This is a genomic window from Actinomadura soli (assembly GCF_005889715.1).
GTDB classification, from domain to species: Bacteria; Actinomycetota; Actinomycetes; order Streptosporangiales; family Streptosporangiaceae; genus Spirillospora; species Spirillospora soli.
Genome location: NZ_VCKW01000032.1, coordinates 1 through 47805, shown reverse-complemented (window position 1 = coordinate 47805; position 47805 = coordinate 1). Strand labels below are relative to the sequence as shown.

General features: G+C 71.7%; 39 protein-coding genes and 2 tRNA genes. 22 read left to right on the top strand and 19 right to left on the bottom strand.

Annotated elements, in window-relative coordinates; translation table 11 throughout:
- Positions 1 to 140 precede the first annotated feature (140 nt).
- Positions 141 to 2786, bottom strand: a complete 2646-nt coding sequence (locus ETD83_RS08945; RefSeq protein ID WP_138644594.1) for a valine--tRNA ligase — start codon at positions 2784 to 2786, stop codon at positions 141 to 143.
- A gap of 154 nt (positions 2787 to 2940) precedes the next feature.
- Between ETD83_RS08945 and ETD83_RS08940 the strand changes: the two genes are divergently transcribed.
- Positions 2941 to 3735 (top strand): sensor histidine kinase, encoded by a 795-nt coding sequence (locus ETD83_RS08940; protein WP_138644593.1) that lies wholly within the window; start codon positions 2941 to 2943, stop codon positions 3733 to 3735.
- Positions 3736 to 4395 (top strand): response regulator transcription factor, encoded by a 660-nt coding sequence (locus ETD83_RS08935; protein WP_138644592.1) that lies wholly within the window; start codon positions 3736 to 3738, stop codon positions 4393 to 4395. It abuts the gene before it with no gap.
- Positions 4396 to 4452: 57 nt separating this feature from the next.
- On the opposite strand, the gene clpX is transcribed toward ETD83_RS08935, so the two are convergent.
- The 4 genes from clpX to tig form a co-directional block, all read right to left on the bottom strand.
- Positions 4453 to 5727 carry an ATP-dependent Clp protease ATP-binding subunit ClpX gene (gene clpX / locus ETD83_RS08930; protein ID WP_138644591.1) on the bottom strand — a complete coding sequence of 425 codons (1275 nt, stop codon included), beginning with the start codon at positions 5725 to 5727 and terminating at the stop codon, positions 4453 to 4455.
- Between the two features lie 174 nt (positions 5728 to 5901).
- Positions 5902 to 6561 (bottom strand): ATP-dependent Clp protease proteolytic subunit, encoded by a 660-nt coding sequence (locus tag ETD83_RS08925; protein ID WP_138644597.1) that lies wholly within the window; start codon positions 6559 to 6561, stop codon positions 5902 to 5904.
- Between the two features lie 66 nt (positions 6562 to 6627).
- A complete protein-coding gene (locus tag ETD83_RS08920; RefSeq protein ID WP_138644596.1) occupies positions 6628 to 7260 on the bottom strand; it encodes a ClpP family protease in 633 nt (210 codons plus the stop codon).
- Between the two features lie 206 nt (positions 7261 to 7466).
- The gene (gene tig / locus ETD83_RS08915; protein ID WP_138644590.1) at positions 7467 to 9011 is read right to left on the bottom strand and encodes a trigger factor; all 1545 of its coding nucleotides are present in this window, start codon (positions 9009 to 9011) and stop codon (positions 7467 to 7469) included.
- Positions 9012 to 9321: 310 nt separating this feature from the next.
- Between tig and ETD83_RS08910 the strand changes: the two genes are divergently transcribed.
- Positions 9322 to 10494 carry a hypothetical protein gene (locus tag ETD83_RS08910; protein ID WP_205717563.1) on the top strand — a complete coding sequence of 391 codons (1173 nt, stop codon included), beginning with the start codon at positions 9322 to 9324 and terminating at the stop codon, positions 10492 to 10494.
- On the opposite strand, the gene ETD83_RS08905 is transcribed toward ETD83_RS08910, so the two are convergent.
- Positions 10491 to 13061 carry a Tex family protein gene (locus ETD83_RS08905; protein WP_138644589.1) on the bottom strand — a complete coding sequence of 857 codons (2571 nt, stop codon included), beginning with the start codon at positions 13059 to 13061 and terminating at the stop codon, positions 10491 to 10493. The two genes, ETD83_RS08910 and ETD83_RS08905, sit on opposite strands and share 4 nt — an antisense overlap.
- Positions 13062 to 13169: 108 nt before the next feature.
- On the bottom strand, positions 13170 to 13373 hold the full coding sequence (locus tag ETD83_RS08900; RefSeq protein WP_138644588.1) for a hypothetical protein: 204 nt from the start codon (positions 13371 to 13373) through the stop codon (positions 13170 to 13172).
- Positions 13374 to 13506: 133 nt separating this feature from the next.
- Between ETD83_RS08900 and ETD83_RS08895 the strand changes: the two genes are divergently transcribed.
- Entirely contained in the window at positions 13507 to 14817 is a 1311-nt protein-coding gene (locus tag ETD83_RS08895) for a sensor histidine kinase (RefSeq protein WP_230420770.1), read from the top strand.
- Positions 14769 to 15413, top strand: a complete 645-nt coding sequence (locus tag ETD83_RS08890; protein ID WP_138644587.1) for a LuxR C-terminal-related transcriptional regulator — start codon at positions 14769 to 14771, stop codon at positions 15411 to 15413. The genes ETD83_RS08895 and ETD83_RS08890 overlap by 49 nt, the downstream gene beginning before the upstream one ends.
- 5 nt (positions 15414 to 15418) lie before the next feature.
- Here the strand turns inward: ETD83_RS08890 and ETD83_RS08885 are convergent, their stop codons facing one another.
- Entirely contained in the window at positions 15419 to 15838 is a 420-nt protein-coding gene (locus ETD83_RS08885; protein WP_138644586.1) for a cupin domain-containing protein, read from the bottom strand.
- Between the two features lie 61 nt (positions 15839 to 15899).
- Here ETD83_RS08885 and ETD83_RS08880 point away from each other — a divergent pair, with 61 nt between their 5' ends.
- A complete protein-coding gene (locus tag ETD83_RS08880; RefSeq protein WP_138644585.1) occupies positions 15900 to 16394 on the top strand; it encodes a MarR family winged helix-turn-helix transcriptional regulator in 495 nt (164 codons plus the stop codon).
- 192 nt (positions 16395 to 16586) lie between these two features.
- The gene (locus ETD83_RS08875; protein WP_138644584.1) at positions 16587 to 18395 is read left to right on the top strand and encodes a glycosyl hydrolase family 18 protein; all 1809 of its coding nucleotides are present in this window, start codon (positions 16587 to 16589) and stop codon (positions 18393 to 18395) included.
- 248 nt (positions 18396 to 18643) lie between these two features.
- On the opposite strand, the gene ETD83_RS08870 is transcribed toward ETD83_RS08875, so the two are convergent.
- Positions 18644 to 21199, bottom strand: a complete 2556-nt coding sequence (locus tag ETD83_RS08870; RefSeq protein ID WP_138644583.1) for an ATP-binding protein — start codon at positions 21197 to 21199, stop codon at positions 18644 to 18646.
- A gap of 115 nt (positions 21200 to 21314) precedes the next feature.
- Positions 21315 to 21893, bottom strand: a complete 579-nt coding sequence (locus tag ETD83_RS08865) for a YceI family protein (protein WP_138644582.1) — start codon at positions 21891 to 21893, stop codon at positions 21315 to 21317.
- Between the two features lie 122 nt (positions 21894 to 22015).
- On the opposite strand from ETD83_RS08865, the gene ETD83_RS08860 reads away from it, so the two are divergent.
- The 3 genes from ETD83_RS08860 to alaS all read left to right on the top strand — a co-directional run bounded on the left by ETD83_RS08860 (position 22016) and on the right by alaS (position 25222).
- On the top strand, positions 22016 to 22402 hold the full coding sequence (locus tag ETD83_RS08860) for a winged helix-turn-helix transcriptional regulator (protein WP_138644581.1): 387 nt from the start codon (positions 22016 to 22018) through the stop codon (positions 22400 to 22402).
- Between the two features lie 71 nt (positions 22403 to 22473).
- A complete protein-coding gene (locus tag ETD83_RS45280; protein WP_268920430.1) occupies positions 22474 to 22605 on the top strand; it encodes a hypothetical protein in 132 nt (43 codons plus the stop codon).
- Complete coding sequence (gene alaS, locus ETD83_RS08855; RefSeq protein ID WP_138644580.1) at positions 22592 to 25222, top strand: alanine--tRNA ligase; 2631 nt, start codon at positions 22592 to 22594, stop codon at positions 25220 to 25222. The genes ETD83_RS45280 and alaS overlap by 14 nt, the downstream gene beginning before the upstream one ends.
- A gap of 33 nt (positions 25223 to 25255) precedes the next feature.
- Here alaS and ETD83_RS08850 read toward each other — a convergent pair.
- Positions 25256 to 25329, bottom strand: a tRNA-Pro gene (locus ETD83_RS08850).
- A 139-nt stretch (positions 25330 to 25468) separates the two neighbouring features.
- Between ETD83_RS08850 and ETD83_RS08845 the strand changes: the two genes are divergently transcribed.
- Positions 25469 to 25539, top strand: a tRNA-Gly gene (locus ETD83_RS08845).
- A 190-nt stretch (positions 25540 to 25729) separates the two neighbouring features.
- On the opposite strand, the gene ETD83_RS08840 is transcribed toward ETD83_RS08845, so the two are convergent.
- The 3 genes from ETD83_RS08840 to ETD83_RS08830 all read right to left on the bottom strand — a co-directional run bounded on the left by ETD83_RS08840 (position 25730) and on the right by ETD83_RS08830 (position 28116).
- Positions 25730 to 26290 (bottom strand): dihydrofolate reductase family protein, encoded by a 561-nt coding sequence (locus ETD83_RS08840; protein ID WP_138644579.1) that lies wholly within the window; start codon positions 26288 to 26290, stop codon positions 25730 to 25732.
- 533 nt (positions 26291 to 26823) lie between these two features.
- Complete coding sequence (locus ETD83_RS08835; RefSeq protein WP_138644578.1) at positions 26824 to 27468, bottom strand: DUF4360 domain-containing protein; 645 nt, start codon at positions 27466 to 27468, stop codon at positions 26824 to 26826.
- Between the two features lie 375 nt (positions 27469 to 27843).
- Positions 27844 to 28116, bottom strand: a complete 273-nt coding sequence (locus tag ETD83_RS08830; RefSeq protein WP_138644577.1) for a hypothetical protein — start codon at positions 28114 to 28116, stop codon at positions 27844 to 27846.
- Between the two features lie 226 nt (positions 28117 to 28342).
- Between ETD83_RS08830 and ETD83_RS08825 the strand changes: the two genes are divergently transcribed.
- Complete coding sequence (locus tag ETD83_RS08825; RefSeq protein WP_138644576.1) at positions 28343 to 29095, top strand: SDR family oxidoreductase; 753 nt, start codon at positions 28343 to 28345, stop codon at positions 29093 to 29095.
- Positions 29096 to 29132: 37 nt separating this feature from the next.
- On the opposite strand, the gene ETD83_RS08820 is transcribed toward ETD83_RS08825, so the two are convergent.
- Positions 29133 to 29540 (bottom strand): hypothetical protein, encoded by a 408-nt coding sequence (locus ETD83_RS08820; protein WP_138644575.1) that lies wholly within the window; start codon positions 29538 to 29540, stop codon positions 29133 to 29135.
- A gap of 193 nt (positions 29541 to 29733) precedes the next feature.
- Here ETD83_RS08820 and fdh point away from each other — a divergent pair, with 193 nt between their 5' ends.
- Positions 29734 to 32985 (top strand): formate dehydrogenase, encoded by a 3252-nt coding sequence (gene fdh / locus ETD83_RS08815; RefSeq protein ID WP_138644574.1) that lies wholly within the window; start codon positions 29734 to 29736, stop codon positions 32983 to 32985.
- Between the two features lie 35 nt (positions 32986 to 33020).
- Here fdh and selA read toward each other — a convergent pair whose 3' ends face one another.
- The gene (gene selA, locus ETD83_RS08810) at positions 33021 to 34331 is read right to left on the bottom strand and encodes an L-seryl-tRNA(Sec) selenium transferase (protein ID WP_171064094.1); all 1311 of its coding nucleotides are present in this window, start codon (positions 34329 to 34331) and stop codon (positions 33021 to 33023) included.
- Positions 34332 to 34397: 66 nt separating this feature from the next.
- On the opposite strand from selA, the gene ETD83_RS08805 reads away from it, so the two are divergent.
- The 4 genes from ETD83_RS08805 (at position 34398) to ETD83_RS08790 (ending at position 38089) form a co-directional block, all read left to right on the top strand.
- Positions 34398 to 34922, top strand: coding sequence for a MarR family winged helix-turn-helix transcriptional regulator (locus tag ETD83_RS08805; protein WP_138644572.1), 525 nt, complete (start codon positions 34398 to 34400; stop codon positions 34920 to 34922).
- Positions 34919 to 35758 carry an EamA family transporter gene (locus ETD83_RS08800; RefSeq protein WP_138644571.1) on the top strand — a complete coding sequence of 280 codons (840 nt, stop codon included), beginning with the start codon at positions 34919 to 34921 and terminating at the stop codon, positions 35756 to 35758. The genes ETD83_RS08805 and ETD83_RS08800 overlap by 4 nt, the downstream gene beginning before the upstream one ends.
- A 161-nt stretch (positions 35759 to 35919) precedes the next feature.
- Entirely contained in the window at positions 35920 to 37131 is a 1212-nt protein-coding gene (locus tag ETD83_RS08795; protein ID WP_138644570.1) for a family 2 encapsulin nanocompartment cargo protein terpene cyclase, read from the top strand.
- A 103-nt stretch (positions 37132 to 37234) separates the two neighbouring features.
- Positions 37235 to 38089, top strand: a complete 855-nt coding sequence (locus ETD83_RS08790) for a geranyl diphosphate 2-C-methyltransferase (RefSeq protein WP_138644569.1) — start codon at positions 37235 to 37237, stop codon at positions 38087 to 38089.
- Here ETD83_RS08790 and ETD83_RS08785 read toward each other — a convergent pair.
- The gene (locus ETD83_RS08785; protein ID WP_138644568.1) at positions 38067 to 41072 is read right to left on the bottom strand and encodes a BTAD domain-containing putative transcriptional regulator; all 3006 of its coding nucleotides are present in this window, start codon (positions 41070 to 41072) and stop codon (positions 38067 to 38069) included. The genes ETD83_RS08790 and ETD83_RS08785 overlap by 23 nt on opposite strands.
- 80 nt (positions 41073 to 41152) lie before the next feature.
- On the opposite strand from ETD83_RS08785, the gene ETD83_RS08780 reads away from it, so the two are divergent.
- Positions 41153 to 42022 (top strand): NAD(P)-dependent oxidoreductase, encoded by an 870-nt coding sequence (locus ETD83_RS08780; RefSeq protein ID WP_138644567.1) that lies wholly within the window; start codon positions 41153 to 41155, stop codon positions 42020 to 42022.
- A gap of 23 nt (positions 42023 to 42045) precedes the next feature.
- Here the strand turns inward: ETD83_RS08780 and ETD83_RS08775 are convergent, their stop codons facing one another.
- The gene (locus tag ETD83_RS08775) at positions 42046 to 42771 is read right to left on the bottom strand and encodes a hypothetical protein (RefSeq protein WP_138644566.1); all 726 of its coding nucleotides are present in this window, start codon (positions 42769 to 42771) and stop codon (positions 42046 to 42048) included.
- A gap of 182 nt (positions 42772 to 42953) precedes the next feature.
- Between ETD83_RS08775 and ETD83_RS08770 the strand changes: the two genes are divergently transcribed.
- Positions 42954 to 44405 (top strand): carbon-nitrogen hydrolase family protein, encoded by a 1452-nt coding sequence (locus ETD83_RS08770; RefSeq protein WP_138644565.1) that lies wholly within the window; start codon positions 42954 to 42956, stop codon positions 44403 to 44405.
- Between the two features lie 19 nt (positions 44406 to 44424).
- Here ETD83_RS08770 and ETD83_RS08765 read toward each other — a convergent pair whose 3' ends face one another.
- Positions 44425 to 45219 (bottom strand): IPT/TIG domain-containing protein, encoded by a 795-nt coding sequence (locus ETD83_RS08765; protein ID WP_138644564.1) that lies wholly within the window; start codon positions 45217 to 45219, stop codon positions 44425 to 44427.
- Between the two features lie 193 nt (positions 45220 to 45412).
- Between ETD83_RS08765 and ETD83_RS08760 the strand changes: the two genes are divergently transcribed.
- From ETD83_RS08760 to ETD83_RS08750, 3 genes are all read left to right on the top strand, one after another.
- Entirely contained in the window at positions 45413 to 47104 is a 1692-nt protein-coding gene (locus ETD83_RS08760) for an ExeM/NucH family extracellular endonuclease (protein WP_230420769.1), read from the top strand.
- A gap of 103 nt (positions 47105 to 47207) precedes the next feature.
- Positions 47208 to 47519, top strand: coding sequence for a hypothetical protein (locus ETD83_RS08755; RefSeq protein ID WP_138644562.1), 312 nt, complete (start codon positions 47208 to 47210; stop codon positions 47517 to 47519).
- 57 nt (positions 47520 to 47576) lie between these two features.
- Positions 47577 to 47805, top strand: a 229-nt coding sequence (locus ETD83_RS08750; protein ID WP_138644561.1) for an LLM class flavin-dependent oxidoreductase, incomplete at its 3' end; no start/stop codon positions are given.

Sequence of the window (47805 nt, the reverse complement as noted above, 5' to 3'; positions counted from 1 at the left end):
GGCCGGACTCCTCGTCCGGCGGATCGCCCTCCCCGGCGACCGGGGGCGCGTTCAGGTCATCGCCGGACGAGGAGTCCGGCCTGTCGGACCGAGCGGGTGATTCGGCCATGGCACTCCCGATGGATGGTTCGGCTGCCGGGTCAGCCCGCGGGCAGCGCGGTCAGCTGCGACTCCAGGCGCCTGATGTCCGCCTCGGCCTGCGCGAGCCGGTCCCGGTTCTTGGCGACGACCGCCTCCGGCGCCTTCGCCATGAACGCCTCGTTGCCGAGCTTCCGGCCGACCTGCTCCACCTCCTTGCGGGCGGCGGCGAGGTCCTTCTCCAGCCGCCTGCGCTCGGCGGCGACGTCGATCGCGCCCGCCGTGTCGAGCCGGACGACCACGTCCTCGACGGGCAGCGACGCGGTCGCCGCGAAGCCCTCACCCGGCTCGGTGAGGCGCAGGAGCGCGCGGACGCCCTCCTCGTGCGCCGCGAGCGGCGAGCCGCTCCACTCCAGCGCCGCCGCGACCTTCTGGCCCGGCTTGAGACCCTGGTCGGCGCGGAACCGCCGGACCTCCGTGACAAGCCGCTGCAGCGACTCGACGAGCGCCTCGGCGTCCTTGTCGGCCCGTCCGGGCTCGGCGGACGGCCACGGCGCGGTGACGATCGTCTCGCCGCCGGAGGTGGGTTCGGACGGTGTCATGCATAGAGCCGTCCACAGCTCCTCGGTCACGAAGGGGATCACCGGGTGCAGCAGCCGCAGCAGCTTGTCGAGCACCTCGCCGAGCACGCGGCGCGTCGCCTCGGCCCGGTCGTCGGCCAGCTGGACCTTGGCCAGCTCGACGTACCAGTCGCAGACCTCGTCCCACGCGAAGTGGTAGAGCGCCTCGCACGCCTTCGCGAAGTCGTAGGACTCCAGGTGGACGTCCACCTCGGCGATGACCGTCTGGAGGCGGGACAGGACCCAGGCGTCCACGGTCGTCACTTTCTCGGGCATCTCGCCGCGGACGTGCGCGCCGTTGATGAGCGCGAACCGCGTCGCGTTCCACAGCTTGTTGCAGAAGTTGCGCGACCCCTGCGCCCACTGCTCCGCCACCGGGACGTCGCCGCCCGGGTTCGCGCCGCGCAGCAGCGTGAACCGGGTCGCGTCCGCGCCGTACTCGTCGATCCAGTCGAGCGGGTCGATGACGTTCCCGAACGACTTGGACATCTTCTTGCCGTACTGGTCGCGGACCATCCCGTGCAGGGCGATCGTGTCGAACGGCTGGACGCCGTCCATCGCATACAGCCCGAACATCATCATCCTGGCGACCCAGAAGAACAGGATGTCGTACCCGGTGACCAGCACGGACGTCGGGTAGAACCGCTTCAGGTCGTCGGTCTCGTCGGGCCAGCCGAGCGTGGAGAACGGCCACAGCGCCGAGGAGAACCAGGTGTCGAGGACGTCGGTGTCCTGCGTCCAGCCGGCGGGCGGCTCCTCGTCCGGGCCCGGGCAGACGACCTCGCCGTCCGGCCCGTACCAGACGGGGATGCGGTGCCCCCACCACAGCTGCCGGCTGATGCACCAGTCGTGCATGTTGTCGACCCACTCGAAGTAGCGGGCCGCCATCTCCGGCGGGTGGATCTTGACCCGGCCGTCGCGGACGGCGTCGCCCGCCTCCCGCGCCAGCGACTCGACCTTCACGAACCACTGCAGCGACACGCGCGGCTCGACGACCGTGGCGCAGCGCTGGCAGTGGCCGACCGAGTGCTTGTACGGGCGGACCTCCTTGACGATCCGGCCCTGCTCGCGCAGCGCGGCCACGACCGCCGGGCGCGCCTCGAACCGGTCGAGGCCCTCGAACGGCCCGGACGCGGTGACGACGCCGCGCTCGTCCATGACCGGCAGGGACGCCAGCGCGTGGCGCCGCCCGATCTCGAAGTCGTTCGGGTCGTGCGCCGGGGTCACCTTCACGGCGCCCGTTCCGAACTCGGGGTCGACGTGCTCGTCGGCCACGACGGGGATACGGCGGCCGGTCAGCGGAAGCTCGATCTCCCGGCCGACCATGTGCGCGTACCGGGGGTCCCCCGGATGGACGGCGACGGCGGCGTCGCCGAGCATCGTCTCCGCCCGCGTCGTCGCGACGACGATCGCGTCGTCACCCTCCTGGTCGTCCGACCCGTAGCGGATGGAGACCAGCTCGCCGTCGACGTCCTCGTGCTCGACCTCGATGTCGGACAGGGCCGTCAGGCAGCGCGGGCACCAGTTGATGATGCGCTCCGCGCGGTGGATGAGCCCGTCGTCGAACAGCCGCTTGAAGATCGTCCGGACGGCCCTGGCACGGTCGTCGTCCATCGTGAACGCCTCGCGCGTCCAGTCGACGCCGTCGCCGAGGCGCCGCATCTGGCCGAGGATCCGGCCGCCGGACTCCGCCTTCCACTGCCACACCCGCTCGACGAACGCCTCGCGTCCGAGGTCGTGCCGCGACAGGCCCTCCTTGGCCAGCTCGCGCTCCACCACGTTCTGGGTGGCGATGCCCGCGTGGTCCATGCCGGGCACCCAGACCGTCGCGTGCCCCTGCATGCGGCGCCGCCGGACGAGGGTGTCCTGGATGGAGTGGTCGAGCGCGTGCCCCATGTGCAGCGAGCCGGTGACGTTCGGCGGCGGGATCACGATCGAGAACGGGGGGCCGTCCTGCCCCGCGGTGAACAGCCCCGCCGATACCCACCGGTCGTAGAGGCGGCCTTCCACGTCCGCCGGTCGGTACTGGGTGGGCAGGTCGACGTCTGCGGCGGCCCCCTGGCCGCGCTGAGTGCTGGGCTGTGTCACGGCTGACGATTCTACGGGGACCGGGGAGGCGGCCGGCCCGTGGCCGCAGGGCGTTTCCCGCCGCGGTCGGGACACAGGTCACCTGACACCGGGTCGCCCCGCCGGAAAGGGTTGCGGGGAACACCCGAAACGGCGAGGCGAAAGGAGGGACGGGATGCGAACGGTACTGGCACGTGCAGCCGTGCTGGCCGGCGCGTTCACCGCGGGGGCCGTGGCGGCGCGTGCCGCGACCATCCCGCACCTCCGTCGCCTCACCGCCGACCTGCAGCGTTCGCGGGAGCGGATCCTCGCCAGCCGCGAGGAGGAGCGCCGCCGGCTGCGGCACGACCTGCACGACGGGCTCGGGCCGACGCTCGCCAGCCTCGCCATGTCGCTGGACGCGGCGCGCATCACGCTCGCCTGCGAACCGGAACGTGCCGATCCGCTGCTCGCCGACGTCCGGGACCGGCTGGCGACGACCGTCGGCGAGATCCGCGACCTGGCGCACGGGCTGCGCCCGCCCGCCCTCGACGACCTCGGGCTCGTCGCGGCCATCGAGTCGTTCGCCGAGGGCTGCTGCGAACGGGTGGACGTCCGCTTCGACGGCCAGCACCTGGAGCTGCCCGCGGCCGTGGAGGTCGCGGCGTACCGCATCGCCCAGGAGGCGCTGACGAACGTCCGGCTGCACGCGCCCGAGAGCACCACGACGGTCCGGCTGACGCGGGACGCCGAGCTGCACCTGATGGTGGCCGACACCGGCCCCGGCCTGCCCGACTCGTCCCGCAACGGCGGCCAGGCGAGGCGGCGCGGCATGGCGGCGATGAAGGAGTGGGCCGCGGAGATCGGCGGCAGCTGCGCGATCACGTCGCGGAACGGCGGCGGGACCGTCGTCACCGCCCATCTCCCGCTCGCCGCCGCGGCGGCGGCCGCCGGGTACCATCGTCCTTCCATGGGAAGGGGCGGGGCGTAGATGTCGGAGACGATCCGGGTCCTCATCACCGACGACCACCCGGTGTTCAGGCAGGGCCTGAAGGGCCTGCTGCAGGCGCTGGGCGTGGACGTCGTCGGCGAGGCGGAGAACGGGCCGGACGCGGTCCGGCTGGCCGCGGAGCTGCAGCCGGACGTCGTCGTCATGGACCTGCACATGCCCGGCGGCAACGGCATCGAGGCCACCCGCACCATCACCCGGACGAGCCCGCGCATCGGCGTGCTGGTGCTGACGATGTTCCGCGACGACGACTCCGTCTTCGCGGCGATGCGCGCCGGCGCCCGCGGCTACCTGCTGAAGGAGTCCGGCGCCGAGGAGATCGCCCGCGCGGTCCGGGCCGTCGCGGCCGGGGAGGCCATCTACGGCCCCGAGATCGCCCGCCGCGTGCTCACGTACTTCACCGACATGCCCGACCCGCGCCGCGCCGCGTTCCCCGAGCTCACCGAGCGGGAGCGGGAGGTCCTGGGGCTGATCGCGCAGGGCCGCAGCAACGCCGACATCGCCGGGACGCTGTTCCTCAGCCAGAAAACGGTCCGCAACCACGTCTCGAACATCTTCATGAAGCTCCACGTCGCCGACCGCGCCCAGGCTATCGTCGTGGCCCGCGAAGCCGGTCTCGGCGAATCCACCACGCGCCACTGACCCGCCGCTGAACGCCGAACGCCCCCGACCTTAGGGCCGGGGGCGTTCCAGCGTCTGCTAAGCCGACTTCTCCCGTGGCTCGCGCTTCGGGCGGTCGCGCGGGACGAGGGTCGGGTTGACGTGCTCCAGGACGGCCTCGCGGGTGATGACCACGCGCGCGACGTCCTGGCGGCTCGGCACCTCGTACATCACCGACAGCAGGACCTCCTCCATGATGGCGCGGAGGCCGCGGGCGCCCGTGCCGCGCAGGATGGCCTGGTCTGCGATGGCCTCCAGCGCGTCGTCGGTGAACTCCAGGTCGACGCCGTCGAGCTCGAAGAGGCGGTGGTACTGGCGGACCAGCGCGTTCTTCGGCTCGGTGAGGATGTTGATGAGGGCCTCGCGGTCGAGGTTGTGCACCGACGTCATGATCGGGAGCCGGCCGATGAACTCGGGGATCATGCCGAACTTCAGCAGGTCCTCCGGCATGACGTCGCCGAGCACGGCGGACGACTCGTCGAAGTCGGACTTGGAGCGGATCTGGGCGCCGAAGCCCATGCCCTGCTTCCCGACCCGCGACTCGACGATCTTCTCCAGGCCGGCGAACGCGCCGCCGCAGATGAACAGCACGTTGGTGGTGTCGATCTGGATGAACTCCTGGTGCGGGTGCTTGCGTCCGCCCTGCGGCGGGACGCTCGCGGTGGTGCCCTCCAGGATCTTCAGCAGCGCCTGCTGGACGCCCTCGCCCGACACGTCCCGGGTGATCGACGGGTTCTCGCTCTTGCGGGCGACCTTGTCGACCTCGTCGATGTAGATGATCCCGGTCTCGGCCTTCTTGACGTCGTAGTCGGCCGCCTGGATGAGCTTGAGGAGGATGTTCTCGACGTCCTCCCCGACGTATCCGGCCTCCGTCAGCGCCGTGGCGTCCGCGATCGCGAACGGGACGTTGAGGAGTTTGGCGAGAGTCTGCGCGAGCAGCGTCTTACCGGATCCCGTCGGGCCGAGCAGCAGGATGTTCGACTTGCCGATCTCGACCGGGTCCTCCCGGCCGGTGTCGCCCGACTGGATCCGCTTGTAGTGGTTGTAGACGGCGACGGACAGCGCCTTCTTCGCCGTGTCCTGCCCGATCACGTAGGAGTCGAGGAACTCGTAGATCTCCCGCGGTTTGGGCAGGTTGTCCCACTTGAGGTCGGAGGTCTCGGAGAGCTCCTCCTCGATGATCTCGTTGCAGAGATCGATGCACTCGTCGCAGATGTACACGCCCGGACCCGCGATGAGCTTTTTGACCTGCTTCTGGCTCTTTCCGCAGAACGAGCACTTCAGCAGGTCACCGCCGTCGCCGATGCGTGCCACCCAACTGTCTCCTTTTCGTGGGGCCGACCGCCATGCAGTTTGCGGCGCAGCTCGGTTGCGTCCCGAGGGCTCTCGACGTTGGTTTCGACGTTACCGCCTCCAACGGACTTGGGAAGCCCCTCGCCCGGAAGTGTGACGACCGGGCTTGGGGGTCTCCCTCGTCCTCGTGCCGTCTCAGGACGACACTACCTCGGCCTTGCGCTTCCTGCTGGCGAAGACGTCGTCGATGAGACCGTAGTCCTTCGCCTCGTCCGCCGTGAGGATCTTGTCGCGCTCGATGTCGCGGCGGACCTGCTCGATGGTCTTGCCGCTGTGCTCGGCCAGGATCGTCTCCAGCAGCTCCCGGATCCGCATGATCTCGCGCGCCTGGATCTCGATGTCGCTGGACTGGCCGTAGGTGCCCTCGGTCGCGGGCTGGTGGATCAGCATCCGCGCGTTGGGCAGCGCGGCGCGCTTGCCCGGCGTCCCGGCGGCGAGCAGCACCGCCGCGGCGGACGCGGCCTGGCCGATGCAGACCGTCTGGATGTCCGGCTTGACGAACTGCATCGTGTCGTAGATCGCCGTCATGGCGGTGAACGACCCGCCCGGCGAGTTGATGTAGATGCTGATGTCGCGGTCGGGGTCGATCGACTCCAGCGTGATCAGCTGGGCCATCACGTCGTTGGCGGACGCGTCGTCGATCTGGATCCCGAGGAAGATGATCCGCTCCTCGAACAGCTTGTTGTACGGGTTCATCTCCTTGACCCCGTACGTGGTGCGCTCGACGAACGACGGAATGATGTACCGGCTCTCGACCGGCGCGGGGGATCCGCCCGGCTGGACGCCCGGGACCAGATCGGTGAAGCCGGGTCGGATGAGGTCGCTCACTGTGTGCCTCCGATTAATGATCAGGTCGGGTCGTCAGGAGACCGTGCCCTGGGAGGGCACCTGGGTGGCGCTGAGCACCACGTGGTCCACCAGCCCGTAGTCCTTGGCCTCGTCGGCGGTGAACCAGCGGTCGCGGTCGGAGTCGCGCTCGATCTGGTCGAGCTCCTGGCCGGTGTGCTCGGCGATCTTCTCGGCGAGCGTCCGCTTGACGTACAGCATCTGCTCCGCCTGGATCTTGATGTCGGAGGCGGTGCCGCCGATGCCGCCGGACGGCTGGTGCATCATGATGCGCGCGTGCGGCAGGGCGTAGCGCTTGCCGCGCGTCCCCGCGCACAGCAGGAACTGGCCCATCGACGCGGCGAGGCCCATGCCGACCGTGACGATGTCGTTCGGGACGTACTGCATGATGTCGTAGATCGCCATGCCGGCGGTGACGGAGCCACCTGGCGAGTTGATGTAGAGCGTGATGTCGCGGCGGCCGTCCTCGGCCGACAGGAGCAGCAGCTCCGCGCTGATGCGGTTGGCGATGTCGTCGTCGACCTGCTGGCCGAGGAAGACGATCCGTTCGCGGAGCAGCCGCTGGAACAGCTGGTCGCCCAGAGCCAACATGGGCGCCTCGGCGACCCGCGCCTGGATCCGCGACGACTCGTCGAAAGTCGGAGGCATGCTCACCGGTGTTCCTCCGGTCCTTTTATCGGTTCGGATGATTGGACATTAACGCGCTCACGGGCCCGCTTAAGCCCGTGAGGGCGGCTTTTCGCCAGGGGCGTACCCGCTGGCGACCGGGCGTGTCACGGGAATACGCGGCACGCCCCGCACCCGGTGTCCGGATGCGGGGCGTGTCCTGTGCGGTGCAGAACGTCCAGAAGGTCCTAGGAGGACTTGTCCTGGGCGCTCTCCGGCTCGGCGGCCGGGGACTCGTCAGCGGCGGCCTCAGCCGCGCCTTCGGCCGTCTCCTCGGTCTCCGCCTCCGCCTGCTCGGTTTCTTCGGCCTGGTCGGTGGCCTCGGCGGTCTCGGCGGTCTCGGCGGTCTCGGTCTCGGTCTCGGCGGTCTCGGTTTCGGCGGTCTCGGTCTCGGCGTCGGCGGTCTCGCCGTTCAGCTCGCGCTGGACGGCCTCGACGTCGATGACGTTGCCCGACTCGTCCTTGACGGTGACGTGCTCGACGACGAGGTTCAGCGCCTTGCTGCGCAGCACCTCCGAGACGATCGCCGGGAGCTGGTTGTTCTCGGTGAGGTACTGGGCGAGCTGCTGCGGCTGCACGCCCATCTGCATGGCCTGCGTGACGACGTACTCGCTGAGCTCCTCGTTCTCGACGTTCAGCTCCTCCTGGACGGCGAGCTGGTCGAGGACGAAGCCGCCCTTCACCGCGAGCCGGGCGGCGTCGGCGACCTCGGTGTCGAACTCCTCCTCGGACTTCTCCTCGTCCTTGAGGTAGTCCTCCTTGGTCATGCCGGCCATCTGGAGCTGCTGCTCAAGCTGCTGGTTGCGGCGGCCGACCTCCTCGTCCACGACCGCGTCGGGGAGCGGGATGTCGACCTTCTCCAGCAGCGCTTCGAGGGCCTTGTCGCGCGCGTCGGACAGCTGCTGCGCCTTCACCTGCCGGCCGAGCCGCGTCCGGACGTCGTCGCGGAGCTCGTCGATCGTGTCGAACTCGCTGGCCAGCTGGGCGAACTCGTCGTCCAGATCCGGCAGGTTCTTGATCTTGACGCTCTGCACGGTGGCCGTGATCTCGGCCTCCTCGCCGGCGCGCTCGCCGCCGGTCAGGGCGCCGGTGAAGGTGGCCTCCTCGCCCGCGGCGAGGCCGATGAGCGCGTCGTCGAGGCCCTCGACGGCCGACTTGCTGCCGACCTCGTAGGAGTAGCCGGACGTGGACGCGTCCTCGACCTCCTCGCCGTCGATCCGCGCGACCAGGTCGACGGTGGCGAAGTCGCCCTCCTCGACGGCCCGCTCGGCGGTGGTCAGCGACGCGAACCGCTCGCGCAGGTTGCCGAGGGTCTCCTCGACCTGCTCGTCGGTCACCTCGGCGTCGTCCACGACGACCTCGAGGCCGTCGTAGTCGGGCACCTCGAACTTCGGCCGGATGTCGACCTCGGCGGTGAACGCGAACTGGGTGCCGTCCTCCAGCTCGGTCACCTCGACCTCGGGCTGCCCGAGCACGAAGAGCTCGGACTCCTCGACGGCGCGGCCGTACAGCCCGGGGAGCGCGTCGTTGACCGCCTCCTGCAGCACCGCGCCCCGGCCGACGTACTTGTCGATCAGCGGGGCGGGGACCTTGCCGGGCCGGAAGCCCTTGATCCGCACCTGCTGCGAGATCTCCTTGTACGCCTTGTCGAGGTTCGGCTTGAGCTCGTCGAACGGAACCTCGACGGTGAGCTTGACCCGCGTGGGGGTCAGCTCCTCGACATCGGTCTTCACTGGGGTCGGTCTCCTTGATCGGGCGCTTTCTCGCCGCGGCGTTCGACGCGTGCTTCTGGGTGCTGCCTGCGAGGCCCTCGGCCCGCGCGGACGGCCTTCATCGCGTCGGCCCGTCCGTGCCGTCCCTACGGCCGGTCAGTCTCTCAGCGGCGCGGGCACGCCGAACACGGCTCCGCGCCTTCGCGCGGCCAAGTCTATGGGGTAGCGGCGCCGGCTGCGGACATCGGCCGCCCTCCGGACCCGCGAATCAGCGTTAGCGATTCGGCACAGGCAGTGACATCCAGCACCAGAACCCCCATACTCGTCCGGGATGAACGGGATAGCCGCGGCCTTCAGTGCGACCGGTCTCTACTACCTCGGGTTCGCCTTCTTCAAGATTGCGGCGGACCGGATGGCCCCGCTCCGGGGCAACCGCATCCTGCACATGACCTGGACGATCGTCAGCAACTGGATCTTCCTGATCGCGCTCGCGTTCGTGCTCGGCGGGCTCGGCCTGCAGATCATGGCGCTGAGCGGGCTGCCGCTGTCCACGGCGGTGCCGATCTTCATGTCCGGCATGGTCCCGCTGCTGCTGATCGCGCTGGTGTTCTTCGGCGAGCGGCTCACGGCGCGCGAGTGGCTGAGCCTGCTGCTGATCGGCGGCGCGATCCTGCTGCTCACCGCCTCGCTCAGCGGGGACGAGCCGATCGGCTCGGCGGACACGCCGCTGTGGAAGATCGCGGTGGTGGCGGGCCCGGCGGTCGCGGTGCCGGTGCTGATCCTCGTCCTCGGCGACTATAGGCCGGACGGGCGGCACGCCCGGCCGGTCACCGGCATCGCCTACGGGCTGAGCTCGGGCTTCCCGGTCGGGACGGCGGAGCTGGCGATCAAGGGGTGGAGCGACCACGCGGACGCCGCCCGCCCGGAGATCGCCCTGACCCCGTGGCCGTACCTGACGGTGTTCTCGGCGGCGATCGGGTTCGGGATCATGGTCATGGCGTTCCAGCGCTGCCGGGTCTCGATCGTGTCGACCGTGATGACGGTGGCGGCCAAGACGTATCTGCTGACGATGGGAACGTTCCTTTACGCGGAGCGGTGGCCGCAGGACTGGGCGCACTCGGGGATGCGGCTGGGCGCGCTGGCGCTCGGGATGATCGCCGTCCTGCAGTTCCCGCGGCACCGGCCCATCGAGGACGAGCAGCGGGATGCGGCCTACGGGGACGCGTCGTCCACGTCCACGCGGGACCCGTTCCGGAACCCCCTGCCCGGGGACCGCCCGGGTGGGGAGCGCGCGGTCGGCGGGGTGCGGCGCGGGCACGCCGAGCAAGGGGTGCCGCATGCCGCGCCGGTGCCGCCGCAGCGCTCCCCGCACGCGCAGGACCTGCTCGGCCAGGGGCCTTACGACCGTCCGGAGCGGACGCCGCCGCGCCGCCCGGTCCGTCCGCGGAATCCCGCTCCCACGGAGACCGGGTCGGACGGCCGCTGGCGCGGGTTCACCGACTAGCGCCTCTTGCGGTCCTTCCGGTCGTTGCCGGGGAGGCCCTTGTCGAGGCCGGCCCGGCGGAGGGCGTCGGCCATGGCGCCTCCGCCGCCGCCGTCCTGACCGCCGCGGCTCTGCCCGCCGCGGCCGCCGTCTCGGGCGCCACCTTGGCCGGCGCCACCTTGGCCGCCGCGGCCGCCCTGACCGCCTTGACCGCCCTGGGCGCCCTGGGCGCCCTGGCCGCCTCGGCCGCTCTGACCGCCTTGACCGCCTTGACCGCCTTGGCCTCGGCCGTCGCCGCGCGGGCGCTGGCCGCCGCCGCGGCTCTGGCGCCCGCCGTCGCGCCGCTCGCCGCCCCGCTGCCGCCCGCCGCCCTGCTGGTCGCGGCCGGGCTCGTCGTCCAGGCGGAGGGTCAGCGAGATGCGCTTGCGCTGCAGGTCGACGTCCAGGACCTTCACGCGGACGATGTCGCCGGGCTTGACGACCTCGCGCGGGTCGGAGACGAACTTGTCGGACATCGCGGAGATGTGGACGAGCCCGTCCTGGTGGACGCCGACGTCCACGAACGCGCCGAACGCGGCGACGTTGGTGACGACGCCCTCCAGGATCATGCCGGGTTCGAGGTCTCCGAGCTTGTCGACGCCCTCCTTGAACGTCGCGGTCTTGAACGCCGGGCGCGGGTCGCGGCCGGGCTTCTCCAGCTCGGCGAGGATGTCGGTGACGGTCGGCAGCCCGAACGTGTCGTCGACGAAGTCGGCGGGCCTCAGCGAGCGCAGCGCGGCGGTGTTGCCGATGAGGCCCTTGATGTCGTTGCCCGCCGCGTCGATGATCCGGCGGACGACCGGGTACGCCTCCGGGTGCACGCTGGACGCGTCGAGCGGGTCGTCGCCACCGGGGATGCGGAGGAACCCGGCGCACTGCTCGAACGCCTTCGGGCCGAGCCGCGGGACGTCCTTCAGCCCGCCGCGGCTGCGGAACGGGCCGTTGGCGTCGCGGTGCGCGACGATGTTCTCCGCGAGCCCCTCGCCGATGCCGGACACGCGGGTGAGCAGCGGCGCGGACGCGGTGTTCACGTCGACGCCGACGGCGTTCACGCAGTCCTCGACGACGGCGTCCAGCGATCGGGACAACTTCACCTCGGACACGTCGTGCTGGTACTGGCCGACGCCGATCGACTTCGGGTCGATCTTGACGAGCTCGGCGAGCGGGTCCTGGAGGCGGCGGGCGATGGAGACGGCGCCGCGCAGCGACACGTCCATGCCGGGCAGCTCGCGTCCCGCGTACTCCGACGCCGAGTACACCGACGCGCCCGCCTCCGACACCATGATCTTGGTGAGCTTGAGGTCGGGGTGCCGGGCGATCAGGTCGGCGGCGAGCTTGTCGGTCTCCCGGGACGCGGTCCCGTTGCCGATGGAGACGAGGTCCACCTTGTGCTCGCGGGCCAGGCGGGCGAGGGTCTCGATCGACTCGTCCCACTTCCGGCGCGGCTCGTGGGGGTAGATCGTGTCGGTGGCGACGACCTTGCCGGTGTCGTCCACGACGGCGACCTTGACGCCGGTGCGCAGGCCCGGGTCGAGGCCCATGGTCGAGCGGCTCCCGGCGGGCGCGGCGAGCAGCAGGTCGCGCAGGTTCGCGGCGAAGACGCGGACGGCCTCGTCCTCGGCCTCCTGGCGGAGCCGCGTGCGCTGGTCGATGCCGAGGTGCACGAGGATCCGGGTGCGCCACGCCCAGCGGACCACCTCGGCCAGCCACCTGTCGGCCGGACGGCCCTGGTCTGCGATCTGGAACCGGCGGGCGATCTCCGCCTCGTAGGAGCTGCGCTCCCCCGGCTCCGGTGCGTCCTCCGGTTCCAGGTCCAGGTCCAGGACCTCTTCCTTCTCGCCGCGGAACAGCGCGAGGACGCGGTGGGAGGGCAGCTTCGCGAACGGCTCGGCGAACTCGAAGTAGTCGGAGAACTTCGCGCCCGACTCCTCCTTGCCCTCCCGGACGCGCGAGACCACCCGGCCCCGGTTCCACATGCGCTCGCGCAGCGCGCCGATGAGGTCGGCGTCCTCGGCGAAGCGCTCGACGAGGATGGCGCGGGCGCCCTCCAGGGCCGCGGCCGCGTCGGTGACGCCCTTCTCCTCGTCCACGTAGCCGGCGGCGGCGGTCTGCGGGTCGTTCGACGGGTCGTCCAGCAGCAGTTCGGCGAGGGGTTCGAGGCCGGCCTCGCGGGCGATCTGCGCCTTGGTGCGCCGCTTCGGCTTGTACGGCAGGTAGATGTCCTCGAGCCGCGCCTTGGAGTCGGCCGCCATGATCTGGGACCGCAGCTCGCCGGTGAGCTTGCCCTGCGACTCGATCGACTCCAGGATCGCGGCGCGGCGCTCGTCCAGCTCGCGGAGGTAGCGCAGCCGCTCCTCCAGGGCGCGGAGCTGCGCGTCGTCGAGCGTTCCGGTCGCCTCCTTGCGGTAGCGGGCGATGAACGGGACGGTCGCCCCGCCATCGAGGAGTTCCACCGCGACCCGGACCTGCCCCTCGCCGACGCCGATCTCCTCGGCGATGCGCTGGGTGATGGGCGGCGGGCCGTCATGCCCGGCGGACGTCTGGCTCATGGTCGCTGTCACAGCTCGTTTTTCGCTTTCAGTCTGAGTTGTCCCACAGGAGGACCCCGGGTCCGTCCGGGACCCGTTCGCTCGTCCGGCCGGACGTCCAATAGTGGATCACGCCGACCGCCGACCGGACGCGATCGAGCAGATCGGCGGGGAGCTCGCCGCCGGCGCGGCCGGCCCCCGCCTGGCCTTCTCAAAGATCTCACGGAGTTCGAGCAGGCCGTCCCGTCCGCTCGACCCGCCCGTGCCGCACAGGGGGACGAGGTACAGCCAGTCGCGCTGGCCGCCGTCCGGGTCCAGGAACACGTGTCGCACGAAGGCAGGGTAGGTCTAAGTCCACCTCCGGCGCCGGTGAGAGGGGGCCTAACACCACAGAGCCGCGGACGGCGGTCGACCACAATGGAGGCATGGCCGGGATCTACCGGGCAAAGCAGCCGTGGAGGTACGGGTGAGCGACCGCGAACTGGTCATAGGGCCGCGTCTCGGAGTGTACGGGCGGCGTGCCTTCACCAACCTCGTCCGCGGGGTCGTGCAGATCGTGGTGGCGTACGTGGCGAACCTGCCGCTGTTCATCCTTGCGGTGCTGTCGATCGCGTTCATCCCGCTGGGCGTCGGGGTCGTGCTCACGCCCGTGGTGATCCAGGCGATCCGGGGGCTCGCCAACCAGCAGCGCGTGTGGGCGGCCGAATGGTGGGGCGTGGAGATCGCCGTCCCGTACCGGCCGGAGCCGCCGGGCGGGCTCGGGCCGTTCGGGCGGCTGAAGTGGCTGTTCTCCGACCCGGCGACGTGGCGCGACCTGCTGTGGACGTTCCTGAACGTGCCCGTCGCGCTCGTCCTCGGGATCCTCGGCGGGCTGCTGAGCCTCTACGGGCTGGAGGGCGTCGCCGTCGCGCCGTGGCTCGGGCAGGTCACCGGGTACGGGTGGGGCCCGTTCTGGCCGCTGGACGACTACGGGCTGCTCGGAATCATCGGGTCCGTCGTCCTCGGCGCGGTGCTGGTGGCGGTGTCGGTCCCGGTGGGGCCGTTCTTCCTGAAGGCGCACGCGCTGTTCTGCCAGGCGCTGCTCGCGCCGACGCGGGCGGCGCTGACCGAGCGCGTCCAGCGGCTGACGGAGACCCGCTCGGAGACGGTGGACGCGTCGGCCGCCGAGCTGCGCCGCATCGAGCGGGACCTGCACGACGGCGCCCAGGCCCGCCTCGTCGCGCTGAGCATGAACATCGGGCTCGCCGAGGAGATGATGAAGCACGACCCGGAGACCGCGGCGCAGCTCCTCGCCGAGGCCCGCGCCGCCAGCGGGACGGCGCTGACCGAGCTCCGGGACCTGGTGCGGGGGATCCATCCGCCGGTCCTGGCCGAGCGGGGGCTGGACGGGGCCGTCCGGGCGCTGGCGCTGGGCCTGCCGCTGCCCGTCGACGTCCAGTCCGACCTGCCCGGACGTGCCGACGCGCCGGTCGAGTCGGCGGCGTACTTCGCGGTCGCGGAGATGCTCGCGAACGTCGTCAAGCACTCGGGCGCGCGGCGGGCATGGCTGCAGATCGAGCATTCGGACGACCGGCTGCTCATGATCGTCGGTGACGACGGGACGGGCGGGGCCGACCCCGCGCGCGGGTCCGGGATGCGCGGGATCGAGCGCAGGCTGGCCGCCTTCGATGGGACCATGGCGGTGACGAGCCCGCCCGGCGGGCCGACCGTCGTGACCATGGAGCTGCCGTGCGCGTTGTCATCGCCGAAGATCTCGCCCTCCTCAGAGACGGGCTGATCCGCCTGCTCGGCGCGTTCGGCTTCGAGGTCGTCGAGGCCGTCGACAACGGGCCGTCGCTGCAGCGGGCGCTGACCACGCACCGTCCGGACGTGGCGGTCGTCGACGTGCGGCTCCCGCCGACGTTCACCGACGAGGGGCTGCGGGCCGCGCTGGAGGCGCGCCGCGAGATCCCGGGGCTGCCGGTGCTGGTGCTGTCGCAGCACGTCGAGCAGCTCTACGCGCGGGAGCTGCTGTCCGACAGCACGGGCGGCATCGGCTACCTGCTGAAGGACCGCGTGTCGGACGTCAAGGTGTTCGTGGAGGCGGTGCGCCGGGTCGCGGCCGGCGGCACCGCGCTCGACCCGGACGTGGTGGCGCAGCTGCTGACCCGGCACGCCCGCGAGGAGCCGCTGCAGCAGCTGACCCCTCGCGAGCGCGAGGTGCTCGGGCTGATGGCGGAGGGCCGGTCGAACGCCGCGATCGCCGGGAAGCTGTTCGTCACCGAGAAGGCGATCAGCAAGCACACGAACAGCATCTTCGCCAAGCTCGGGCTCCCGCAGTCCGAGGACGACAACCGGCGCGTCCTCGCGGTCCTCGCCTACCTGGGCGCTTGAGCCGGCTATCTCGCCCAGGGCGGGACGAGCCGCTCGTCGCCTTGAGGGGCGATGTCGCATTTAGTGTCGTCCACGACGGCGTCCGGGTCGTAGGCGAGGCAGCCGGCGTGGGCGGCGACGACGGCGGTGAACCCGGCGTCCGGCCGCGCGGTCATCTGGCGCGGGACGTCGGCGGGCAGGACGACGGTGTCGCCGGGGCCCGCCTCCAGCTCGCGGCCGTCCAGGTCGATGGTGGCGGTGCCGGTCAGGAACGTCCAGATCTGCTCGGTGTCGAAGGCGTGCAGCGGCCCGGTCCTGCCGGGAGCCCAGTCGACGCGCCAGAGCGCGATGCCCTCCGTGCCGCCCTGGGTGGGCGTCGCGAAGGTGGTCATGGTGCCGTTCGGCGTGCCGGTGCGGCGGCTTTCGGCGTCGCGGATGAGCGTCATGAGCCCCGATCCCCTAAGTTAGACAATGTGGTTGTCCTTATAGTCAACGAGGTTGTCTTTCATGTCAAGTGACAAACCCGCCGATGGCCCCGCCGACGCTCCCGGCTACGAGCTGCCGCTGCGGCTGTTCCTCGCCTTCCGCGTGATCGTCGACGAGGTGCACGCCGAGCTGGCCGAGCAGGGGCATCCCTCGCTGCGCCCGATGCACGGCTTCGTCTTCCAGGCCATCGGGCCCCACGGCACGACCGCGGTGGAGCTCGGCCGGCGGCTCGGGGTGTCCAAGCAGGCCGCGGGCAAGATGGTCGAGTCGCTGGAGCGCGCCGGGTACGTCGAGCGCGCCGCGGACCCGTCCGACGCCCGGCGCAAGCTCGTCCGGCTGACCGCGCGCGGCGTCGACTTCCTGGCCCGCTCCGCGCGGATCTTCGACCGGATCCGGGACGACTGGGCCGGGCGGCTCGGCGCCGACCGCGTCCGCGCCCTGGAGCACGATCTCCGCCGGGTCACGCCGGAGGACCCGTGGCGGCTCGACGTCCCCGGCTGGTTCGGCTCGGCCTGAAATTTCTTCGGCGGTTTGTACCCGTACGTGCCCAGGCAGCCGCTTAGACCACCTGCGCCGATGCGTCCTCCCTGCCGGGAGGCCCTTGAACGCACCGTTCCACCCGGTTACGATCCACCCAATTCTTAGGAAAGTTTCCTAAGAATTGAGCGGGGATTCCTGTTTGCTCGGGGGCCGAACGAACGGAGAATCATGTCAAGACCGGGCGGACGGCGGGCGATCGCGCTCGCCGGCGCGGCAATCCTGGCGGTCTCCACCGCCCTGGTGGCGGCGCCTCCGGCGTCGTCGGCCGGGACGGTCACCGCCGAGTGTAAGAAGACCCAGGACTGGGGCACCGGCTTTGGCGGCACGTGCACGATCACGAACGGGACCACTGCCCCCTTGAACGGCTGGAAGGTCGAGGGTGACCTGCCATCCGGGACGAGCGTGACGTCGGTTTGGAACGCCACCAAAACCGTTTCCGGTAACCACTACACCTTCACCAACCCGACGTGGAGCAACACCCTCGCGGCCAACACCACGGTGAGCTTCGGGTTCAACGGAACCGGGCCCGGTTTCTTCACCGGCTGCAAGATCAACGGTGCGGCCTGCGACGGCGGCGGCACCGGCGAAGAGGACCTCGAGGCTCCCACCACCCCCGCGGGCCTCCGCCTCGTCAGCAAGTCGGCCACCACCGTCGGGATCGCGTGGGACGCGTCCACCGACGACGTGGGCGTCACCGGCTACGACGTCTTCCAGGGCACCACCAAGGTCGCCTCCGGGAGCGAGACCGGCGCCAACATCACGGGTCTCACGCCGAAGACCGCCTACACGTTCACGGTCAAGGCGAACGACGCCTCAGGGAAGAGCTCCCCCGCTTCCGCTCCCCTCCAGGTCACCACCGACGAAGGGAGCAACGGCACGGCCGGCAAGGTCATCGGCTACTTCGTCAACTGGGGCGTCTACCAGCGGAACTACCACGTCAAGAACATTGACACGAGTGGCTCCGCCCGCAAGCTGACCCACATCAACTACGCCTTCGGCAACGTCCAGGGCGGCCGGTGCACCATCGGCGACGGGTACGCCGACTACGAGAAGGCGTACGGCGCGGACCAGAGCGTCGACGGCGTCGCCGACACGTGGGACCAGCCCCTGCGCGGCAACTTCAACCAGCTCCGCAAGCTGAAGAAGAAGTACCCGAACCTCAAGGTGCTTTGGTCGTTCGGCGGCTGGACCTGGTCCGGCGGCTTCGGCCAGGCCGCGGCGAACCCGGCGGCCTTCGCCGAGTCCTGCTACAACCTGGTCGAGGACCCGCGCTGGGCGGACGTGTTCGACGGCATCGACATCGACTGGGAGTACCCGAACGCCTGCGGTCTCACCTGCGACACCAGCGGCGCGGCCTCGTTCAAGAACCTCATGAGCGCGGTGCGGTCGAAGTTCGGGTCGAACCTCGTGACGGCCGCGATCACCGCGGACGCCAGCGCGGGCGGCAAGATGGACGTGGCCGACTACAAGGGCGCGTCGCAGTACGTCGACTGGTACCTGCCCATGACCTACGACTACTTCGGGGCATGGGACGCGCAGGGACCGACGGCGCCGCACTCGCCGCTCACGTCCTACCCGGGCATCCCGCACGAGGGCTTCAACACCTCGGACACCATCGCCAAGCTGAAGTCGATGGGCATCCCCGGCAGCAAGCTCCTGATGGGGCTCGGCTTCTACGGCCGCGGCTGGACGGGCGTCACGCAGAAGGAGCCCGGCGGCACGGCCACCGGACCCGCACCCGGCAAGTACGAGCAGGGCATCGAGGACTACAAGGACATCAAGGGACGATGCCCCTCGAACGGCACCATCGCCGGGACTGCCTACGCCCACTGCGGTAACCAGTGGTGGAGCTACGACACGCCTGCCACGATCGGCAGCAAGTCGAGCTGGGCCGGCTCGGAAGGACTCGGTGGCGCGTTCTTCTGGGAGCTCAGCGGCGACACCGCCAATGGCGAGCTCATCAACGCCATCCGATAGCGGTCTCGGCTGAGCTGTTCGCAGAGGGGGTCCTCCCAGCCCCTTAGGCAGCCGAGACATCGGGCCCCTGACCAACCGGACGCCGGTCAGGGGCCCGCCTCTGACCGGACCCCGGTCAGGGCCCGGCCCTTTCTCGGCGCTCCCCGCCGCCGGGAAAGGGCCCTTATCGTTCTCGTGGGAGGCCGTTCGCCGCCGCCGTCCCGCCATGGCGGCCTTCGTTCTCGTGAGGACCAGGCCCGGGCTCCGGGTCAGGTCTCGGTGCGGGCGAGGACGGCGCGGGCGCGGGCCTCGCCGGACGCGTTGCCCAGGCTGCGGTACAGGTCGAGGGCCTCGCGGGCGGGGACGGCGGCCGGTTCGCGGCGGCCCGCGTCCAGGAGCACCTCGGCGAGGGTGCGGCGGCTCCGGGCCTGCCACCAGCGGTCGCCGAGCTCGTCGAACGCGTCCACCGCGCGGCGCAGCGCCTCGGCCGCCTCGTCGTGCCGGCCCAGCCGGCCGAGGGCGCGCCCCTCGGAGATGCGGGTGCGGGCGAGGCCCCACGTGTCGCCGAGCGTCTCCAGGGTCCGCGCGGACTCGCGGACGAACCTCAGCTCCCGCAGCCCGTTGCGCGGGTCGCCGGTCTCCCCCGCGGCGCGCAGGCAGCGGGCCGCCTCCCACTGCTCGCCGCGCAGCCGGAACGCCTCGATCGCCCGCTCCAGCGTCGGCGCCGCCAGGCTGTGCTTCACATCGGCGGCCGCGCTGTCGCCGGACGCCCGGAGCGCCCGCGCCTCGGCCGCCAGGACCTCCCCGAGCGCGCGGAGCGTCTGCGCCTCCGAGTACCGGTTCCCGTTGCGCTGGAAGACCCGCAGGGCCTGTTCGAGCAGGCCGCGGGCCTCCTCGTAGCGGCGCTGGGCGAGCCGCAGCTCCGCCAGGTTGCGCTGCGTCCTGGCCCGCCACCACGCGTCGCCCTCGTCGGTGAACGCCTCGATCGCCTCGATGAGGTAGTCCTGGCCCTCGTCGAGGTTGCCGGCGTCCCGCAGGCACATGCCTGCGGCGCGGAGGGCGCGGGCGCGCCACCACAGCTCCCTGCCGCCGGTGAAGATGCGGAGGGCTTCCGAGGCGTCGTTGTACGCGCTCTCCATGAAGCCCTGGTTGCCCTGCACGGACGACCGTTCGAGCAGGGCGATCCCCACGGCCTGGTCGTCGTTCATGTGGGTGGCGACCGTGTAGGTCAGTTCGGCCGCCGCCCGCCACTCCGGCCAGAACACGCGCAGCGAATGGAACAGCGAGCACGTGGCCCGGCCAAGGCGCCACACCAGATTCCACATTTCGTGTTCCGCGCCTTGAGCGAGCAGTGCGAGAAGAGCGGGACGTTCGCTCGTCAGCCAATCGGGCGCCGAGTACTCGGAGACGGGCGCCTCACCCGCCCGCCGGTGCCAGTCCTGGGGCCAGCGGCTCGCGGCCACACGTTCGGCTCGTTCCCGGTAGCCGTCCAGGACGCGTTCCAGGGCCGCGTCCCGTTCGTTCTCCGCGTCCTCCACCTCCGTCCGCTCCAGCCCGTACAGGCGGACGAGGTCGTGCAGCCGGTACCGCATCCGTCCGGTCGCGTCCGTCCCTGAGCACTCGACGAGCTGGGCGTCCACCAGGGCCTCCAGCTGGTCGTCGCCCTCCAGGTCGGACACGCCGAGCAGCGCGCCCGCCGCCCACGCCTGCACGTCGGGCGCGTCGAGCATGGCCAGGGTGCGCAGCAGGCGGCGCTGCGTGCGGCTGCAGTCGTCGTAGCTGAGCGCCAGGCTCGCCCGGACACTGGTGTCGATGTCGCGGGCGGTCTCCAGCTCGTCCAGCCGGCGGCGGCGCTCGTCCTGGAGCCGGTCGGCCATCGCGCGCGGCGTCCACGACTCGCGGGCGGCGAGGCGGCCGCCGCAGATGCCGATCGCGAGCGGCAGGTACCCGCACAGCTCGGCGATCTCGGCCGCCGCCACCGGGTCGAGGGCGATCCGCTCCCGCCCGGCGAGCCTGCCGAGCAGCTCCACCGCGCTCTCGTCGGTGAACTCGCGCAGCCGCCGGTCGTAGGTGTTGCGCAGGTGCAGCGGCTGCCGCGACGTCACGATCACGGCGCAGCCCCCGACGGGCGGCAGCAGCGCCCGCACCTGGTCGGCGTCGCGGGCGTTGTCGAGCAGGACGAGGATCCGGCGGCCCTTCGTCCACGTCCACCACAGCTTCTGCAGCTCCGGCAGGCCGCCGGGGTCGGTGGACAGCCGGACGCCCAGCGCCTGCAGGAACCCGATCAGCACCTCCTCGGGGGCGACCCGCGCGTCGGCCGTGCCGCGCAGGTCGAAGTACAGGCAGCCGTCGGGATGGCCGGCGGCGATCTCGTGCGCGAACCGGGCGGCCAGCGACGACTTGCCGACCCCGGCCGGGCCGTGCAGCGACACGACCAGCGGCGACGCCGGGGAGCCCGTCCCGTCGGCGGCGGCGCGGCGCAGCTCGGCGAGCGATCCGTCCCGTCCGGTGAAGTGCGCGATCACGGGCGGGAGCTGCGCCGGCGTGACGCCCTGCTCGACCTCGCCCCGGTCGGCGGGGCGGTCGCCGGGCCCGCTCTGCTGCGTCCCCCACGCCGCGATCCCGGCCAGGAGGGCGATGCCGCCGGTGACGACGACCTGGACGGGGGCGGCGAGGTCCAGCGCGTCCAGGGACGTCGTCACCGCCGTGATGACCGCGGTGAGGCCGCCAACGATCCACGGCGCCGCCAGCCGGGCCCGCCGGGGGGCCACCGCCGCGCTCTCCGGCGAGGGTCGCGCCGCGCCGGTGGACCTCTCGTCCGGCATCCGGTCCTCCGCCCTCCGTCACGTCCCGGCCCCCCACGATCGCGGGGAGTCCGGCCCGTTTCCACCCCATGACGAATGATCACTCACCCCGGGGAACGGAAGGTGAACGGAGGGCTCAGCCGGTCCGCAGCACCGCCTGGATCTCCAGGACGATCTGGACCTTCTCCCCCAGCCCCAGCGCGCCGCCCGGGACCGTGGCGCGGTCGCCGACACCGAACTCCAGCCGGTTGACCTCGCCGGTCGCGGTGAACCCGGCGCGGGCGCCCTTGAACGGGTCGTCCTCCCGGAACGGGTCGGGGCCGAAGCCTTCGACCTCCAGCTTGAGCGGGACCGGCCTGGTCGTCCCGTGCAGGGTCAGCTCGCCGTCCAGGACGAAGGCATCGCCGTCGCGGCGGACGCCGGTAGAGCGGTAGGTCATGGTCGGGTGGGTGGCGACGTCCAGGAAGTCCGCGGACCTGACGTGCTCGTCCCGCTGCGCGTTCCCGGTGTCGATCGAGGCCAGGTCGATGGACGCGGTCACCGTGGAGTCGAGGGGGTCGTCGCCGGTGACGACGGTCCCCTCGAACGTCCCGAACCGGCCGCGGACCTTGCTGACCATCAGATGCCTGATCGTGAAGCCCACGCCGGAGTGGACGGGGTCGATGGCCCAGGTGCCCGCGATGTAGCCGGGGATCTCGACAAGCTCGGTCGTCATCGTGTCTCCTAGGGTTATGAATGGTAAGGCGGTTCCGATCGGGAACCGCCTCCATGGTGCGGACACCCTCGGAGTCGGCACAAGAAGGCACTTTTTTCTGCCTTGGGCACCTGGAGAGAACCATGGGATTGCACCCGCACTCGGCGAGTTGCCGGGCCCGCGAGATCCTCGACCGGGTCGGCGACAAATGGTCGCTGCAGGTCATCGCGCTGCTCGGTGAGCGCACCAAGCGGTTCACCGAGCTCAAGCGCGAGATCGAGGGCATCAGCCAGCGCATGCTCACGGTCACGCTGCGCGGCCTGGAACGCGACGGAATCGTCACCCGGACCGTGTATCCGGTGATGCCGCCGCGCGTCGACTATTCGCTCACTCCCCTGGGCGCGACGCTGATGGACGCGGCCCAGGCCCTCGTCAACTGGGCCGAGTCCCACCTCGACCAGATCGACGCCGCGCGGGCCGACTACGACGCTCGCGCCGCTGAGATCGACGCGCTGAAAAAGACGTCCTGAGTCCGTTCGCGGCCTGGCGCGGCGGGAAATCCGTGTGCCCCCGCTTGTCGCGGCGAGGTAGCTTGGTGCTGATGGACCTTCACGAGGTGGGACGGCGAGCTAGCCGCGCCGAGCTGGGGAACGAGCAGTCGTGCCCGGCCCGGCTCGGCGGTGTGCGCCGTCATCCCATCTACCTCGTGAGGCCGTCCCATGCGCTCGACTGACATTCGTTCGACTTTCCTGGACTTCTTCCAGAAGCGCGACCATAGCGTCGTGCCGTCCAGCCCGCTCATACCAGCAGATCCCACGCTTCTGCTGACGAACGCGGGCATGAACCAGTTCAAGCCGTACTTCCTCGGCGAGACGGCACCGGGACACTCCCGGCTGATGTCCGTGCAGAAATGCGCGCGGACGTCCGACATCGAGAACGTGGGCCGCACCACGCGGCACTCGACGTTCTTCGAAATGCTCGGCAACTTCTCCTTCGGTGACTACTTCAAGGCGGAGGCGATCTCCTGGGCGTGGGAGCTTTTCACCCGCCACTACAACCTCGACCCGGAACGCATCTGGGTCACCGTGTACCTGGACGACGACGAAGCCGAACGGCTCTGGCGCCGGGTCGGCGTTCCCTCGGAACGGATCCAGCGCCTCGGCATGGAGGACAACTACTGGTCGATGGGCGTGCCCGGCCCATGCGGACCGTCCTCCGAACTCCACTACGACCGGGGCCCGTCCTTCGGACGTGAAGGCGGACCGGCCGTGGACGGCGAGCGCTACCAGGAACTGTGGAATCTCGTCTTCATGCAGAACATCCGCGGCGAAGGATCTGGTAAGGGCGGGTATCCCATTATCGGCGAGCTGCCCGCGAGGAACATCGACACCGGTCTCGGCCTCGACCGTCTCGCGGCGATTCTGCAGGACGTCGACACGGTCTGCGAGACGGATCTGCTCGCGCCGACGTTCCGGCTCGTCCAGGAAATGGCGGGCCGCCGGTACCCGGGACGCGACGGAAGCGACGATTCCACGTCCATCCGCATCGTCGCGGAGCACTCGCGGTCGATCGCGTTCCTCATCGCCGACGGCGTCATGCCGGCGCGCGACGGCAGGGGCTACGTGCTGCGCCGCCTGATGCGCCGCGCCATCCGCCACGCGCGCAAACTCGGCATCGACGATCTGAGCCTGCCGGCGCTGACGTCCAGCGTCATCGGGAACCTCGGCGGAACATGGCCGGAACTGACGCGGCAGTCCGACCTGATCCGGGAGGTCGTCACCGCCGAGGAAGAGGGCTTTGAACGCACCCTGCGCCAGGGCTCCCAGATCCTCGAATCGGCGATCCGCCGCGCGGCGACCACCATTCCCGGACGCACCGCATTCGAGCTGCACGACACCTATGGCTTCCCGATCGACCTGACCATCGACGCCGCGCGCTCGGCGGGCCTCACGGTCGACGAGAACGAATTCGCGGAACTCCTCGAAGCCCAGCGCCGCCAGGCGAAAAGGGCGGGCCAGGGCCGCAAGGGCGACGCGGTCGCCCGCCAGGACACCTACCGGCGCATCATCGCGGAACACGGCCCCAGCACGTTCGTCGGCTACTCCGCGACAAGAGCGGAAACAACCATCCTTTCCCTCATCGGCGCCGCCGGTCGTATGCGCTCCGCGGGTCAGGGCGAGGAGATCGAGCTGATCCTGGCGCGCACTCCGTTCTACGCGGAGTCGGGCGGCCAGGTCGGCGACACGGGCACCGTGCGCACTTCCGGCGCGACGCTGCAGGTCCTCGATACCCGGCTGGGTCTGGACGGATTGCACGTCCACGCCGTCCGCGTCCTGGACGGCGAGGTGCGTCCGGGCGACGAGGCCGAGGCGACCGTCGACGCGGACCGCCGGGCGGCCACCGCACGATCGCACAGCGCGACCCACGTCCTCCACGCGATGCTGCGCCGCCTCCTCGGCGATCACGCGGCCCAGCGCGGCTCACGCGTCGAGCCGGGACGCCTGCGCTTCGACTTCGCACACTTCTCCCCCGTCGACACCGCACCCGTCCAAAGCCTGGTCAACGACTACCTGCTCGACGATCCCGGCGTCCGGGTCTGGGAGGCGTCCCGCGCCGATGCGGAGGCGGCGGGGGCGTTCGCGCTGTTCGGCGAGAAGTACGGCGACGACGTCCGCATCGTGGACATCGGCGACGCGTCCCGCGAACTGTGCGGCGGCACCCACGTCGGCCACGGCTCCCAGGCGGGGCCCGTCCACATCGTCGGCGAGTCGTCCATCGGCACCGGCCTGCGCCGCATCGAGGCGCTCACCGGCGCGGACGCCCTGCGCCACTACGACCACCAGCGCGACATCCTGCACGAGCTCGCGGATCTCCTGCACACCCGTCCCGATCAGGCTCCCGACCGCCTCCGGCAACGCCTGGAAACACTCGCCGAGACCCAGCGCGCCCTGGAAACCATGCACCGGGCCGAGCTGGACGCGCACGCGGAACGCCTGGCATCCCAGGCCGAACCGCTGCCCGGCGGCTGGCTGGTGGCGCAGATCGTCCCCGACCTGACCAGCGCGGACCTCCGCACCGTCGCCACGACGATCGTCACCCGCCGCGGGCCCCGGGGCATCGTCGTCCTCGGCACGGAGTCCGCGGGCAAGGCCGCGCTGGTGGCGGCGGCGGGCCCGGGCGTCCAGGCCCGCGACCTCCTGACCTCCGCGGCGCGCGAGGTCGGCGGCGGCGCGGGCGGCAGGGGCACCATCGCGAACGCGGGCGGCCGCAACCCCGAGAACCTGCCGAAGGCGATCCGCACGGCGGCCACCGACGCCCGGGCGCTCCTGGCCACCGGCGTCCTCGGCTGACGATCTCCCGCCGGCCCGGCCTTGACGATCCGGTCGGGCTGGCGGGATTTGAACCCACGACCCCCGGCACCCAAAGCCGGTGCGCTACCAAACTGCGCTACAGCCCGCACGCCACCGCCGTACACGATGACGCGAGAAGTCTAGTCCCGATCAGCCCCGCTCCGCGCAACCCGGCCTGACACGTCCGCCCCCGGGACCCTGTACGCTACGGGATGGCGATCGAGGGCCTGACGCCCTCATCCGCTCGCGGGCGTAGCTCAATGGTAGAGCCCCAGTCTTCCAAACTGGCTACGCGGGTTCGATTCCCGTCGCCCGCTCCCACCCCAAAGGCCCAGGCAGGAACCATGTTCCCCGTCCTGGGCCTTCCTGTTTCTCAAGATCGTTTCCGCTTCCGTGCCCGTCGCACGCCCGATGGTTTCGGCGTGCCCTTGTCCCGCGCGAACCTTGTTCCAGGTGCGCCGGAAGCCGGAGAGGTCTGAGGTGGGAGCTTCGGTGCTCTGGCGCACGTCAGCTCGTCTCGTACCTGGTCAAGACCACGCCGCCGGGGAACGTCCGCGTCTCCACCAGGTTCAGGTTCACCCAGCTTTCCAGCGCGGTGAAGAACGGTCTGCCGCTGCCCACGAGGACCGGATGGGTGACGATCTCGTACTCGTCGATCAGCCCGGCACGCATGACCGCCCCGGCGAGCGTCGCGCCACCGACCCTCATCGGCCCGCCGTCCCCGGCCTTGAGCCGGGTGATCTCGGCGACCGCGTCGCCGGCGACCAGGCGAGCGTTCCAGTCGACCTTGTCGATCGTTGAGGAGAACACCACCTTCGGCGTGTCCCGCCAGTTCCGCGCGAACTCGATCTGCGCCGGGGTGGCGTCCGGCTGCTGGTCGCCGGTCGGCCAGTGGGCGCTCATGGTCTCCCACAGTCGGCGCCCGTACAGAAACAGGCTGATCATCCGCTCCTGATCGAGCCAAAACTGGAACAGCTCATCGCTCGGCGCGCTCCAGCCGAGGTCGTCACCGGGCCCGGAAACGTAGCCGTCCAGGGACAGGTTCATGCCGTAGATCAGTTTGCGCATAGCGCCATGCCTTCCGGTCAGTCGGTCTCGGAAGACTAGACCAGTCGAGCGGAGGAAACTGATCGGTGCGCAGTCCGTTCATACGGACCGGCCCCTGACCCGCGCTCAAGTCGGCCCACGGGATAGGCCCGGGCAGGAACCAGGTTCCTCGTCCTGGGCCTTGCTGTATCTCAAGACGCCTCACCGAGGGCCGGGCCGCGCGTCGGGGCAACTGGTCCTACCCCGACCGGCCACCAGGAGGGTTCCGCGGCGCTGCAGTGCACGGCAGGGTGCGAAGGTGATCGTCATCGCGGCGGAAAAACGCCAGCCATTGGCTTGGGAGAAGTGCGGAATCTGTCACGGCCCCGGTCGCATGGGTGCATCTCTGCACCGGATCCGCAGAGCGGGACCGGGCCGTGCCCTTCCCGTAGGGGGCATGGCCCGGTCGGAGCGGATCAGCGTCCGGGCGCTTCTTTCATGCGAGGTGGTGGACGGTCGTCCGCCCTTGCAGAAGTCAGCCGTGTCGGGTGGTCAGGGCAAGGGTGGAGAGGTGCTTACTGGCAGCGCTTCCAGGAGTAGTGGTAGGTCGTCTTGATGCTGCCGTCGGTGGAGTCCATGCCGATGAAGCTGACCTTGGACTCGTCCGTCGTCTCAATTCGCAGGTCGGTGTTGATGTTGAAGTTCCGCTGCTCGCCGCACGGTGACCATACGAGCTGGGACACGTCCACGACGTCGGTGTTCTGCCAGCTGTTGCTGAACGGGCCCTTTACGGGATAGGTGTACCGCCGGGTGCGGGGATCGCCTTGGAAGTAGTAACTGGCGGTCTGGGCGGCGTTCGCGCCGGTCTTCAAGTTGGCGTAGCCGCGGTAGTCCGTCGCCGCGACGGCGTAGGTGAAGCCCTGTGGGACGTGCACCCTCATGTTGATCTGGCAGTTCTTACGGGAGTCGGTGGGCTTGGAATTGCCACCCACCTGGGCGATGTACTCGCTGTAAGTGACCGTGAACGCGTCGTTGGTCTCATTCAGGGCGATCGCGGCGGTGCCGATCGGACACCCGGAGCCGTTGATTGTCGCGACCTCGATGGTGACACCGTCGGGGCCGCGTCCGAGAAACTCCTCGTCCGCGGCGGCGGGGCTGACGGACGCCGCGGTCATGGCGAGCGCGGCGGCGGCGGCAGAAATGGCGATCCCTTTACGCATGCGATACCTCTGCTCGGAAGTAGGCGCCGCAACTCCTTCGGCGGTCGAAGGGGCGGCACCTGATGTCTGGATTGAACGGACGCCATCAATGGCAATAGACCCGGAATCTAAGGGAAGGCTAACCTCTATCGTTAAGTAGTGTCAATCAATGATTTTCAACTTTTCGATCAACTTACATTTCTAGGCGGAAGGCCCTTCGGCTACCTTGATCATCGATCATCGATCGTCAATAGCGGCTCGTTGACAAAAACCGTTCCAACGACCGTTCGGCGCATTGTGCAGGGCGGTGAGCAGGCGTTACGTGCAGCCGGGAATGGCCGGAAACGGTCGTCGCGCCCCTCGCGGTCGCGCCCCGGACCCCGCCGGGCCGCCCGTCTACTCGCCTTGCGTATGTCCTCGCGCCTGCCGCGTTCGGCGATACCGGTGGAGTTCCTCGGACGCGGCCTGGGCGTGCCGGCCGAGGGCGCGTCGCATCTGATGGCCGGTATGAGCTGTGTTTATGCCCACCTTGTCTTGGCTGCTCAAGTCGCCATCGGTCATCACCAACGGCGGCGTGCGCTTCTCGTCAACGACCTCGGGACCGTCGAAATTCAACCCGTCCAAGGCTTCCTCGAAGCGACTCCTGGCCTCGGCCACGAAGGTTTTCACCGGAAATCCACGGCCCCCGAGTATGCGCGCGGCGCCATGACGGCGCCCCCCTCGTCGTCATCGGCCGGTCGTCAGATACGGCGGGTGGCTCTTCGTGCTGTTACAGGTTCGGAGCGGCTTCCTTGGGCAAATCAGTTGGCATAGATTCGGGGGCCGTCTTGCCGGGGGGTCTGGACGCGCGGCTTCTCACGGCGGGACCAGCCGGGAGCATCGTGGAGGTGCGGCAATGAAGATCGTGGTCATCGGTGGCAGCGGGCTTATCGGCAGCAAGGTCGTCGCCAGGCTGGGCGAGCAGGGGCATGAGGCGGTCGTCGCCACGCCCAAGACCGGCGTGAACACCATCACCGGGGAGGGGCTCGCGGACGCGCTCAAGGGTGCGCCGGTGGTCGTCGACGTGTCGAACTCGCCGTCGTTCGAGGACGCGGCCGTGATGGAGTTCTTCACCACGTCCAGCCGCAACGTGCTGGCGGCGGAGGCCGGGGCGGGCGTGGGGCACCATGTCGCGCTCTCGGTCGTGGGGACGGACCGGCTGCCGGACAGCGGCTATTTCCGGGCGAAGGTGGCGCAGGAGGACCTCATCGCCGGTTCCGCGATTCCCTACTCGATCGTTCACGCGACCCAGTTCTTCGAGTTCGCCGGCGCCATCGCCGACGCGGCCACCGACGGGGGCACCGTCCGCGTGCCGGCCGCACTGATCCAGCCGATCGCGGCCGACGACGTCGCCGACGCGGTGACGCGGGCGGCCCTCGACCCGCCCACCGGGGCCATCACCGAGGTGGCGGGCCCGGACCGCTTCACCTTCGAGGAGATGATCCGCCGGTTCCTCCAGGCCCGCGACGACGGCCGCACGGTGACCGCCGACCCGGAGGCCCGGTACTTCGGCGCGAGGCTCCAGGAGGCGAGCCTGGTTCCGGCCGATGGCGCGGTCATCGGCGGCGTCCGGTTCGCCGACTGGCTGCGGGCCGGCGACACGAAGTAGGGACGGTCCTCGGCGGGATCGATGCCATCGGCTCCCCTCACCGCTTGCGGACGAAACCGTGGCGGGCCAGGAGGTCGGTGAAGAGGTGACCGGCGTGGGTGAGCTGCCTGCCGGTGCCCCCGCACGCCTCGCAGGCGGTCTCCTCGGGTTCGGCGGGACGGGCCCGCATGTGGTCGGCGATGGCACGCTCCACCACGGCGAAGATGGCGGGCTCGCCGCCGATCCCGTCCGGGACGATGCCGGTCACCTGGGCGGGGCGGAGTTCGTGCGCGCGGCGCGCGGCATGGGCCACGGCGACCAGTTCCGTGCCGCGCTGCTGCCATTCCCGCCATTGCGCGTTCAGCGTCCTGCCCGTTCCGCCGCACCCGTCGCAGTCGCATTCGAGCGTCTCAAGGAGCCGTATCAAATGGTCGGCCGCGTCATCCGCCCTGCGGTCCCTGTCCATGCACAGTCCCGGGTCTCTGGGGTCCCGCCCGGACCACCCCACTGGCTCGTACGCATGCCCACCTCGTCTGGTTCGCACGGGGTGGTCATCGGCGTTGCCGCCGTGGTGCGCGTCCGCGCGGGTGTTCCGTGTGTTTTGCGGAAGGGGTGCCGGGTAAGTGCACCCGCGCGCCGATGGTGAGGGGTGGTGTGACGTGGGCGTTCGCACTTGGATCGGGTCATGGCCCGTCTACCGCCAGCTCACCGGCGACGACCCGCTCGGGCGTGGGACCGCGGCGAAGAGCGCGGGAACCGGGCGGATCGAGGCGCGGGTGAGCGCGGCCGACCAGGTCGTGAAGTCCGTCTGCCCGTACTGCGCGGTCGGCTGCGGGCAGGACGTGTACGTCCAGGACGGCAAGGTCACCCAGATCGAGGGCGACCCGGACTCGCCGGTCAGCCGGGGGCGGCTGTGCCCGAAGGGCTCGGCCAGCCTCCAGCTGACCACCGGGTCGGCCCGCGAGTACGGGGTGCTGTACCGGCGGCCGCACGGCACCGGCTGGGAGCGGCTCGACCTCGGCACCGCGATGGAGATGATCGCGGACCGGGTGATCGAGGCGCGCCGGCACGGCTGGCAGTGGGAGGACGGGGGCGTCCCGGTGCGCCGGACGCTCGGCCTCGCGAGCCTCGGCGGCGCCACCCTCGACAACGAGGAGAACTACCTGATCAAGAAGCTGTTCACCGCGCTCGGCGCGGTGCAGATCGAGAATCAGGCGCGGGTTTGACACTCCTCCACCGTTCCCGGTCTGGGAACCTCGTTCGGACGCGGCGGCGCGACCACCTTCCAGCAGGACCTGCAGAACGCGGACTGCATCGTCATCCAGGGCTCGAACATGGCCGAGTGCCATCCGGTCGGGTTCCAGTGGGTGATGGAGGCGAAGGCGCGCGGGGCGAAGCTCATCCATGTCGACCCGCGGTTCACACGGACGAGCGCGCTCGCGGACGCGCACATCCCGCTACGGGCCGGTAGCGACATCGCGTTCCTCGGCGGGATCGTCAACTACGTCCTGCAGAACGAGAAGTACTTCCGTGAATACGTCGTCTCGTACACGAACGCGCCGGTGATCGTGTCGGACGAGTTCCGCGACACCGAAGACCTGGACGGCGTGTTCTCCGGCCTGGACCCGGACACCCGCAGCTACGACCACACGACGTGGCAGTACGCGGGGATGAACGCCCAGTCGGCGGCCGGGGAGCGGGACATGCAGTGGGACGAGCGCGCCGGGTCCGTGTCGGAGGCGGGGCGCGGTGAGGCGCACGGATCCGGCGGAGCGGCGATCGGCGAGGGCGACCCGCAGCGCGACCCTGACCTGGAGCATCCGAACTGCGTCTTCCAGGTGCTCAAGCGGCATTTCGCGCGCTACACGCCGGAAATGGTGGAGCGGATCTGCGGTGTCCCGCAGGACCAGTTCCTGAAGGTCTGCGAAACGGTCACGGAGAACTCCGGCCGGGACCGGACGACCGCGTTCGCCTACGCCGTCGGCTGGACGCAGCACACGGTCGGCGTCCAGTACATCCGGACGGCCGCGATCCTGCAGGCGCTGCTCGGCAACATCGGCCGTCCGGGCGGCGGGATCCTGGCGCTGCGCGGCCACGCGTCCATCCAGGGCTCGACGGACATCCCGACTCTGTTCAACCTGCTGCCCGGCTACATCCCGATGCCGCACGCGCACACCAACGAGGATCTGGACACGTTCGTACAGGCGGAGTCGGCGCGCAAAGGGTTCTGGGGCAACATGCGCGCGTACATGGTCAGCCTGCTCAAGTCGTACTGGGGAGACGCGGCGACGGAGGACAACGACTACTGCTTCGACTACCTGCCGCGGCTGACCGGCTCGCACAGCACGTACGAGACGGCGATGGCGCAGATCAACGGGGTGTGCAAGGGCTACTTCCTGATGGGCGAGAACCCGGCCGTCGGGTCGGCCAACGCCAAGATCCAGCGGCTGGGGATGGCGAACCTGGACTGGCTCGTCGTCCGCGACTTCTCGCTGATCGAGTCGGCGACGTGGTGGAAGGACGGCCCGGAGATCGAGACGGGCGAGATGCGCACCGAGGACATCGGCACGGAGGTGTTCTTCCTGCCCGCCGCCGCGCACACCGAGAAGGACGGCAGCTTCACCAACACGCAGCGGATGCTGCAGTGGCACCACAAGGCCGTGGAGCCCGCCGGGGACGCGCGCAGCGATCTGTGGTTCATGTACCACCTGGGCCGGATCATCCGGGCGAAGCTGGCCGGGTCGTCCGACGAGATGGACCGTCCCGTGCTCGACCTGACCTGGGACTACCCGACCGAGGGCCCGCTGGAGGAGCCGGACGCCGAGGCGGTGCTGGCCGAGATCAACGGGTTCGACGGCGAAGGGAACCCGCTGTCGGCGTACACGCAGCTCAAGGACGACGGGTCCACCAGGTGCGGCTGCTGGATCTACTGCGGCTGCTACGCGGACGGCGTCAACCAGCCCGCCCGCCGCAAGCCCGGCCGGGAACAGCACTGGGTGGCGCCCGAGTGGGGCTGGGCGTGGCCCGCGAACCGCCGCATCATCTACAACCGCGCGTCCGCCGACCCGGACGGCAACCCGTGGAGCGAACGCAAGGCCCTCGTCTGGTGGGACGCCGACCAGGGCACGTGGACGGGCCATGACGTGCCCGACTTCATCCCCGACCGGCCGCCCGGCCACCGCCCGCCGAAGGACGCGGCGGGCCCGGACGCGCTCGCCGGCGACGACCCGTTCATCATGCAGGCGGACGGCAAGGCGTGGCTCTACGTCCCGGCCGGGCTGACCGACGGCCCGCTCCCCGCGCACTACGAGCCGCAGGAGTCGCCGTTCTCGAACCCGCTGTACGGGCAGCAGCGCAACCCCGTCCGGCACCTGCTCGCGCCGCATCCCGACAACCGGTACGGGCCGAGCGACGGCGAGCCGGGCGCGGAGGTGTACCCGTTCGTCGCGACGACCTACCGGCTCACCGAGCACCACACGGCGGGCGGCATGTCGCGGTGGCAGCCGTACCTGGCGGAGCTGCAACCGGAGTTCTTCTGCGAGGTGTCGCCGGAGCTGGCGGCGATGCGGAGCCTGGAGCACGGCGGCTGGGCGACGATCGTCAGCCCGCGCGCCGTCGTCGAGGCGCGGGTGCTGGTGACCGGGCGGATGCCGCCCCTCACCGTGGACGGCCGGACGCTGCACCAGATCGGCCTGCCCTACCACTGGGGCCCGAACGGCTACAGCCGGGGCGACGCCGCGAACGAGCTGCTGCACCTCTCGCTGGACCCGAACACCCACATCCAGGAGGCGAAGGCCCTCTCGTGCGACATCCGGCCGGGGCGGCGCCCGCGCGGGCCCGCCGCCGCGGCGCTCGTCCGCGAGTACCGCGACCGGGCCGGGATCACCGACCGGACGGGCACCGGGATCTAGCGGCCGGCGCGACGGCCGACGGGCGATCCGGCCGTCTACCGGGTGAGCCGCTGGACGGCTTCGGCGAGGTCGCCGTCCTGGTCCGGCGGCACGGAGCGGAGGTCGAGGAGGCAGCGGCCGTCCTCGACCCGTCCCATCACGGCGGGCGCGCCCCGCCGCAGCCGGGGCGCGCACGGCTCGGGCAGCGACACGGCCGCGCTCGCCAGGACGACGCCGGGCGCGCCGCCGCCGCCGACCGCCGCCTCGCTCTCGACGGCCCGCGCGTCCAGCCCGGCGTCCCGGAGCCGGGCGGCCAGGCGTCCGGCGCGCTCGCGCAGCTCTTCGACGTCCGCGTGCAGGGCCTCCTCGGTCGGAGTGCGCGGGCCGCGGACGGTCGCCTCCAGCGCGGCGAGCGTCATCTTGCCGACCCGCAGCGCGCGGGCCAGCGGATGCCGGGCGAGCCGCCGCACCAGGTCCTCGCCGCCGAGGACGATCCCGCACTGCGGCCCGCCGAGCAGCTTGTCGCCGCTGGCCGTGACGAGGTGCGCCCCGGCCTTGAGCATGGACGCGGCGTCGGGCTCGTCCGGCAGGAGCGGCTCGGGGGTGAGGAGGCCGGAGCCGATGTCGGCGACGACCGGGACGCCGAGGCCGGTCAGCTCGGCGACGTCCGCGCCGCGGGTGAAGCCCGTCATGCGGAAGTTCGACGGGTGGACCTTGAGGATGAAGCCCGTCTCGGCGCCGACCGCCGCCGCGTAGTCGTCCGGCGAGGTCCGGTTGGTGGTGCCGACCTCGCGCAGCCGCGCGCCGGTCGCGGCGAGCAGCTCGGGGATGCGGAAGCCGTCCCCGATCTCCACCATCTCGCCGCGGCTGATCACGATCTCGCGGCCGGCGGCGAGCGCGGTCGCGGCCAGCACGAGCGCCGCCGCGCCGTTGTTGACGACGTGCGCCGCCTCCGCGCGCGGCACCCGCTCCAGCAGGGCGGCCAGCGCCGACCGGCCGCGCCGCGCCCGGCGGCCGGTCTCCAGGTCGAGCTCGACGTCGGTGGCGCCGGACGCCACCGCGACGGCGTCCCGCGCGGCGGCCGACAGCGGGGCCCGGCCGAGGTTGGTGTGCAGCAGGACGCCGGTCGCGTTGATCACGGGACGGAGCCCGGACGCGGTCGGCGGCAGCGCCTCCACCGCCGCGTCGGCGACCGCGTCCGGCGGGATCTCCCCCGCCCTGGCCCGCCGCTGCGCCGCGACGACGGCCGCCTTCACGACGCCGCGGCCGATCCGTCCCGCCGCCTCGGCGAGCCGCGGATCGGCGAGCAGCACGTCGGTGCGGGCGATCCGGCGGCGCCCGTCGGCGGGCAGGGCTTCACGATCCATCGGGCGACCTCCGGGTTCTCCGCGCGCTACCCGGCAAGCATCCCACGGAGGTATCATGCATGAGTCATGCATGAACAACGGCTGGCGAACCTTCTCGGCGCCGCCTCGCTGGCGGTGACCGATCTCGTCCTGGCCGGGGCCACCGGGGCCGGGCGGGTGAGCGCGAGCGGCGCCGCCGCCTTGATCGTCCTGGCGGACGCGCCGGACCTCGGCGTCACCGAGCTGGGGCGCCGCGTCAGGCTCACGCAGTCCGCCGCCGCGCGGATGGTCGACGGCCTGGAGGCCGCCGGCCTCGCGCGGCGGCGTCGCGGGGAGGGCCGCGCCGTCGGCGTGCGGCTCACCCCGGCGGGCGAGGACGCGGTCCGCGACATGCTGGACGCGCGCGGCGCGCCCCTGGCGGGCGTGCTCGACGTCCTGGACGACGACGAGCGCGAGACGTTCGGCGTCCTGCTGGGAAGGCTCCTGGCCCGCCTGTACGCGGAGATCGGCGACGCGGAGGTGATGTGCCGCCTGTGCGACCGGCGGTGCTGCGTCAGCGGCGCGGTGTGCCCGGTCGGCCAGGCCGAACGCGACGCGGCGGGGGGCGTGTGACGGGCGTCCTCCTGGCCTTGGCTTCGGCGCTCGCCTACGGCGTCGCCGACGTGGCGGGCGGTCTGCTGTCGCGCCGCGCGGACTTCAGGGCGGTGGCGCTGCTCGGGCAGGCGGGCGGACTCGCGTGCGCCGTCGCCGCCGCGCTGTGCGTCCCCGTGGACGGGATGGACGCGACGTCCCTCGGCTGGGGCGCCCTGTCAGGCGTCGGGACGGGCCTCGCGATGGTGTTCCTCTACCGGGGCATCGGGCGCGGCGACATGAGCGTGGTCGTCCCGGTCAGCGCGGTCGGCGGGGTGGCGCTGCCCGTCGTGGTCGGCGTCGCGCTGCTGGGCGACCGTCCGTCGCCGCCCGCGTGGGCCGGCATCGCGGTGGTGCTGCCCGCGCTGTGGCTGGTGTCCCGGTCGAACTCGGACGAGCACGGCAGGGTGCGCGCGGCGATCGGCGACGGGCTCGTCGCGGGCGCCGGGATCGGGATCCAGTACCTGGCCCTCGCCCAGGCGGGCGACGGCGCGGGGATCTGGCCGGTCGCGGCGGGACGCGTCGCGGCCGTCCTCACGATCGCGCCCCTGCTGTGGACGCCCGGATTCCGCCTCCCCACCGGAAGGCTCGCGTTCTGGTCGGCGGCGAACGGGGGCCTCGCGGCGGCGGCGCTCGTCTGCTACCTGCTGGCCACCCGGGAACAGCTCGTCGTCGTCGCGGTCGTCCTGTCGTCGCTGTATCCGGTCGTGCCCGTCCTGCTCGGCGTCACCGCGCTCCGCGAACGGCTGTCGGCCGCGCAGGCGGCCGGGCTCGTGGGCGCCGGGGCCGCCGTCCTGCTCCTGACCGTGCCCGTATGACGGCGGATCCCGCCGCGCGGACGGCGGTTACATCCTGTCACCGTGAGGCAAGGTCATAGCCGGTTGTAGCAGGAGCAAAGCTGTGAGTAACTGTTCCCCGGAGCCGCACGGCTCTCCGGAGGGACCCGCGACCACACCTTTGATCAGCGAGGAGACCGACCATGGACGAACTGCTGGCGGAGAGGGTGAACCGGCTCCTGACCGGCCCGACCGGACTCGGGACGTCGGCGGCGCGCATCCCGAACGCGCTGGCCGCCGAGCCCACGACGACCGTCCCGCCCCTACCGGAGGCGGTTCCGTCCGCGGCCGAAGCGGTCCCGCCCGCGCAGGACGTGGTGCCGCCCGCGTCCCGCCTTCCGAGTCCGAGGCGCAAGGGCGGCCATTTCTCGCCCGGGTACGCGGAACGGGAATGGGGCGACGGCTCCTTCCCCCCGCTCTACTGCCCGCTGACGGCGCGCGTCGACGACGACCTCGCCTGCGAGGTCAACGACCGCCTCGTCGCGTGGGCGGAGGAGGTCGGCATCTACGCCGACCAGCTCGACAAGTTCCGCGACACCGGCTTCGGGCGCCTCGCCGTCCTCGCCCACCCCGAGACCGACGACGTCGACCCGCTGCTGTTCGCGGCCAAGATGAACGCCGCGTGGTGGGCCTCCGACGACTACTACGCCGACGAGAGCGACCTCGGCGCCACCCCGACCAAGCTCCCGCCCCGGCTGGCGCTGGTGATGTCCGCGATGGACCCGCCGCCCGGCGCGGGCAAGTACACCGACCGGCTCGAAGAGGCGCTGCGCGCCGACCCCGTGCTGGTCGCGATCCGCTCGGCCGCCCAGCACCTGCGGCGGCTCGCCGGGCCGTCCCAGGTCATGCGGATCTGCGGCATCACGTTCCAGATGTACGTGAGCTGGACCGCCTACGCGGCCTGGCGGCACCTGGGCGAGCTGCCGCCGGTGTGGCGGTACCTCGCCGCGCGCCAGCACGACAGCTTCTACACGTCGATGACGCTGATCGACATCGTCGGCGGCTACCAGCTCGACGCGAACCTCTTCTCCGAGCCGCGCGTCCACCGCGCGGTGATGCAGGCCGGCACCGCCTCCGTCATCGTCAACGACCTGCACTCCGCGGAGCGGGAGGCGGCCGACGACCTGCCCGACTGCAACGTCGTCCTGCTGATCGCCGAGGAGGAGGGCTGCCCGCTGCGCGAGGCCGTCGAGACCGCCGTCGAGATGCACAACCACTTCGTCCGGGGGTTCGAGGCGAGCCAGAAGGAGCTGGCCGCGGTCCCGTCCCCCGAGCTCCAGCGGTTCCTGCTCGGTGTGCAGGGCTGGATGGCGGGCGGCTTCGAATGGCACGGATCCACCGGCCGCTACAAGTGACCACCCGACCGGCCCGGCCGGCCGGACGATCCCCACCGGCCGGACGACCCCCATCGGCCGAATGACCCGACCACGCATCCCCGTCGAGAAAGGATCATCGGATATGGGCTCCACCCAGGGCACCGCGGTTCTCAACAGCCTCTACCAGCACTCGGTCGCCGACTACTGGAACACCGAGAAGAACCCGGTCAACCTCCGCCTGGGCGAAGTGGACGGGATCTACCACCACCACTACGGCATCGGCGCGGTGGACTGGACCGTCCTCGACGGCCCGGCCGAGACCCGCGAGGAGCGGACGATCGCCGAGCTGCACCGGCTGGAGACCGCGCAGGCCGACCTGCTGATGAGCCATCTCGGCGCCGTCCAGCCGTCCGACCGGCTGCTGGACGCGGGGTCGGGGCGCGGCGGGTCCAGCCTGATGGCCCACGAGCGGTTCGGCTGCCAGGTGGACGGCGTGTCGATCTCCGAGTCCCAGGTCGCGTTCGCCAACGCGCAGGCCGAGCGGCGGGGCGTCGACGGCAAGGTGCGCTTCCACTTCAAGAACATGCTCGACACCGGTTTCGAGCCCGGCGCGTTCCAGGCCATCTGGAACAACGAGAGCACGATGTACGTCGAGCTGGGCCTGCTGTTCGCCGCGCACGCCCGGCTGCTGCGGCGCGGCGGCCGGTACGTGTGCATCACCGGCTGCTACAACGACGCCTACGGGCTGCCGTCGCGGGCCGTGAGCGAGATCAACGCGCACTACATCTGCGACATCCACCCGCGCAGCACGTACTTCAAGGAGATGTCGGCGAACAGGCTCGTCCCGGTGAGCGTGGTGGACCTCACCTCCGCGACGATCCCGTACTGGGAGCTGCGCGCCAAGTCCACGCTCGCCACCGGCATCGAGGCGGCGTTCCTGGACGCCTACAAGGGCGGCAGCTTCCAGTACCTCCTCATCGCCGCCGACCGCGTCTGAGGCGGGCCTCGATCCGGTCGACGTCGCCGCGTTCCGCCGCGGGCAGCGGCGCTCCGGCGGCGTCCCGGGCGGCGGACGCGGCGTCCAGCGCGGCCGCGGCCTCGTCATGGCGGCCCGCCAGGGACAGCGCGCCCGCCGTCCCTTCCAGAGCCAGCGCGATCGCCCGCGGGTTCCCGGTCGCACGGGCGGCGGCCAGGCCCTCGGCATGCAGGCCGAGGGCCTGGTCGGCGTCCGCGCGCAGTTCGGCGACGAAGCCGAGTTCGGCCAGCAGGAACGCCATGCCGGGCGCGCCGTCGATGTCGCGGACCCAGTCCAGCCAGCGGCGCAGGATCGTCTCCGCCTCGTCCAGGCGGCCGCGGCGGCGCGCCGCCAGCGCCAGCCCGATGTCGGCGAAGTTCTCCATCCGGCGGTGCGATTCGCGGACGGCCAGCCGCCGGGCGCGCTCGTGCAGGTCGTCGGCACGGTCGAGGTCGCCGGTGAGCAGCGCGACGCGGCCGAGGCGGGACAGGGCGCCGGACGCCTCCGTCCAGAGCCCGAGTTCCTCGGCGTCGCGCAGCCCGCTTTCGTGCAGCCGGGCGGCGCGGGCGTAGTCGCCGGTCACTTCGGCGAGGACGCCGAGGGTCTCGGTGGCCTGGAGGCGTCCCCAGCGGTCGCCCGCCGTCCGGAACAGCTCCATGGCCCGCTCGCCGTCGCGTCCCGCCCCCGGCAGGTCGCCCGCGGAGAGCGCCTGCGCGGCGCGGGTGGCCAGCGCCGCCGCCTCACCCCACGTGTCGCCGTCGGCCCGGAAGCCTTCCAGGGCACGCGCGGTGAGCTCCTCGATCGCGTCGAGGTCGCCGAACCCGCCGCGGACGAACCCGAGGAACCATTCCGCCCACGGGTCCTTCTCGTCGTAGGCGGCCAGGGCCTGGCGGCAGCGTTCGTCGCGGTCGTGCCCGTCGCCGTCGAGCATCGCGAAACCGGTGTGCCAGGTGGTGGCCACCGCCGTCAGCGCCGGATCGCCGCCGGGGACGGCGAGGGCCCGTCCGAACGCGCGGCGCGCCTCGCCGGGACGGCCCCACCGGAACCAGGCCCAGCCCATCGCGTTGACCAGCCGCAACGCGAGGTCTGCCGCTCCGTCCTCGACGGCCGTTTCGAGCGCGGTCCGCAGGTTCCCGGACTCGGCCCGCAGCGTGCGCAGCGCCTCCCGCTGGCCGGGGCCGCACAGGTCGGCGCGTTCGGCGAGCGCCGTGTAGTACCCGGCATGAGCCCGGCGCACCGCCTCGTACTCCCCCGCCTCGCGGAGACGCTCGACGCCGTACGCGGCGATCGACTCCAGGAGGCGGTAGCGAGGGCCGTCACCGGTCACGACCAGGGAGCGGTCGACGAGGCTCGCCAGCACACCGACGCCGGCGCCGCAGACCTCTCCGGCCGCGTCGAGCGTGCAGCCGCCCGGGTGCGCCGCCAGCCGCCGCAGCACCGCCCGTTCGGGTTCGCTGAGCGGCTCCCAGCTCCAGTCGATGAGGGCGCGGAGCGTCCGCTGCCGCGCGGGTGCGTCCCGCGCGCCGGACGACAGCAGCCCGAACCGGTCGTCCAGCCGCGCCGCGAGGCCCTCGACGCCGAGTGCCCGGACGCGCGTCGCGGCCAGTTCGAGCGCGAGCGGGATGCCGTCCAGCCGCGCGCAGATGTCCGCGATGGCCGCCTGCTGACCGGTCTCCGCCGCCGCGCCGGGCGCGAGGCCCGCCCGGTCGGCGAACAGCGCGGCGGCGTCGCGGACGTCCAGCGGCGGGACGCTCCACAGCCGCTCACCGGAGATCCCGATCGGCTCACGGCTCGTCGCGAGGACGCGCGGCTCGGCGGCGGCCCGCAGCAGCCCCGCGGCCAGGCGGGCGACCGGTTCGACGACGTGCTCGCAGTTGTCCAGGACGAGCAGCATCCGCTTCCCGCGCAGCGCCTCGCCGAGCCTGGCGGCCGGGCCGCCCGCGATGCCCGCGTCGTCGCGCAGCCCCAGGACCCCGGCCACGAACGACGCCACCTCGTCTGCGGATGCGCCCGCCTTCAGGCCCTCGTCCAGCGCGACCAGCCAGACACCGTCGGGGTGCCGCTCCCGCACCCGCCGCGCGACGGCCACCGCCAGCCGCGTCTTCCCGACTCCGCCGGGCCCGGTCAGCGTCACCATCCGGGCGGCGGCCAGGGCGCCCGCGACCTCGTCCGCCGCCGCGTCCCGTCCGACCAGCGGGGTGACGTCGGCGGGCAGGTTCCCGGACGCGGGCAGGGTGCGGCGCAGGATGGCGAGGTGCAGGTCGGACAGGGCCGGGCCGGGGTCGGCGCCGAGGTCTTCGCCGAGCCGCCGCCGGAGGTCCTCGTAGGTCGTGAGCGCCTCGGCGGGACGGCCCGCGCCGTAGAGGGCGCGCATGTAGGACGCGCGGAGCCGTTCCCGGAGCGGATGCTCGCCGACGACGCCGCGCAGTTCCGCCGCCAGCGCCTCGTGGTCGCCGAGTTCCAGCCGCGCCTCGGCTCGCGCCTCCACCGCCGCCAGCCGCAGTTCGTCCAGGCGGGCGATCTCGGGCGCGGTGAACGGCGCGTCGGCGAAATCGGCGTAGGCGGGGCCGCGCCACAGGGACAGCGCGTCCGTGAGGAGCGCGGCGCGGGTCGCCGGGCCCTCGGATGTCCGCGCCTCAGCGACGAGCTCCTCGAAGCGCGCGGCATCGCCCGGGCGGGCGTTCAGGCGGTAGCCGGGCGGGCTCTTCTCGACCAGGGCGCGGGCGCCGGGTTCGGCGTCGTCCAGGGCGCGGCGGAGCTGGGAGACGCGGGCCTGGAGGGTCGCGGACGGGTTGGCGGGCAGGTCGTCGCCCCACAGGTCGTCGATCAGGCGGCCGGACGCGACGGCCCGCCCGGCGTGCGCCAGCAGGTCCGCGAGGAGGGCGCGGACCTTGCGGTCGGCGACCCTGACCGGCGCACCGTCCCCCGTCCGCACGTCCAGCGGGCCGAGCACCCCGAAGCGCATACCGCCACCGTAATGCGGCCCGAAGGGTTCCCGAAGCCGCGCGCGGCAGGCTCGTTCTCCTGATGGAGAGGGGATTCGCCATGACCGAACAGAAATCCGTGACCGTCCTCGGGCTGGGGCTGATGGGGACGGCTCTCGCCGAAGCGCTGCTGAAGGGCGGGCACGCCGTCACCGTCTGGAACCGTTCGCCCGGCAAGGCCGAGCCGCTGGCGGCCAAGGGGGCCCGGCGGGCGGCGACGGCGGCCGAGGCGATCGCGGCGAGCCCGGTGGTGATCGTCTGCCTGTCCGTGTACGCCAACGCGGACGACGTCCTGGCCGGGGACGTGCTGGCCGGGCGCACCATCGTCCAGCTCACCAACGGGACGCCGCAGCAGGCGCGGGCGCTGGCCGGCCGCGTCACCGGCGAGGGCGGACGGTACGTCGACGGCGGCATCATGGCCGTCCCGCAGATGATCGGAGGGCCGGACGCGCTCGTCCTCTACAGCGGCGACGAGACCGCGTTCGAGGAGAGCCGGGCGCTCCTGGACGCGTTCGGCACGCCGCATTTCCTCGGCGGCGACCCGGGGCTCGCGCCGCTGTTCGACCTCGCGCTGCTGGACGTCATGTACGGGATGCTCGCCGGGTACTTCCATGCGGTCGCGCTCGTCCGGTCGGAGAAGGTGCCGGCGGCGGAGTTCACGCCGATGGTCACGGCGTGGCTGACCGCGATGATGGGGTCGTTCCCCGCATACGCGCACGCGCTGGACGAGGAGGAGTTCGGCACCGACGTCTCCAGCGTGGCCACCAGCCAGGTCGCGTTCCCCGGGCTGCTGGACACCAGCCGCGACCAGGGCGTGGACCCGGCCCTCCTGGCCCCGCTGCGCGACCTGCTCGACCGCGCGGTGGCCGAAGGCCACGGCGACGACGGCCTGGCCCGCCTGGTCACGCTGCTGGAGCGTCCCGCGTCCTAGCCCGGTCAGCCGTGCCAGCCGGGTCAGCCCTGCGCGGAGCGGGGCGGCGGCTCCGGGGGCGGGGACGAGTGGCTCAGGTCCGGCAGGCCCGTTTCCTGCCGCTGTGGGACGGCGTCCGGTGAGCGCGGCGCGGGGTCGGCGGCGGGACGGGCTGGCTCGGCGCGGCGGGCGGCACGGCCGGACGGCTCGTCCTCGCTGAGGTCGCCGGTGAGGAGGCCGGAGTTCTCCAGGTAATGGTGGCCGCGGGGCGTCAGGTCCCACGCGTTGTGGCGCCACTCCTTCCTGCGCCACACGACGCCCGCGGAGAGCAGCTTGCGGCCCACCCGGCTGATCTCCGTCTCGTCGGTGCGGAGCTCGGCGGCGAGGTCCTTGTTGGACAGGCCCTGGCGGCGGTACACGGCGATGAGGAAGCGGGCGGCGTAGCCGTCGGGCTGCAGCGTGAGCTGGAGGCCGGACGGGAGCCGCTTGAGCGCCCAGTGGACGACGTCGATCAGCCCGAGGATGCGTCCGCGCTGCTCGCGCTGGGCTCCGTCGAGGGCGTTGACGTCGAGGTAGTGGCGGTGCAGCCATTGGAGCCCGTCCTGGCATTCCACCAGGGCGGGCTCGTCGGCGCTGAGCGAGGCGTCGGTGATCAGCATGCCGAGGGCGCTGAAGTGGCCGTCGCTGATGACCTTGGCGTGTTCCATGGCGTCGATGAGGCGCCGGACCTCCGTCCGGCGGTCGTGGGCAGGGGCGGGAACAGCGCTCATGGTCACTCTCCAAAGGTTGACGAGCACCGCCGGGATCCCTCCAGCATGGGGTGCGTGCCAAGTGAATGTCAAGTGATGGGGGCGTACCGGTCACTGTTGCCGACGACACTGAATCTGACCCCGGCGGGAGTTAGCATCGATCCACCACCTGTAACAGTGCGTGTCAACCCCCGGGGGCGCTTATGACGGATCAGTTGGCCGAAGCCGACTACCCGGCCGAACCAGCTGATCTCTTCGTCCTGCTCTACGACTCGATCGCGGACGGCGTCTTCCAGGACTGGACCGCCACGCGCTGGTACGCCGACGAGCGGGTCCGGCGGCGGGCCGGCGAGATCGCCGAGACCGTCCTGGACGACGGCGTCCTCGACCCCGCCGAGACCGCGGAGATCATCGCCGCGCGCGGCGACCGCGGCCGGTTCACGATCATGCTCGGGCTCGACATCGCGCTCGCCCACGCCAGCCCGTTCGGCCCCTACCACGGCGCTCCCGCGCTGGCCGCGGTGCTGGTCAACTACCTGACCGAGGGCAAGCTGAACGGCCACGGCACGACGGGCGCGCTGCTCCCCCGCTGCGCCTTCCCCGGACGGCCGCGCGGGCTGCGCGCCAAGGCGGAGTTCTTCGGCGTCCACCGCGTCCCGCCGCAGGTGTGGGACAAGATCGACCACCGCGTGCTGCCCGCGGTGAACGACCCGCACTTCAGCCGGGACGAGTCGGTCGCGGTCGGGTGCGCGCCGGTGCTGGAGACCTTCGACGACGTCGACATCGAGTTCGAGCAGCGGCACGGGATGACCGTGTACCGGCTCCGCCCGATGGACTCGTCCGGCATCCGCAGCCGGGTCAAGGCGATCGTCCGGCGGCTCGACGAGTCCGGCGCGCAGCTCGCCGTGATGCCCGAGGCGTCCCTGTCGGACTCGCTGCTGGAGCTGTGGAAGGAGGTCGCGTTCGACACCGCGGGACGCGACCGGGACCGGCGCCCGCTGCGGTTCCTGCTGCTCGGCAGCGGCCCGCTCGGCCGCGAGGACCCGCCGCCCAACCGCGCCGTCCTGCTCGACCGCTGGACGGGGCAGGAGCTGCTCGTCCAGGACAAGCTGTCCGGCTTCACGCTGGACGCGGGGCAGATGAGGCTGTGGCGGCTGCCGGACGCGCCGCCGTCCGGCACGGCCGTGGAGTACGCGAGGCCCGGCACGCGGATCCGCCTGCTCGACTCGTCGCTCGGCCGCCTCGCCGTCCTGATCTGCGAGGACCTCGGACGTTCGAGCGGCTGGGAGCGCGAGCTGGAGTCGTGCGGCGTGTCCCACCTGCTCGTCCCGATCTTCTCCAAGCCGATCCTGGAGCACCGCTGGGAGGACCAGGGCGCCGAGCGGCAGGTCACCGGCCTCGGCACCTGGGTGACGGTGTCCAACAGCCTCGCGGTCGGCGCCGCCATCCCGGACGAGGACCTCCCCGGCACCCGCTACACGTGCCTCGTCTCCGGGCCGAAGACCCTGCACCGCACCGCGTACGTGACCGAGCGCCAGTTCGGCGTGTCCAGGACGGGCGCCGAACTCGGGCGGCTGCCCACCTCGGAGCTGCCCCGCGTCTTCCCGGGCGCGGCGTACGAGGTCTGGCACGAGCACTGGCAGGACACCGAGTAGGCGCCGCCCGGCGGGCAGCTCACTCGACCGTGAACGGCTCCGGGCTGGTGGCGGCGCCGTCCGGGGTGTTCACGATCGGGGGCCCCGAGGTCGCGCCCGCGGGGACCGTCGCGCGGACGAGCGTGTCCGTCGCGTCGATGACCGACGCCCGCGCGCCGCCGAACCGGACGTCCGTCGCTGACCCCAGCCCGCTGCCGTGGAGGGTGACCGCGACGCCGACCGGCCCGCTGACCGGCTCCATCCCGTCGACCACCGGCGCGGGCGCGTGGTCGCGGCCCGGCCGCGCCGGTGCCAGCAGCGTCGCGAAGACGGCGCGGAACTTCTCCGCCGTCTCGCGGGAGAACTGCCCGACGAGCGCGGCGATGGCCGCCACCCCGTACGGGTTGACGTCGGACGGGCCGCCCAGCGGCGAGGTCAGCCCGCCCCGTACGACGAGGTAGACGACCAGCCCGAACAGCGCCCCGACGAACGGCAGCAGCAGGTACATCATCAGCCAGCTCCGGCGCAGCGCGCGGTTCCCGACGTACCAGTAGAACGACCGCAGGACGTGCGCGACCGAGCCGAGCGCGCCCGCGGCCATGACGATCACGAACAGGCTCGTCTCGCGGGACATGACCGGCGACCACCCCGCCAGGTGCAGGGTCTTGGACGCCGGCGCGATCTCGGTGCGCCCGTCGGGCCCGGTCTGCGGCCCCGGCGGCCACGCCTGGACGAGGACGGTCACCAGCACCGCCGTGAGGACCATCAGCACGGCGAACACGACGACGATGTCGCGGGTGCGGGCGTACTCGGATCCGACCGGCGACTCGGCCACGGCTCTCCCTCTGCTGTCCTCGTGCGCGTGCTGACCGTTCCTTGGTTCCTGCCGGATATCGAGGACCGGCCGGACGGTGTTTCTTTTACCCGCTGATCAAGCGCGCCCCAAGAATCCGACAATCCATTGCAAATTGGTGGAGTCTTCATTAATGGTTCGCGGACCGCCGAGCGCGCGGCCGTACCCTCCGGCCATGCGCCGAACAGCAGCAGCACTCGCGGCCGTCCTGACCGCCGGCCTCACCGCCGGGGCTCCGGCGGCCGCCGCGGCGGAGCCGTCCGCCTGCGACACTCCCGCCGATCACCGGATCGCCGATGTCCAGGGCGGCGGCGGCGCGAGCCCCGTGGCCGGCCGGACCGTCCGGGTCGAGGGCGTCGTCACCGCGGACTTCCAGCGCTCCGACCAGCTCAAGGGCTTCTTCGTCCAGGACCCGGCGCCCGACCGGGACCCGGCGACCTCCGACGGGATCTTCGTCTACTCGACCACGGAGGTCGCGGCGGGCGACCGGGTGCTGGTGACGGGCAAGGCCGTCGAGTACAACGGGCTCACCGAACTGTCGCCCGTCTCCGCCGTGGACGTCTGCGGGACCCGGAGCCGGATCGCTCCGGCCCGCGTCCGGCTCCCGTTGCGGGACGGCGCGACCCTGGAGCGGTACGAGGGCATGCTGCTGCGGTTCGAGCAGAGGCTCACCGCGACCGAGACCTACACGCTCGGACGGTACGGAGAGGTCACCGTCTCCGCGGGCGGCCGCCTCTTCCAGCCGACCGACGGGCACGGCTCGACACAGGAGCGCAACGACGCGTCGAGGCTGCTCGTGGACGACGCGTCGAACGTCCAGAACCCGGACACGATCCCGTACACCGACCCGCGCGTCCTGCGGATCGGCGACTCGACATATGGGCTGACCGGCGTCCTGAACTACGGGTTCGGCAAATACCGGCTGGAGCCGACCCGGACGGCGCATTTCGCCGGCACCAATCCGCGGCCGGCGAAGCCGCGGCACGTCGGTGGCGACGTGCGCGTCGCGAGCTTCAACACTCTCAACTGGTTCACGACGCTGAACAAGCGCGGCGCGGACACGGCGGAGGAGCAGGAGCGGCAGCTCGCCAAGCTGACCGCCGCGCTGAAGGGCCTGGACGCCGACGTCGTCGGGCTGATGGAGGTCGAGAACAACGGCGACACCGCCGTCAAGGCCCTCGTCGACCGGCTGAACCAGGCCGCAGGCCCCGGAACGTACGCGTGGGTGCGGCACCCGTACCCGGGGACGGACGAGATCCATGTCGCGCTGATCTACAGGCCCGCGAAGGTGACGCCGTCCGGCGCGGCGCGCTCCTCGGAGGACCCGATCTTCGACCGGCCCCCGCTGGTGCAGACGTTCCGGCCCGCCCGGGGGACGACGCCCTTCACGATGATCGTGAACCACTTCAAATCGAAGGGCTGCGACGGCGCCCAGGGACCGGACAAGGACCAGGGCGACGGGCAGAGCTGCTACAACGCCCGCCGCGTCGCGCAGGCCAAGGCGATCAGCGCCATCGCGGCCGGCGCGCAGAACCCGCTCGTCGTGGGCGACCTCAACGCCTACGCGTCCGAGGACCCGGTGAAGGTGCTGACGGGCGCCGGTCTCGTCGGGCAGACGGAGCGGTTCGTCCGTCCGGACGAGCGGTACAGCTACGTCTTCGATGGCCAGGCGGGGGAGCTGGATCACGTGCTGGCGGGACGGTCCCTGTCGCGGCGCGTGACCGGCGCGACGATCTGGCACGTCAACAGCGACGAGCCGGTGTTCCTCGACTACAACACCGAGTTCAACCCGGCCCGGTTCTACAGGCCGGACGCGTTCCGTTCGTCCGACCACGACCCCGTCCTGCTGGGGCTGCGGCTGCGCTGAATCTGTTGGCCGGTCGTCCAAGAAGGGGGGCGGCCGGCCCTCGCGCGGGGCGATCACGAAGCGTATGATCTACATCACTTTCGCCAGTGATCGGTGTGCTCGCATGACAGAAGCCGTTTCCACCGCCTCCGTCCCCGCGCCCGCCTCCGGTACCGCGTTCGGCATCGGCGCGGACGGGACCTACACCCGGTCCGGCCAGGCGGCCGCGTTCGTCCTCGGCGTCCTCACCATGTTCGCCTTCCTGCCGCTGCTCGTGGTCGCCGCGATGCTCTACACGCGGTCGGAGACCGTGTTCGCCCACGATCCCGCGCGGGCGCGCAGGCTGGTGAACTGGTCGTGGGTCGCCATCGGGGTCCCCTCGGCCATCGCCCTCGTCGTCCTGGCCGTCGTCGGCCTCGGCGCGCTGCTGAAGTAGCGGCGCGTTGCCCGGGCGGCGGGAAGAGGACCGGGCCGCCGGGGGTTGTCGCTCGTTATGAGCGTTTCCTTCTCCGTCCTGGACCTCGCGCCCGTCGTCAGCGGCTCGACGTCCGGCCAGGCGCTGCGCAACACCCTCGACCTGGCCCGGCACGCCGAGCGGCTCGGATTCCACCGGTACTGGCTGGCCGAGCACCACGCGATGCCCGGCATCGCCAGCTCGGCGACGGCCGTGCTGATCGGGCAGGTCGCGGCGGTGACGTCCGCGATGCGGGTCGGGTCGGGCG

Excerpts from the sequence above, each read along its gene's own strand:
- ETD83_RS08805 (WP_138644572.1), top strand. The coding sequence starts at position 34,398 with ATGCATGAACAACGGCTGGCGAACCTTCTCGGCGCCGCCTCGCTGGCG.
- ETD83_RS08920 (WP_138644596.1), bottom strand. The coding sequence starts at position 7,260 with ATGCCTCCGACTTTCGACGAGTCGTCGCGGATCCAGGCGCGGGTCGCC.
- ETD83_RS08755 (WP_138644562.1), top strand. The coding sequence starts at position 47,208 with ATGACAGAAGCCGTTTCCACCGCCTCCGTCCCCGCGCCCGCCTCCGGT.
- ETD83_RS08885 (WP_138644586.1), bottom strand. The coding sequence starts at position 15,838 with ATGACGCTCATCCGCGACGCCGAAAGCCGCCGCACCGGCACGCCGAAC.
- ETD83_RS08875 (WP_138644584.1), top strand. The coding sequence starts at position 16,587 with ATGTCAAGACCGGGCGGACGGCGGGCGATCGCGCTCGCCGGCGCGGCA.
- ETD83_RS45280 (WP_268920430.1), top strand. The coding sequence starts at position 22,474 with ATGGACCTTCACGAGGTGGGACGGCGAGCTAGCCGCGCCGAGCTGGGG.
- ETD83_RS08775 (WP_138644566.1), bottom strand. The coding sequence starts at position 42,771 with ATGAGCGCTGTTCCCGCCCCTGCCCACGACCGCCGGACGGAGGTCCGG.
- ETD83_RS08770 (WP_138644565.1), top strand. The coding sequence starts at position 42,954 with ATGACGGATCAGTTGGCCGAAGCCGACTACCCGGCCGAACCAGCTGAT.
- ETD83_RS08940 (WP_138644593.1), top strand. The coding sequence starts at position 2,941 with ATGCGAACGGTACTGGCACGTGCAGCCGTGCTGGCCGGCGCGTTCACC.
- alaS (WP_138644580.1), top strand. The coding sequence starts at position 22,592 with ATGCGCTCGACTGACATTCGTTCGACTTTCCTGGACTTCTTCCAGAAG.
- ETD83_RS08840 (WP_138644579.1), bottom strand. The coding sequence starts at position 26,290 with ATGCGCAAACTGATCTACGGCATGAACCTGTCCCTGGACGGCTACGTT.
- ETD83_RS08835 (WP_138644578.1), bottom strand. The coding sequence starts at position 27,468 with ATGCGTAAAGGGATCGCCATTTCTGCCGCCGCCGCCGCGCTCGCCATG.
- selA (WP_171064094.1), bottom strand. The coding sequence starts at position 34,331 with ATGGATCGTGAAGCCCTGCCCGCCGACGGGCGCCGCCGGATCGCCCGC.
- ETD83_RS08795 (WP_138644570.1), top strand. The coding sequence starts at position 35,920 with ATGGACGAACTGCTGGCGGAGAGGGTGAACCGGCTCCTGACCGGCCCG.
- ETD83_RS08780 (WP_138644567.1), top strand. The coding sequence starts at position 41,153 with ATGACCGAACAGAAATCCGTGACCGTCCTCGGGCTGGGGCTGATGGGG.
- ETD83_RS08935 (WP_138644592.1), top strand. The coding sequence starts at position 3,736 with ATGTCGGAGACGATCCGGGTCCTCATCACCGACGACCACCCGGTGTTC.
- ETD83_RS08825 (WP_138644576.1), top strand. The coding sequence starts at position 28,343 with ATGAAGATCGTGGTCATCGGTGGCAGCGGGCTTATCGGCAGCAAGGTC.
- ETD83_RS08870 (WP_138644583.1), bottom strand. The coding sequence starts at position 21,199 with ATGCCGGACGAGAGGTCCACCGGCGCGGCGCGACCCTCGCCGGAGAGC.
- ETD83_RS08910 (WP_205717563.1), top strand. The coding sequence starts at position 9,322 with ATGAACGGGATAGCCGCGGCCTTCAGTGCGACCGGTCTCTACTACCTC.
- ETD83_RS08880 (WP_138644585.1), top strand. The coding sequence starts at position 15,900 with ATGTCAAGTGACAAACCCGCCGATGGCCCCGCCGACGCTCCCGGCTAC.
- ETD83_RS08865 (WP_138644582.1), bottom strand. The coding sequence starts at position 21,893 with ATGACGACCGAGCTTGTCGAGATCCCCGGCTACATCGCGGGCACCTGG.
- ETD83_RS08760 (WP_230420769.1), top strand. The coding sequence starts at position 45,413 with ATGCGCCGAACAGCAGCAGCACTCGCGGCCGTCCTGACCGCCGGCCTC.
- ETD83_RS08785 (WP_138644568.1), bottom strand. The coding sequence starts at position 41,072 with ATGCGCTTCGGGGTGCTCGGCCCGCTGGACGTGCGGACGGGGGACGGT.
- ETD83_RS08905 (WP_138644589.1), bottom strand. The coding sequence starts at position 13,061 with ATGAGCCAGACGTCCGCCGGGCATGACGGCCCGCCGCCCATCACCCAG.
- ETD83_RS08790 (WP_138644569.1), top strand. The coding sequence starts at position 37,235 with ATGGGCTCCACCCAGGGCACCGCGGTTCTCAACAGCCTCTACCAGCAC.
- ETD83_RS08820 (WP_138644575.1), bottom strand. The coding sequence starts at position 29,540 with ATGGACAGGGACCGCAGGGCGGATGACGCGGCCGACCATTTGATACGG.
- ETD83_RS08860 (WP_138644581.1), top strand. The coding sequence starts at position 22,016 with ATGGGATTGCACCCGCACTCGGCGAGTTGCCGGGCCCGCGAGATCCTC.